At 63.6% G+C, this 51,725-nt stretch carries 46 protein-coding genes, 1 pseudogene and 1 riboswitch (1 of these 48 running past the window's edge); of the genes and pseudogenes, 29 read left to right on the forward strand and 18 right to left on the reverse strand.

All coding sequences use genetic code 11. The features are described from left to right. The 9 genes from DEH80_RS12930 to gshA form a co-directional block, all read right to left on the reverse strand. Positions 1 to 294, reverse strand: partial view of an aspartate carbamoyltransferase catalytic subunit gene (locus DEH80_RS12930; protein WP_109720921.1) — the start only. It extends 672 nt beyond the left edge of the window; 294 of the gene's 966 nt are visible here — the first part of the coding sequence; it begins with the start codon at positions 292 to 294; its stop codon lies off the left edge, out of view. After that, positions 291 to 755 (reverse strand): bifunctional pyr operon transcriptional regulator/uracil phosphoribosyltransferase PyrR, encoded by a 465-nt coding sequence (pyrR, locus tag DEH80_RS12935; RefSeq protein ID WP_330408668.1) that lies wholly within the window; start codon positions 753 to 755, stop codon positions 291 to 293. The genes DEH80_RS12930 and pyrR overlap by 4 nt, the downstream gene beginning before the upstream one ends. Before the next feature lie 31 nt (positions 756 to 786). Further along, complete coding sequence (ruvX, locus tag DEH80_RS12940) at positions 787 to 1,230, reverse strand: Holliday junction resolvase RuvX (RefSeq protein WP_109720923.1); 444 nt, start codon at positions 1,228 to 1,230, stop codon at positions 787 to 789. Continuing rightward, a complete protein-coding gene (locus DEH80_RS12945; RefSeq protein WP_109720924.1) occupies positions 1,214 to 1,774 on the reverse strand; it encodes a YqgE/AlgH family protein in 561 nt (186 codons plus the stop codon). The genes ruvX and DEH80_RS12945 overlap by 17 nt, the downstream gene beginning before the upstream one ends. 84 nt (positions 1,775 to 1,858) lie before the next feature. Next, entirely contained in the window at positions 1,859 to 2,395 is a 537-nt protein-coding gene (locus tag DEH80_RS12950) for a Gx transporter family protein (protein WP_109720925.1), read from the reverse strand. Continuing rightward, entirely contained in the window at positions 2,392 to 2,763 is a 372-nt protein-coding gene (locus tag DEH80_RS12955) for a NusG domain II-containing protein (RefSeq protein WP_165831463.1), read from the reverse strand. The genes DEH80_RS12950 and DEH80_RS12955 overlap by 4 nt, the downstream gene beginning before the upstream one ends. After that, complete coding sequence (locus tag DEH80_RS12960) at positions 2,760 to 3,821, reverse strand: FAD:protein FMN transferase (protein ID WP_109720927.1); 1,062 nt, start codon at positions 3,819 to 3,821, stop codon at positions 2,760 to 2,762. Before DEH80_RS12960 ends, DEH80_RS12955 begins: the two co-directional genes overlap by 4 nt. Beyond that, positions 3,818 to 4,756 (reverse strand): glutathione synthase, encoded by a 939-nt coding sequence (gene gshB, locus DEH80_RS12965; protein ID WP_109720928.1) that lies wholly within the window; start codon positions 4,754 to 4,756, stop codon positions 3,818 to 3,820. Before gshB ends, DEH80_RS12960 begins: the two co-directional genes overlap by 4 nt. Positions 4,757 to 4,794: 38 nt before the next feature. Then, entirely contained in the window at positions 4,795 to 6,096 is a 1,302-nt protein-coding gene (gshA, locus tag DEH80_RS12970; RefSeq protein WP_207774595.1) for a glutamate--cysteine ligase, read from the reverse strand. A gap of 517 nt (positions 6,097 to 6,613) precedes the next feature. Between gshA and pilG the strand changes: the two genes are divergently transcribed. From pilG to DEH80_RS12990, 4 genes are read left to right on the forward strand one after another with little or no spacing between them, the layout of a single operon-like run. Further along, positions 6,614 to 6,976, forward strand: a complete 363-nt coding sequence (gene pilG, locus DEH80_RS12975) for a twitching motility response regulator PilG (protein ID WP_109720929.1) — start codon at positions 6,614 to 6,616, stop codon at positions 6,974 to 6,976. Further along, positions 6,976 to 7,533, forward strand: coding sequence for a chemotaxis protein CheW (locus DEH80_RS12980; RefSeq protein WP_109720930.1), 558 nt, complete (start codon positions 6,976 to 6,978; stop codon positions 7,531 to 7,533). The genes pilG and DEH80_RS12980 overlap by 1 nt, the downstream gene beginning before the upstream one ends. Positions 7,534 to 7,541: 8 nt before the next feature. After that, positions 7,542 to 14,183 (forward strand): hybrid sensor histidine kinase/response regulator, encoded by a 6,642-nt coding sequence (locus DEH80_RS12985; protein ID WP_165831464.1) that lies wholly within the window; start codon positions 7,542 to 7,544, stop codon positions 14,181 to 14,183. After that, a complete protein-coding gene (locus DEH80_RS12990; protein ID WP_109720932.1) occupies positions 14,176 to 14,694 on the forward strand; it encodes a chemotaxis protein CheW in 519 nt (172 codons plus the stop codon). The genes DEH80_RS12985 and DEH80_RS12990 overlap by 8 nt, the downstream gene beginning before the upstream one ends. Here DEH80_RS12990 and DEH80_RS12995 read toward each other — a convergent pair. The 4 genes from DEH80_RS12995 to argE form a co-directional block, all read right to left on the reverse strand. Continuing rightward, positions 14,687 to 15,418 (reverse strand): 16S rRNA (uracil(1498)-N(3))-methyltransferase, encoded by a 732-nt coding sequence (locus DEH80_RS12995; protein WP_109720933.1) that lies wholly within the window; start codon positions 15,416 to 15,418, stop codon positions 14,687 to 14,689. The two genes, DEH80_RS12990 and DEH80_RS12995, sit on opposite strands and share 8 nt — an antisense overlap. Positions 15,419 to 15,420: 2 nt before the next feature. Next, positions 15,421 to 16,779 (reverse strand): adenosylmethionine--8-amino-7-oxononanoate transaminase, encoded by a 1,359-nt coding sequence (locus tag DEH80_RS13000; protein WP_109720934.1) that lies wholly within the window; start codon positions 16,777 to 16,779, stop codon positions 15,421 to 15,423. Positions 16,780 to 16,835: 56 nt separating this feature from the next. Next, positions 16,836 to 18,116: an amino-acid N-acetyltransferase gene (gene argA, locus DEH80_RS13005; RefSeq protein WP_109720967.1), complete on the reverse strand. Its 1,281-nt coding sequence runs from the start codon at positions 18,114 to 18,116 to the stop codon at positions 16,836 to 16,838. Positions 18,117 to 18,215: 99 nt separating this feature from the next. Continuing rightward, positions 18,216 to 19,382, reverse strand: a complete 1,167-nt coding sequence (gene argE, locus DEH80_RS13010) for an acetylornithine deacetylase (protein ID WP_109720935.1) — start codon at positions 19,380 to 19,382, stop codon at positions 18,216 to 18,218. A 60-nt stretch (positions 19,383 to 19,442) separates the two neighbouring features. On the opposite strand from argE, the gene DEH80_RS13015 reads away from it, so the two are divergent. The 9 genes from DEH80_RS13015 to DEH80_RS13055 all read left to right on the forward strand — a co-directional run bounded on the left by DEH80_RS13015 (position 19,443) and on the right by DEH80_RS13055 (position 29,640). After that, positions 19,443 to 19,991: a UPF0149 family protein gene (locus DEH80_RS13015; protein WP_109720936.1), complete on the forward strand. Its 549-nt coding sequence runs from the start codon at positions 19,443 to 19,445 to the stop codon at positions 19,989 to 19,991. 9 nt (positions 19,992 to 20,000) lie between these two features. Further along, positions 20,001 to 21,359, forward strand: a complete 1,359-nt coding sequence (locus tag DEH80_RS13020; protein ID WP_109720937.1) for an aminopeptidase P N-terminal domain-containing protein — start codon at positions 20,001 to 20,003, stop codon at positions 21,357 to 21,359. 13 nt (positions 21,360 to 21,372) lie between these two features. Continuing rightward, entirely contained in the window at positions 21,373 to 22,620 is a 1,248-nt protein-coding gene (gene ubiH, locus DEH80_RS13025) for a 2-octaprenyl-6-methoxyphenyl hydroxylase (protein ID WP_207774596.1), read from the forward strand. Further along, complete coding sequence (locus DEH80_RS13030) at positions 22,617 to 23,768, forward strand: FAD-dependent monooxygenase (RefSeq protein ID WP_109720938.1); 1,152 nt, start codon at positions 22,617 to 22,619, stop codon at positions 23,766 to 23,768. Before ubiH ends, DEH80_RS13030 begins: the two co-directional genes overlap by 4 nt. Positions 23,769 to 23,943: 175 nt before the next feature. After that, positions 23,944 to 24,042: riboswitch (glycine riboswitch) on the forward strand. A 48-nt stretch (positions 24,043 to 24,090) separates the two neighbouring features. Then, on the forward strand, positions 24,091 to 25,185 hold the full coding sequence (gcvT, locus tag DEH80_RS13035) for a glycine cleavage system aminomethyltransferase GcvT (RefSeq protein ID WP_109720969.1): 1,095 nt from the start codon (positions 24,091 to 24,093) through the stop codon (positions 25,183 to 25,185). 63 nt (positions 25,186 to 25,248) lie between these two features. Next, the gene (gene gcvH, locus DEH80_RS13040) at positions 25,249 to 25,638 is read left to right on the forward strand and encodes a glycine cleavage system protein GcvH (protein WP_109720939.1); all 390 of its coding nucleotides are present in this window, start codon (positions 25,249 to 25,251) and stop codon (positions 25,636 to 25,638) included. Between the two features lie 112 nt (positions 25,639 to 25,750). Beyond that, positions 25,751 to 27,124, forward strand: a complete 1,374-nt coding sequence (gene gcvPA / locus DEH80_RS13045) for an aminomethyl-transferring glycine dehydrogenase subunit GcvPA (protein WP_109720940.1) — start codon at positions 25,751 to 25,753, stop codon at positions 27,122 to 27,124. A 10-nt stretch (positions 27,125 to 27,134) separates the two neighbouring features. Next, positions 27,135 to 28,598: an aminomethyl-transferring glycine dehydrogenase subunit GcvPB gene (gene gcvPB / locus DEH80_RS13050; RefSeq protein ID WP_109720941.1), complete on the forward strand. Its 1,464-nt coding sequence runs from the start codon at positions 27,135 to 27,137 to the stop codon at positions 28,596 to 28,598. 109 nt (positions 28,599 to 28,707) lie between these two features. Further along, a complete protein-coding gene (locus DEH80_RS13055; RefSeq protein WP_109720942.1) occupies positions 28,708 to 29,640 on the forward strand; it encodes a carbohydrate kinase family protein in 933 nt (310 codons plus the stop codon). On the opposite strand, the gene DEH80_RS13060 is transcribed toward DEH80_RS13055, so the two are convergent. Then, entirely contained in the window at positions 29,637 to 30,332 is a 696-nt protein-coding gene (locus DEH80_RS13060) for a peptidoglycan DD-metalloendopeptidase family protein (protein ID WP_109720970.1), read from the reverse strand. The genes DEH80_RS13055 and DEH80_RS13060 overlap by 4 nt on opposite strands. 135 nt (positions 30,333 to 30,467) lie before the next feature. Here DEH80_RS13060 and DEH80_RS13065 point away from each other — a divergent pair, with 135 nt between their 5' ends. Both DEH80_RS13065 and DEH80_RS13070 read left to right on the forward strand, forming a co-directional pair. Beyond that, positions 30,468 to 31,388, forward strand: a complete 921-nt coding sequence (locus DEH80_RS13065; protein ID WP_243412812.1) for an ABC transporter ATP-binding protein — start codon at positions 30,468 to 30,470, stop codon at positions 31,386 to 31,388. Beyond that, complete coding sequence (locus DEH80_RS13070) at positions 31,385 to 32,146, forward strand: ABC transporter permease (protein WP_109720944.1); 762 nt, start codon at positions 31,385 to 31,387, stop codon at positions 32,144 to 32,146. Before DEH80_RS13065 ends, DEH80_RS13070 begins: the two co-directional genes overlap by 4 nt. Here DEH80_RS13070 and DEH80_RS13075 read toward each other — a convergent pair. Beyond that, positions 32,136 to 32,603 carry a GDP-mannose mannosyl hydrolase gene (locus tag DEH80_RS13075; RefSeq protein ID WP_279323124.1) on the reverse strand — a complete coding sequence of 156 codons (468 nt, stop codon included), beginning with the start codon at positions 32,601 to 32,603 and terminating at the stop codon, positions 32,136 to 32,138. The two genes, DEH80_RS13070 and DEH80_RS13075, sit on opposite strands and share 11 nt — an antisense overlap. 133 nt (positions 32,604 to 32,736) lie before the next feature. Here DEH80_RS13075 and DEH80_RS13080 point away from each other — a divergent pair, with 133 nt between their 5' ends. The 11 genes from DEH80_RS13080 to DEH80_RS13130 all read left to right on the forward strand — a co-directional run bounded on the left by DEH80_RS13080 (position 32,737) and on the right by DEH80_RS13130 (position 43,539). Then, a complete protein-coding gene (locus tag DEH80_RS13080) occupies positions 32,737 to 33,921 on the forward strand; it encodes a class I SAM-dependent rRNA methyltransferase (RefSeq protein WP_109720945.1) in 1,185 nt (394 codons plus the stop codon). 271 nt (positions 33,922 to 34,192) lie between these two features. Then, positions 34,193 to 34,864, forward strand: coding sequence for a hypothetical protein (locus tag DEH80_RS13085; protein ID WP_109720946.1), 672 nt, complete (start codon positions 34,193 to 34,195; stop codon positions 34,862 to 34,864). Positions 34,865 to 34,945: 81 nt separating this feature from the next. Then, positions 34,946 to 35,764 (forward strand): prolipoprotein diacylglyceryl transferase, encoded by an 819-nt coding sequence (gene lgt / locus DEH80_RS13090; RefSeq protein ID WP_109720947.1) that lies wholly within the window; start codon positions 34,946 to 34,948, stop codon positions 35,762 to 35,764. Beyond that, positions 35,761 to 36,594, forward strand: a complete 834-nt coding sequence (locus DEH80_RS13095; protein WP_109720948.1) for a thymidylate synthase — start codon at positions 35,761 to 35,763, stop codon at positions 36,592 to 36,594. Before lgt ends, DEH80_RS13095 begins: the two co-directional genes overlap by 4 nt. Continuing rightward, a complete protein-coding gene (locus DEH80_RS13100) occupies positions 36,591 to 37,085 on the forward strand; it encodes a dihydrofolate reductase (RefSeq protein WP_109720949.1) in 495 nt (164 codons plus the stop codon). The genes DEH80_RS13095 and DEH80_RS13100 overlap by 4 nt, the downstream gene beginning before the upstream one ends. 14 nt (positions 37,086 to 37,099) lie before the next feature. Beyond that, entirely contained in the window at positions 37,100 to 37,921 is an 822-nt protein-coding gene (locus tag DEH80_RS13105) for an alpha/beta fold hydrolase (RefSeq protein ID WP_165831465.1), read from the forward strand. Continuing rightward, positions 37,918 to 39,204: a BamA/TamA family outer membrane protein gene (locus DEH80_RS13110; RefSeq protein WP_109720951.1), complete on the forward strand. Its 1,287-nt coding sequence runs from the start codon at positions 37,918 to 37,920 to the stop codon at positions 39,202 to 39,204. The genes DEH80_RS13105 and DEH80_RS13110 overlap by 4 nt, the downstream gene beginning before the upstream one ends. An 83-nt stretch (positions 39,205 to 39,287) precedes the next feature. Further along, positions 39,288 to 39,545, forward strand: coding sequence for an acyl-CoA-binding protein (locus DEH80_RS13115; protein ID WP_109720952.1), 258 nt, complete (start codon positions 39,288 to 39,290; stop codon positions 39,543 to 39,545). Then, positions 39,545 to 40,717, forward strand: coding sequence for an acyl-CoA dehydrogenase (locus tag DEH80_RS13120; protein ID WP_109720953.1), 1,173 nt, complete (start codon positions 39,545 to 39,547; stop codon positions 40,715 to 40,717). Before DEH80_RS13115 ends, DEH80_RS13120 begins: the two co-directional genes overlap by 1 nt. A 206-nt stretch (positions 40,718 to 40,923) precedes the next feature. Further along, on the forward strand, positions 40,924 to 43,041 hold the full coding sequence (locus DEH80_RS17445) for a thrombospondin type 3 repeat-containing protein (RefSeq protein ID WP_207774597.1): 2,118 nt from the start codon (positions 40,924 to 40,926) through the stop codon (positions 43,039 to 43,041). 96 nt (positions 43,042 to 43,137) lie between these two features. Beyond that, on the forward strand, positions 43,138 to 43,539 hold the full coding sequence (locus tag DEH80_RS13130; protein ID WP_109720954.1) for a TlpA family protein disulfide reductase: 402 nt from the start codon (positions 43,138 to 43,140) through the stop codon (positions 43,537 to 43,539). Positions 43,540 to 43,557: 18 nt separating this feature from the next. Here the strand turns inward: DEH80_RS13130 and hrpA are convergent, their stop codons facing one another. The 3 genes and pseudogenes from hrpA to DEH80_RS13145 all read right to left on the reverse strand — a co-directional run bounded on the left by hrpA (position 43,558) and on the right by DEH80_RS13145 (position 49,203). Next, on the reverse strand, positions 43,558 to 47,451 hold the full coding sequence (hrpA, locus tag DEH80_RS13135; protein WP_109720955.1) for an ATP-dependent RNA helicase HrpA: 3,894 nt from the start codon (positions 47,449 to 47,451) through the stop codon (positions 43,558 to 43,560). A gap of 267 nt (positions 47,452 to 47,718) precedes the next feature. Then, positions 47,719 to 48,600, reverse strand: a pseudogene (locus DEH80_RS13140) (SDR family oxidoreductase). Positions 48,601 to 48,603: 3 nt separating this feature from the next. Next, entirely contained in the window at positions 48,604 to 49,203 is a 600-nt protein-coding gene (locus tag DEH80_RS13145) for a TetR/AcrR family transcriptional regulator (RefSeq protein WP_109720956.1), read from the reverse strand. A gap of 752 nt (positions 49,204 to 49,955) precedes the next feature. On the opposite strand from DEH80_RS13145, the gene DEH80_RS13155 reads away from it, so the two are divergent. The 3 genes from DEH80_RS13155 to DEH80_RS13165 all read left to right on the forward strand — a co-directional run. Then, complete coding sequence (locus DEH80_RS13155) at positions 49,956 to 50,762, forward strand: RNA polymerase sigma factor (protein WP_109720958.1); 807 nt, start codon at positions 49,956 to 49,958, stop codon at positions 50,760 to 50,762. Between the two features lie 93 nt (positions 50,763 to 50,855). Continuing rightward, on the forward strand, positions 50,856 to 51,332 hold the full coding sequence (locus DEH80_RS13160; RefSeq protein WP_109720959.1) for a YybH family protein: 477 nt from the start codon (positions 50,856 to 50,858) through the stop codon (positions 51,330 to 51,332). A 264-nt stretch (positions 51,333 to 51,596) separates the two neighbouring features. After that, on the forward strand, positions 51,597 to 51,725 hold a 129-nt coding region (locus DEH80_RS13165), incomplete at its 3' end, for a helix-turn-helix domain-containing protein (protein WP_133249234.1).

Below are 51,725 nucleotides of genomic sequence, written 5' to 3' on the forward strand. Positions count from 1 at the left end.
TTCGCCCTTGGTCGTGGACGAGCTGCGGCCCTCGATGTTCAACACGTCTGCGGACAATCGATGCGCCGCAAGTTCGAAGGCGCTACGCGTCCGGGTGCTCGCCTCGAAGAACAGATTGACCACTGTGCGGCCACGCAGCAATGGCACTTTCTTGACGTCGTTCCGAGTCACTGGAACAAACGATTCGGCGGTGTCGAGGATCTCGGTGGTCAGGGCCCGGCCCAATCCTTCGGTGGTCAGCAGATGCCGGAGCCGACCGTCATCGGTGAGCTGAATGCGGGCGGCGCCGCTCATGCCGTGACCTCGATGCGCAGGGCCAGCGGGTCGGGGCCGGTCAGCCGCAGGTGGCCGCCTGCGGGCAAGGCGTCGAACACATGCCCGACGACATCGGGTGCGATGGGCAGTTCACGGCCCGGGCGGGTGGCCAGCACGGCCAGGAGGATGCGGTCAGGTCGACCGTAGTCGAAGAGTTCGTTCATGGCTGCGCGGATGGTCCGGCCGGTGTGGAGCACGTCATCAACCAGCAGAACCACCCGGTTGTCGACCGACACAGGCAGATCGGAGGGGCGAATCTGTGGATGCAGGCCGATACGGCTGAAATCGTCTCGATAAAAGCTGATGTTGATGGTCCCTAAGGGGCCGTCCAGTGCCAGTCGGCTCGCCAGTGCGTCGGCGACCCAGACGCCGCCGGTGTGAATTCCGATGACCACCGGGTCCAGGGCGGCGATGTCTATCGCATGGAGCGCGTCGGCCATCCGGTCCAGTAGTTGAGCGGTCTCGGGTGTGTCAGTCACGGCCGAGCCAGTCGGACAGGATGTGGGCAGCGGCCACTGCATCGCGGCTTTGGCCGGCAACCGGGGTGAGGTCTGCTTCCAGGGAGGTCATGCGTTCTTCGGCCGGGTAGACAGGTAAATGATACCGGCCTTTGAGGCGGCGGCAGAAGCGTTCGGCCGCCTCGGTCATGGGCTGGCGCTGGTCATCCAGGGTCAGCGGCACGCCGACGACCAGCCCCACCGGTTGCCAAGCCGCCAGCAACTCCGCGATCTGAGACCAGCGCTGCTTGGTCTGGTTGTCGATCGTGGCAATGGGTTTGGGCTGCCTGGACACCGTATCGCCGACCGCAACACCGATTCGCAGGCTGCCGTAGTCGAACGCCAGATAAACCCCAGCGGGTCGATCCTGCAGGTGTTCGGCCGGGCTCCTGGCGGGCGAATCAGGCGTGTCCGGCATCACCGGACAGCACGGTCAGGTCGACACCCAATAGCTTGAGCGAAGCCTCCCAGCGCTCGGGGGGCGCGGTCGAAAAGAGAATTTGCCGGTCCACCGGCGTATTCAGCCAGGCGTTATGCAGCAACTCCTCCTCCAGCTGGCCGGCGTCCCAGCCCGCGTAGCCCAGGGTGATCAGGTACTCCTCGGGGCCGCTGCCCAGGCCGATGGCTTCGAGAATATCGCGCGAGGAGGTAATGGCCAGCGACTCGCTGACCTGGACGGTTGACTCCCAGGTCGTCCCAACAGAGTGCAGCACAAAGCCACGTTCCGGCTGCACCGGCCCGCCCCAGAACACCGGGTCTTGGTCAAGATCGCGCTCACAGGGGACATTCATGTGGCTTAGCATGCTGGCCACTGACAGGTCGGAGGGCCGATTGATCACGAGGCCCAGGGCGCCCTGCTCGGAGTGTTCGCACAGGAACGTGACGGTCTGCTCGAAATGCTCATCGTCAAGGCTGGGCATTGCGATCAGGAACTGGTTCTTGAGTTCACTGCCTGTCGTCATGCCCGCAGTATCACGCCGCGGCCGGGGGCACCGCAAGCAAAGTTCGGGTCGCCACCGGAATCGCGGGTGCGCCCATCTGCGGGCTCAGGTGCTCGCTGCCGGCAGGCGGTCGTGAATGCGCCCGGCCAGCCAGCCGGTCAGCGCCCCGAAGAGCAGCGCGGCCGTCAGCAGCACCGGCAGCAATGTCAGCAGCCCCGGGTGAGGAATAAACCAGCTGTAGGCCACCAGAAACTGCCCGCTCATGTGCGCGCAGGCCGCCGCGACGCCCAGGCCGATCGGGCTGAACTGCGCCAGAGGCAGTGCACGATTCCACAGTGTCAGCGCGCCCAGCGCGAGCAGGCTGGCCCCGGCACCGGCCAGGCTCAGCAAAAAAGTGGGTGTCAGAAAACTCCCGATGAGCAGACTACCGACCAGGACGCGAAGCAGCTGCACCCAGACCGCAGCTCGAAAATCGTGGCGGAGCAGCACCAGTAGAGTGATGACATTGGCCAATCCCGGCTTGATGCCGGGAATCGGCGTGGGGACGCCGGCCTCGAGGATGTGAATGACGATCGCCAGGGCGGCAAAGCCGGCAATCATGTGATCACGGCGCTGTGGATGCAGGGGCACACGTCGGGTCATTGGCTGATCCCATCGAACTCTGTCTTGGCACTTTCCAGTGACAGGCTGACGCGATTCGGCAGGCAGGCCGTTGCATCGTGCGCGGCTTGCATCCAGCCCGAGCGAATACAGACCTTACGGCGGCAGGCGGACGCGACAAACCGGATGCGGCCATCTCGGACTTCGAAATGACTGGCGCCCTGACGACCATGCACCGTGAAGCGGGCGTCCACATGCAAAGGGACGCGCAGGGGCGGCTGTTGTTCTGCACGCACCAGGGCATGCGTCGGTGGCCCGGCCGCTGGTGACCAATACTGGGCGTATAGCGCGCCGATGGCCGTCGCCAATATCAGGATGAGCGCGATATCTGCCGGCGACGGGCGACTCACGGAGCCACAGGGTCGGGTGCGAATTGCACATCGGTGAGCCACTGGGCGCGGTGTCTGAATCCCGGGGTGGCGTGGATGCGGCCGTCGGCATCGACCAGCATGGCGTACTTGAGCGCAAACTCATCGACGAGTGCATGAAACTGGTCGGGGCCACCGACAAAGAGCGCCGTGGCCAAGGCATCAGCCAGCGCCGGGTCACCATGCACCACGGTGCTGGATTGCGCCCCGGTCGAGGGCTCGCCGCTCCGCGGGTCCAGGACGTGGTGGTAGCGGCGGCCAGCATGTTCGAAATAGCGTTCGTAGTCGCCACTGGTGAACACGGATTCGCCATCTTCCAGTTCGAGGGCCACGAGCAGTCGTGGCGCCTCTTCCGGCGGTCGTGGATGGCGTACGGCAATCCGCCAGGGACGCGATTCCGCATGCCCGATCACCTGCAGGTCGCCTCCGGCATTGACCATCGCGTGTTCGATGCCGGCATCGCGCAGTTGCTGTAGTGCGGCGCCGACCGCCGCACCCTTGGCCATGGCGCCGAAATCCAACATCAGCCCGGGGGCGCCGACTTCAAGCCTGTCTGCGGTCAGCTGGGCTCGGGCCAGACGATGGGGGCGCTGGAGCGCAGCGGCCAGTTCCGCATCGGGCGGTGGTGTCTCGCGAAAGTGCTCTGGATCATCAAATCCCCAGAGCTGCACCAGAGCGCCGAGCCCTGGGTCAAAGGTGCCCTGGCTGTCGTCGGCGACGCTTTTGGCGGCCGCAAGCAAGGGTCGCAAGCCCTCGGGAACGGTCGCGCCGGGGTTGTCGGCCAGCGTCTGGTTGAGCTGCGCGAGCGCGCCGCTGCCTTGCGGGGACCAGCGTTGTTGGAACCGGTTGAGCTCGGACTCGACGCTGGAGACCAGCGTCGCCAGGTCCTCGTCTTCGCGATGTGGGGCGCGCAGCGTGATCGTGACCAGCGTGCCCATGACATAGATCTGACGCTCGAACCGCGCGTCGCCTTCCCGGCCACGCAGCACCAGCACCCCGATCATCAGCAGGATCAACCCGCCGCCGATCCAGCGTCTCATGAGCTTTCGATGGCGTCGAACAACAGGCCTGCGATGTTGATGCCGTACTGGGCATCGAGTTCGCGGACGCAGGTCGGGCTGGTGACGTTGATTTCCGTAAGGTAGTCGCCGATGACGTCCAGCCCGACAAAGCGCAGGCCATGTTGGCGCAGCGTGGGGCCCACCTGCTCGGCGATCCACCGATCCCGGTCGCTCAGCGGTCGACCCTCGCCGCGTCCGCCCGCCGCCAGGTTGGCACGGGTCTCGCCTGATTTCGGGATGCGCGCAAGACAAACATCAACAGGCTCACCATCGATCATCAGAATGCGCTTATCGCCCTCGGTCACCGCCGAGATGTAGCGCTGCGCCATAATCGCGCGTCGGCCGTTCTGCGTCAGCGTTTCCACGATGGAGCCGCGATTCGGATCATTCGCGCCCACACGAAAAATGCCGGCGCCACCCATGCCGTCCAGCGGTTTCAGAATGCAGTCTGCGTGTTCGTCAACAAACGCCTGCAGCCGCGCCATCTCCATGCTGACCAGTGTCGGTGCCGTGCAATGCGCGAATCCCGAAATCGCTAGTTTCTCGTTCCAGTTGCGCAGGCTGTCTGGGCGGTTGACCACCTGCACGCCCTCGGCTTCTGCGCGGCTGAGCACGTGTGTGGCGTATAGGAAGGCGTCTTCGACCGGCGGATCCTTGCGCATGAGCAGCACGTCCAGCTCGGCCAGCGCGGCATCCTCTGCTGCGCCCAACGTGTACCAGTCCGTGGGGTCATCACGGACCTGGAGTGACCGGCGACGCCCCATGGCGCGGCCATCGCGAATACTCAGGTCCGGGATCTCGTAGTAGTGCAGGGCATACCCGCGACGCTGAGCCTCGAGCAGCATGGCCAGCGTGGTGTCCTTGACCGGCTTGATGCTGGCGATGGGGTCCATCACCACGCCCAGTTGGCGCATGTCGATCTCTCCTGTTGCGCTGCGGTCTGGCGCAGCGTTTATTCGTCGTCCGTGCCGCTCTGGGCGATCTCGCGCGCGGCGGCCACCAGTGCCAGGCGAGCGACGACGCCGTAGGCATGAAACCGGTTGGGGCCGGCGTCGGGGTCGAGTTGCGGGTCGGGCCGCGAGGCGCCGTCGGCAAAGGGCAGCGGGTGAAATTCCATGCCCGGCGCGTTGAGACTGTCAGTTGTGTTGCGCCCGGTGTGCACCCGATAGAAGCCGCCGACGACAAAACGGTCGATCATGTACAGCACGGATTCGGCCGAGGCTTGCTGCGCGCCCCACTGTTCGCGCGTGTAAACCCCTTCCTGGATGATCGCACCCGTGACGTCCCGACCTTCCTTGCCGGAGGACATCTTGGTCCGCTGTTTGCGGTTCAGGCTGGTGACATCATCCGGCGAGCGCGCGGTCATGATGCCCATGCCATAGGTCCCGGCATCAGACTTGATCACGACGTAGGGTTCGTCAGAGATTCCGTACTCGTCGTACTTCTGTCGGATCGAGGCGAGCAACATCTCCACGTTACTGGCCAGGCACTCCTCGCCCTCCCGTTTCATGAAGTTGATTTGACCGCAGTTCCGGAAGAGCGGGTCGATCAGCCATCGATCGATTCCCACGGACTCAGCGAACTCGCCGGCCACCTGCGAGTACACCGTGAAATGTTCGGATTTGGTCCGGTGGTCCCAGCCCAGCGTCGGAGGCGGCATGATCGGCTGCTCCACGCCCGCGAGGATGTCGGGCTGTCCACTGGACAAGTCGTTGTTGAGGATGAGTCCACAGGGCGAGAAGCCTTCGACCCCCAGCTTGTTGCCTTGGCGGACGATCGGCTCCAGACGCAGCGGGCGGCCGCTATCGAGTTCGATGTCGGTTGCTGTCTTCAGGTCGGGCATAAGCGAACCGATGCGCACATCAAACCCGGCCTTGCGCATGAGTTCGACCAGGCGAGCGACGTTCTCCAGATAAAAGCGGTTACGGGTGTGGTTTTCCGGAATCACCATCAACGACCGGGCGGTCGGGCAGATGCGGTCCACCGCCGACTGCAGCGCCTGGATACACAGGGGCTCGAACTCCGGAGCGAGATTGTTAAAGCCCGCCGGGAACAGATTGGTGTCCACCGGTGCCAGCTTGTAACCCGCGTTGCGCAGGTCGACGGACGCATAAAACGGTGCAGGGGTCTGGAGCCATTGCCGACGAAACCAGGCTTCGATGTCACCCTGTTGGTTTAGGAGCTGGGATTCCAGGTGCTGCAACGGTCCGCGCAGGCTGGATTCGGTATCGGTCATCGGGTCCGGTAGCGCCATGCGACACTCCAACAAATCGGGAGCTGGATGTTACCGCAATGCAGCATCCTGGCGCGGTTCGTGCCGAGTCAGCCGGATCGATCGCCGCCCTGTCTCGGCGTGTGTGGGAAAAAATTCCTCGCTGCAGCATGGGGTTGCCCGAGCCAGGGCGTGCCGTTGAGCAGTCGAGCGGCGCCTGTCATCCAGTGCGTGCTGAAAATATGGTAAAAATCTGAACCGTGATGTGGCCGGACTGGAGCCGTCGGCACATCAGACGCATTCGGGGAGTGCGTGAGTCACGACAAGTCGGGTTGTTCGCCTGGTGGGTTCGGCGGGACGGTTCGCGACGACGCGAGCGTTCGCACCGGTCAGACGGGGAACGGAATGTCGCTGGGGGAACACGGCTTTCACGCAACTGCGACGTCGCGACGGGCGTCAGCAACCAGCACGTGGCGGCTCGGCCGCCGAACAGGGGCTTCCCTAGGGGAATAACGTGGCAGCACAAGAACAAGCACGGGGGATATCAAACGTGAAAGTCATGGTCATCGACGACAGCAAGACCATCCGGCGCACCGCGGAGACACTACTGGCGCGCGAGGGCTGCACGGTGATTACCGCCGTTGATGGCTTTGAAGCGCTTGCCAAGATCGCCGATCACCATCCTGACATCATTTTTGTCGACATCATGATGCCGAGGTTGGATGGCTACCAAGCCTGTGCCCTGATCAAGGGCAACCCCCGATTCAAGCACACCCCGGTCATCATGTTGTCGAGCAAGGATGGCTTGTTCGACCGCGCGCGCGGTCGGATTGTTGGGTCGGATCACTACCTGACCAAGCCGTTCACGCGCGATGAGTTGCTGGGCGCCGTTCGCAAGCACGCAGCTTCCGAAGCCGCGTAATGTCGTCCGACGTCTCGACGCAGTCGCCCTATGCGTTGCTGGTGTCGCTGGAGCGCAGGCTCCAGGCGGGAGCCGGCGAGGGTGGCCTGCAAGCTGTTCGTACCTGGACGGGCTTGGGTCTGCGCCTGCGAGATCAGCTGTTCGTCGCGCCGCGTGCGGACGTCCGTGAGGTCTTGCCACCGCCACGGATGACGCGCGTACCGAACGCGCCGGATTGGATGCGGGGCGTGGCCAACGTGCGCGGTGCGCTTTATCCGATTGTGGACCTGGGTCGTCTGCTGGGCGAGGACCGCTACATCTCGACTGCGGATACGCGCCTGCTACTCCTGAATGCCGAGACCGATCCGGTCGCGTTTCTGGTTGATGAAGTGTTTGGATATCGCAATTTTGAGCCCGGCGACCAACGGATGCGTGCGCTGGATGAGGCTGCACCGTCGGTGGCGCCTTATCTGCTGGGCGGGTTCGTGCGTGACGGCCAGCCGTGGCTGGCGCTGTCATTGCACCGTGCGGCCGAGGCGGGCCTGGAAGAGCAGCCCATGAGTGGGGTTGCAGCATGAGTGCGGTCATGCGGTCCGTCCGTCACGATCTGAGTAATGGCCTGCACTGGCTGCGCGGCGAACTGGAGCAAAGCCTGGCGCGGGTGCGCGATCACATCGACCAGTCCATGGAGCGTGAAGATGCTGATCTGCTGCTCCAAAAGTGTGTGGTCGAGCTGCACCAGATTCGGGGCATCGCCACGGTCATCCAGTGCTACGGTGCCGCCAATCTAGCCGATGCCATGAAGGTGACGGTGCAGGCCCTGGCCTCGGATGAAGCGGAAATTCGCGACCGCGAGGCGGCCATTACGGCATTGCTCGGCGCCTCTGTGCAGCTGAGTGATTATCTCGATCTTCTCAGCGGCGGCGAACAGGATGCCCTGCTGGTCTTCCACCCGATCATCAATGAGTTGCGGGTGTCTTGTGGTCAAGGGGTGCTGAGCGAGGCCGATCTGGTCACGCGACACATCTTCGATGCCGGGCTGGTGGAGCTGGACGCCGTCATCGACGCTTCGCGCGAGGCGCCTGCGAGCGTCTCGGCCCGCAAGCTGTTGCCGGCGCTGCACAAGGCCATGCGCGGCTGGGTGCGCGGCGAAGACCGTATCGACAGCCTCAAACGCATTGGCCGGATTACCGAGCACCTGCAGAGTCAGGCCAACGGGCCGGCCTGCCGGCTGATGATGCAGGCCGCGGCGGCGGCGGTTGAATGCCTGTTGGCATTGAAGTTGTCGGACAGCCTTGAGCTCAAGCGCCAGATGGGACAGGTCGGCGAGCTGACCAAGCGCCTGGCCATGACCGGGGAGTCGACCGATGACAGTGCAGCCATGGTGCGCGCAGCGGTCCGGCTCGGCGTGGAGGTTCATCGCTCCGGTGCCCGGTCTCACCGGGCCCGCGCCTTGATCGAGCGGCTAGAGCTGGATGACTGCCTCGTGCCGGATGCACGCATCGAGCAGTTGCGCACCCGGGTTCGTGGACCCAACACCGACGTTTTGACCCGTGTGGCCACGGAAATCCGCGAGGACTTTGCCCAGGTCAAAGATGAGATTGACCTGGCCATTCGTACCGGCCAGCGGGCGCCCGAGCAGCACGAATCGATGGCGCGCACGCTCAAGCGTGTCTCGGACACCCTGTCCATGCTCGATTTGGGCGCATTGCAGCGGGTCATCGATCACCAGGCCGACGTGCTGGACAAGCTGGCGCTAGATGCAGCTGACTCGAGCTGGATGGAGCTGGCAACGGCCTTGCTGCTGGTCGAGCACAACTTGGAAGACGCCCTGTTCGGGCATGTGCGCGCGGGCAGTGGCGAAGAGGATCGCCGCGACCCGGCCACGGTTCTGGCAGCGCCGCCGCCGGTCAAGCTGGATCACCGGGAAGGCGCTGCCGCGGCCCTGCGTGAGTCGCTGATCAATGTGTCCCAGCTCAAGGATCAGATCAGCGAGTACATCGACCGGGGTGAGCCCGGTCTGCTGGCCGATGCCAAACGGATGCTGCATCAGGTCGAATCCGCGCTGAGCCTGCTGGAGAGTGAACGGGGCGCTGGGCTGGTTGCCCGCCTACGCGAATCCATCGGTCAGGATGGGTTTCGCGATATTCGTGACGATGTGGCGCTGGCGGATCAGTTTGCCGACGCCGTGGCGTTAGCCGAGTGTTACCTGGAGGCCTTGCAGCGCCGGCAACCTCAGACCGCCCATTTGCTCGACCAGCTGGAAGCCAAGCTCGATGCGGCGGGTGCAGAGATCGAAGAGGCGGAAGAGCCGGTCACGGTCGCTGACGATGCCGCGACCGGGGGCATCCAGATTCCTGAGCCCGTCAACCCGGACGAGATTGACCCCGAGATCCGCGAAGTCTTTCTGGAAGAAGCCGTCGAGGTGCTGGAGACGTTGCGTGGTCACTTGCCCGGCTTCCTGCGTGACACCGAAAACAAGGACACGCTCGGCACCATCCGCCGCGCCTTCCACACCCTGAAGGGCAGTGGTCGCATGGTGGGTGCCAACGACATCGGTGAGTTCGGCTGGTCGGTGGAACACATGCTCAATCGCTGCCTCGAAGGCGCATTGAGCGTGACGCCAGCCGTCGTCAAGACGCTGGAGCAAGCGGTGAACGCGCTGCCTGGTGTCATCGATAATTTCCGTCAGGGCGAGCCGCTGAGTGATGAGGCGCGTGCACTGGTGGCGCAAACCGATCGCGTCGCGCGCGGGGCGCACGTCGATGAACTCGACGATGACTACGACCCAGAGATTCACCGCATTTTCCGGGAGGACGCCCGTCAGCATCTGGACACGATGCGCCAGTGGCTGGATGACGTGCCCGCCAACGAGCACGGCCGGTTCCCGGTCAGTCAGGAACTGGTCCGGGCGCTACACACCGTGACCGGCAGTGCGGCGGCGCTGTCGCTGGAGTCGGTGTCGGAGCTGGCTTCCGAGCTGGAGAATCTCTGCGAGACAGTCATGTCCGCCGGTCTGGGCTTGGGCGATACCGAGCGCACGCTGGTCTATGAGTCCATGACCGAACTGGGTGCCTGGTTGGATGCCGATGAGTCGGGCGCAGGCAGTCACCCGGGCCTGGATGCCCTGCGTGAGCGTGCCGCGCAGGCCCACCGCGAGTTGCCGGAAGACGTGCGCAAAGCCAGTGCGCGTCGGCGGCTGGTCGTGACCTTTACCGACGAGGCGGCTGAACTGCTCGATACGGTGGAGCAGGAGCTGCAAGCCTGGAAAGCCACGCCCACGGCCGAGCACCATGCCCGCAAGGTGGGCGACGCGCTGCATACGCTCAAGGGCAGTGCCAGCATGGCGGACATCGAGGACGTGCGCGAACAGGCGGCCGCCATGCGCGAGCGTGTGCTTGCCCAGGATGCGGCAGATGCCGGTGCGCCGGACGAGGCCTGGTTTGCCACCATGAACGATTCGGTGGAAACCGTTTATCAGCTGCTCGATGCGCATCGGTCTGGATTGGCCATGCCCAGTGCCGTGGCACAGGCGGCCTTGTTCGAAACCGCCGAGCCCGCGGACGATGCTGCCGAAGCGGTGGTGGGCGATCCCGCGACCGAGCCGGACAATGCCGATGCGCTGTCTGCTTCGGTGGCAGAAACCCCGGCCGCGCAAGTGTCGAGCGAATCTGCGGAGGTGGAGTCGCCGTCGCATGAGGCCACCTCGGTCGAGGTCGACGCGTCGGCGCCCGCCGAATCGGCGCTTGACGATGACGCTGCCTTCGATGCTGAGCTGGCCGCAACCTTTGCCGAAGAAGCCGGCGAGTTGCTGCAGGACATCGACCGCGCGTTCTCCAGTTTCGAAGACGATCCGCAGCGGGGCGAGCCGCTGGACGAAATCGCCCGTGCGCTGCATACCCTGAAGGGTGGCGCACGTACCGCGGGCATTGCAGCGCTCGGCACGGCAAGTCACCGACTGGAGGATGTGGTCGGTGCGATGCAGTCGGGCCAGCTCTCGCGGGATGCTGCGGTTGTCAGTCAGCTACACAACGTGGTGGACGGTTTTCACGGTCTCGTCGATCAGCTCAGCCGCGCCGAGACACTGGATGCCAGCCGTGTGCTGGATGACATCGAGGACTTGCAGCGTCTGGGCAGCCAGGCCGCGGCAACGCCCGCAGCAGACAGTGGCGATGTCCACGACGAACCCGACGTTCCGGACGGTGACGCCAGCGCTGTCGATGCGCCTGTGCAATTGTCGCCGGATGTATCGGAGTCATCGGACGGTCTGCCGTTGGTCGATGAGGGCACTGTCGCGGCGTCGACGACTGGCGATGTGGACTCGGCCAGCGACCCGATGGGGGTGGAAGAGCCGCCGATCGCGCCCCCGGAAGACGTGCTTCAAGTCACCGAGGTGGCACCGGACCCGCAGACCGCCGACCCGGCGCCAGAGGCGGCGCCGCCGTCTGATCCGGTAGAGACGCCCGCCGAAGATGCATTCGAGATCGAGCTTGATCTCTCTGAGTTCGAGTCCATGGAGATGGCGCCCGACGAAACGTCCTTGTCGGATGATCGGTCAGAGGGCGCGGTCGTACCCGAGACGCCCGAGGCATTGCAGTCCTCGGTGGAGGACGCGCTGACCTTGCCGGCGGAACCACCGGTGACCGTCGCGCCGTCTAGCAGCGAAACGGCCGCGTCGTCGGTGGCAACGGATGAGACGCCCGCGGCACCCGATGACACCGGGCTGCTGGCCGGTCTGGATCAGGAGGTGGTCGACATCTTCCTGTCCGAGGCGCGGGAGTTGCTGGATGAGATGGGGACGGCGCTGTCTGGACTGGCGGCCGCACCCGAGCGCCAGGACGACGCCATCGCCAGCGTCCGTCGCTGCCTGCATACCCTGAAGGGCAGCGCGCGCATGGCCGGCCTCGACGCGCTGGGTGAACAAACCCATGTGCTCGAAACGGAGCTGGAGGCGCAACTGCCTGGTGGACAGTTCACGCCCCAATGGCTGCGTGATGCCGAGACGGGGGTGGAGCAGCTGGCTGTCGCCACCGACGAGGTCGAGCGAATCTTCCGGGGCCAGGCGCCAGCCACGGCACTGGTGACTCCGCTCGCTGACGAGCCGCCGTTGCCCGAACCCGCACCGGAGCAGGTTCAAGCTGCCGCGCCCGTGGCGGTCGATGACCCGCTGCCGGCTAATGAAGAGCGGGTCGTTAGTGAGCAGGATCTGCTGATCGACGACGGTGAGGATGTCTCCGAGGTGGCGGCCACCACCGAAGACGCGGAACCCGACCCCGTTGAGCCCGTCGAGGTTCGCGAGTGGGATGAGCGGCTGTTCTGGACGCCGGATACGCAGCAGGATCAGGCCAGCCTGGTTCGGCGCGAAACCGCGCGCGTCACCGTCGAGCAACTCGACACCATGCTCAATCAGGCGGGCGAGGTTGGGATTTTTCATTCGCGGCTGGAGGCGCAGTCCACCAGCCAGGCGGCGCAGCTCAACGAACTGCAGCAGACCATCACCCGCGCAAGGGCCCAGCTGCGGCAGATGGACCTGGAAACCGATGCCCAGATCCAGGCCCGCCAGCAGGGTCGCGCCGACCAGAACCCGGACCGCTACGAAGACGAATTCGATCCGTTGGAGATGGACCGCTACACGCGCATGCAGGAATTGTCGCGCGCGTTGAACGAGTCGGTGGCCGACCTCGAGAACATCCACGAAACCCTGTCCGAGCAGGTGGCCGAGGCCGACGGCATGCTGCGGCACCAGGGGCAGATCAATACCTCGCTGCAGCAGGGCTTGATGAGTACGCTGATGGTGCCGTTTTCGCGCCAGGTTCAGCGGCTGCAGCGCGTGGTCCGGCAGACGGCCAGCGAGTTCGGCCGGGCCGTGGTTGCGGAGTTCGAGGGGATCGAGAGCGAGATGGACCGGAACGTGCTCGAACGCATGACCGGCCCGCTGGAGCATTTGTTGCGCAATGCCGTGTATCACGGCATCGAATCCCCGGAAGACCGCCTCGCAGCCGGCAAGTCGGAGACCGGTCGGATTGATGTGCGCCTGCGCCGCGAAGGAACCCAGCTGGTCATGGAGGTCGCCGATGATGGCCGCGGCCTCGACCTGCTGAAAATCCGAGGCAAGGCCATCGAGCGTGGCTTGCTCAGTCCCACGGCCGAGCCCTCGGACGAGGCAGTGGCGCAGTTCATCTTCGAGCCGGGGTTCTCGACCGCGGATGCGCTGAGTCAGGTGGCGGGACGCGGCGTCGGCATGGACGTGGTCGGCGCTGAGGTCAAACACCTGGGTGGGTCGGTCGATGTCCGATCCGAGCTGGGCAAGGGCGTGCGGTTCCTGATTCGCCTCCCGCTGTCACTGGCCATTAGCCGGGCCCTGCTGATGTCCGTGGGGGAGGAAACCTACGCGGTGCCCATAGGCGGCGTGCAAGGCATCGGTCGTTTGCCTGCCGACGATCTGGCCAGCATGGCGGCCAGTGAAACGCCGGCATTCCAGTACGGCGGCGAGCATTACGCCGTGCGCTACGTCGGCAGTTTGTTGGGTCTGCCCACGCCGGACAGCTTCGAGGCACGAAACCTGCCGGTTATTCTGACCGCCTACACCGAGGGCCTGGGCGGCGAAGAGCGCCGCGTGGCGCTGGTTTGCGACCAGGTGTTGGGCAACCGCGAAATCGTGTCCAAGCAGGTGGGGCCGCAGGTCGGTGCCATTGAGGGCATGGCCGGCGCGACCATCATGCCGGATGGTGAGGTGGTGCTGATTCTGGACCTATCGGCTCTGCTACGGGCCGACGCGCAATGCGCCACGCTGGCGCCGCGCACTGCCGAGTCCAACGTGGCCCCGACCGACAGCCCCCACGAGTTGACCGTCATGGTGGTCGACGACTCCATCACGATGCGCCGGGTGGCCGAGCGACTGCTGGGTCGCAATGGTTACCAGGTCACCACGGCCAAGGATGGCATGGATGCGATGGCTCAACTGCAATCCGAGCGCCCCGACGTCATGTTGTTGGATATCGAAATGCCTCGGGTCGACGGTTTTGAAGTCGCGACCTATGTGCGCAACACGCCGGAACTGTCGTCGCTGCCAATTATCATGATCACGTCGCGTTCCGGCGATAAGCATCGTGAGCGAGCCGCCCGTATTGGCGTGAATCGCTATTTGATCAAGCCGTACCAGGAAGCCCAGCTGCTCGGTGAGATCGAGTCTGTTCTGGCCGATTCGCAGGAACCTCGCCATGGATGAAGCATTGCCTGATCAGGTCTACGGTGCGCTGGTCGCGCTGAACGGTGAGACCTGGCTGCTGCCGAACGCCGCCATTGCCGATGTCCTGGCCTTCGATAACGTCGAGCTCAACACGGGCTCACCTGATTGGTTGTTCGGTTTTGTGGATTGGCGTGATCGCCGTCTGCCGCTGGTCGCCGCGGAAGGACTGCTGGGCCTGCCGATTCCTGAGCGCATGCCCAGGGCGCGTCTGCTGGTCATCAACACGGTGACCGATCAGGTCCAGGCGGGTCAGTACGTGCTGGTGGCGCAAGGTTATCCGCAGCTCGTCACCGTCAACGAGCGGGCTGTCCAGCAGGATTGGACGGACGGGCTACCCGAGCGGGCCAATACCGCTGCGCGGGTTCGCATCGGTACGAACACCGCGCTGATTCCCGACCTGGATCGCATCGAGGGCAAAATTGCCAGCGCCTTGGTCCGGGTCGAGGCCAGCACCTTGGATCCGGTGGAGCTGCCGGCGCTGCTTAGCTAGCCGACGCGAAGTCTCCGCACCGTGCCTGGAGCACGGCGATGAGGGCCGGGCCAGCGGTTTCGGTCCGCAGTATGCGGGGGCCCATCCGGATGCCTTGCCAGCCCAGCGATTGCGCGGCGGTTAGTTCCCGATCGCTGAATCCACCTTCGGGGCCGACGGCCACCGCGTAAGCGCTTGCCGGCGGCTCGGCACCCGCTACCCGGTCGGCTGTCGGGTCCAGGAGCAGGCAGACCCGTCCATCGGGAGCAGGCAGTGGCCAGGCTTGCGGTGGCAGAACAGTCGGCACACTGGCGCGGCCGCATTGCTCGGCGGCGGCAATGGCGACGCGCTGCCAGTGCTGGAGCTTTTTGCCCAGCCGGTCGCCGCTTAATCGCACATCCACCCGCTCGGTTTGCAGTAGCTGGATACGCGTGACCCCAAGCTCCGTGGCTTTCTGGATGGCATAGTCCAGCCGCTCGCCCTTGCTCACGGCCTGATAAAGCGTGATGTCCAGCGGTGAGTCCGGCAAAGGCGTGAGTGCTTGGTCGCATGTCACCGTTGCGCTGCGCTTGCTCACGGTTGTCAGCGTGGCCTCGAACTCCTGCCCCTGTCCATTGAAGAGCCGAAGGCGGCTACCAGGCGGGCTGCGCAACACCCGGACCAGGTGATGCGCGACATCTGAAGGCAATTCGAACGCCCCGCCGGCGGCCAGGGGCAGGTCCACATAAAAGCGGGAAATGCGCATGTCTAATCCCGCACCGCCAGGTCGATACCACGGATGGCCGCCCCGACCATTTGTTCGATTTCGTCCTGATTAATGACATAAGGCGGCATGAAATAGACCACATCGCCAAGCGGTCGCAGCAGCACACCCTCGGTGAGCGCGTGGCGGTGGATCCGTCGGCCTCGGCGCTGCGTCCAGTCGAACGGCGTCTTGGTTGCACGGTCCTGCACCAGTTCGATGGCCATGATCATGCCGTGGCGGCGGATGTCGCCGACATGGGGGTGGTCCCGCAGCGGCGCAGCGGCTGCTTCCATCGCAGCCCCCTTGGCGCGGACGTCGGCGAGCACGTCGCTGGCCCGGAACAGCGACAACGTGGCCAGCGCTGCGCGGCATGCCAGAGCGCTACCGGTATAGCTATGCGAATGCAGGAAGGCTTTCATCGTTGGGTAGTCATCGTAGAAGGCCTGATAAATGGCCTCCGAGGTCATGACCACCGACAACGGCAAGGTACCGCCGGTAATGCCCTTGGACAGACACATGAAGTCCGGGGCGATGTCGGCCTGCTCGCAGGCGAACAGCGTACCGGTGCGGCCGAAGCCGACGGCGATTTCATCGGCAATCAGATGGATGTTGTAGCGGTCGCAGGCTTCGCGCAGCAGCTTGAGATATACGGGGTGATACATGCGCATCGACCCGGCGCATTGAACCAGCGGTTCAACGATCACGGCCGATGCGCTGTGGGCATGCTCGGCCAGTGTGGCTTCCATGGCCGCGAAGGCCGCCCGTGAATGCGCCTCCCAGGACACGCCCTCGGCGCGCTCGTAGCAATCGGGGCCCGGGACGACGATGTTGTCCAGCAGCAAGGGGCCGTAAGTGGATTTGTACAAAGGCACGTCACCGACCGCCAACGCGCCCAATGTTTCGCCGTGATAGCTGTTGGACAACGAGATGAACCGGGGCCGCGTCTGGCCCTGATGCAGCCAGTAGTGGAAGCTCATCTTCAGCGCAGCCTCGACCGCAGCCGAGCCGTTGTCGGCGTAGAAGCAACGGGTGAGCGGGTCGGGGACGAGCTGCGCCAACTGCTCGGCGAGTTCCACGGCCGGGCCATGGGTCATGCCGGCCAGCATGATGTGATCCAGCGTGTCGATCTGGTCCTTCAGCGCCTCGGCGATGACGGGATGACTATGACCGAACAGGTTGACCCACCAGGAGCTCACCGCATCGATGTAGCGACGACCGTTGAAGTCCTCCAGCCAGACCCCGCGCGCCGAGCGCAGCGGCAGCGGTGGCAGGCTTTCGTGATCCTTCATCTGCGTGCAGGGGTGCCAGACGTGGGCGAGGTCGCGCTCGGCCCATTGCGTGTTGTGATCCGTCGAAGTCATCGAATACTTGATCTTGGTAGGAGTGGGGCGGACCCGGCGTGTTCCGGCGGGCCTGGCTACAGCGTCTTGATGAACACCTTCGAATTGCGCTGCAGGTTGTACAAGGCCTGCTTCTGGACAGGCAGGGAACTGACATCGGCCTGGGTGAATCCATGCTCGACGAACCAGTGCGGCGTATGGGTGGTCAGGGCCATGACACGCTCCAGCCCCTCGCTGCGTGCGCGTTCTTCGGCCTGGCGTAGCAGCATGTCGGCGCGGCCCTCTCGCTGGTAATCCGGGTGCACCACAATGCAGGCGATCTCGCCCATCCGCTCCTCGGGGTAGGGCATGAGCGCGCAGCAGCCAATCACCATGTTGTCCCGTGTCATGACCAGGAAATGGTGGATGTCCAGCTCGAGTTGCTCGCGGGAGCGCGGCACCAGCACGCCCCGCCGTTCCAGCGGTTCGATGAGCTGAAGAATGCCCCCCACGTCATCGATCCGCGCGGGTCGGGCGGCATCGTAACCATCGGCCGCGATCATGCGGCCGATGCCATCTCGGGTGTAGAGCTCCGTCAGCAGGGCACCATCGGACTGGGCGCTGACGACATGCACCCGCGGCACGCCCGCTTCTGCGGCCTCCACCGCCGCGCGAAACAGCGCATCATCCGGGGTGTGTGCCAACTGTTCCCGGGCGGTTGCCAACGACCACTGATTGGGTGTCGCAGCCGAAGGTTCCGGGTGCAGGTAGACCAGCTTGTCGGCGCGAAGTGCGACAGCAGCCTTAAGCGCGACCTCCTCGGCCAGCAGATTGAACGCCTCACCGGTGGGTGAGTAGCCGGCCGGAGACAACAGTGCGATCGCGCCGCGATCCAGGGCGGCCTGGATGGGGGCGACGTTGATGCGACGGACCTCGCCGGTGTGTTGAAAGTCCACGCCCTGACGGATACCGACCGGGCGGGCCACGACCCAGTTGCCGCCCGTCACCTCGATTCGGGCACCGCCCATGGGTGAGCTGGCCACTCCGGTGGACAGCAGCGCTTCCAGCTCCATGCGCACGGCGCCCACGGCGGCTGCCACGCTGGTCATGGCTGCGGTGGAGGTGACCCGAAGGCCATCCACGACCTCGCAGTGGCATTGCTCGGCTTGCAGGCGGGCCTCGATCTGGGGTCTGGCTCCGTGGACCAACACGATGCGGACACCGAGGCTGCGGAGCAGGGCGATGTCGTAGATCAGTGCGCGACGGCCCTCACGCAGCAACGCCTCGCCCGGAATGCTCAACACGAATGTCCGTCCGTGGTGGGCGTGAACATAAGGCGCAAACTCGCGCAGTGCTTCCACCAGAGGGTGCTGGCTCATGCCGGTCATTCCTTTGCGGGCCGTGGATTCCTTGCCTGACACCGGATGCCTAGGTCACTGCCAAGCCTAGCCCAGCGCATCGGTCAGCGGCAGTGTCGGTTAGTGCGATGCTGCCGGGTCGACACAGAAGCGATGGATCAAGCCGGCGAGCAGGTCGATGGTCGGCTCCACGCGGTCCAGTCGCAAGTACTCATCCGGTTGGTGGGCGCAGTCGATATCGCCCGGTCCCAGAATCACGGTGTCCATGCCCAGGGCGCCGAAGTAGCCCGCCTCCGTGGCGAAATCCACGGCGCCAGCGGTATCGCCGGTCATGCGTTCGACCGCCTGGCAGATCGCGGCCGTGGCTTCGCAACCATGAGCGGGTGTGCCATCAAACAACGGCCGGACCTCGACGCCAAAGGCGGTATCGGCCACGGCGCTTCGAACCGCGCCGTGAATACGCTGCCGCAGCGCTTCAATGGGCATGCCGGGCAGAAAACGAAGATCGATGTGGAGCTCGCAGCGCGCCGGGATGCGGTTCGGCGCATCGCCCCCGCAGACGTGTCCGATATTCAGCGTGGGGTGATTCACAGCGAATAGCGGGTCGTTGTACTCGGCTCGCAGCGCGGCCTGTAAGGACTGCAGGGCCGCAATCACCCGGGCCATGCCTTCGATGGCGTTGGCACCCCCGGCCGGGTTGCTGGAATGACCGGCCTGTCCGGTCACCTGAATGGCCTCCATCAAAATGCCCTTGTGTGCCCGAATCGGTCGCATGCCGGTGGGTTCGCCGATGACGGCCTGCCGCGCACGTGGGCGGCCCAGCTCCAGCAGGCGTTGCGCGCCTTCCATACCGGTTTCCTCGTCCGCGGTGCCCAGCAGGATGAGCGGTTCGCGTAGCTGGTCCGCCTGGAACCGCGCAGCCGCCGTCGCCGCCAGGGCCAGAAAGCCCTTCATATCCGTGCTCCCTAACCCGTAGAGTCGGCCGTCACGGACGGTGCCGGTGAACGGATCGGTCGTCCACGCGCCCTCGTCGTAGGGCACGGTGTCCAGATGGCCCGCAAGGACCAGCCCCCCATCTCCGCTCCCCAGGGTTGCGACCAGGTTGCACTTGTCCGGCTGGCGCGGCAGCGGCATCAGCTCGCAACGAAACCCCAGCGGTTCCAGCCAGCTGGCCATTTGTTCGGCGGCCGGGCGGTTGCTTTGATCCAGCGCCGCCTGGGCACTGGAGATACTGGGCAGGGCAATGAGCGATTGCATCATGGCCAGCGGGGAGGGCAGTCGGTTCACGGCGCAGTTCGTTAGGGGCAGACCGCGTTATCATAACGGGTCATCTTTCGAAGCCTTGCCATGACCGACATCGATTACGACAGCCTGGAGCAGGCGCTCTCTGGTTTGGGAATCCACCAGCCGGGGGCCGAGTATCACGGCACGCTGGCCGGGATGATTGCCGCCGGTATCGAGCCGCCCGTTGACCTGGGCATCGCCGCTGAACTGAGCCAGGGGGCGGGTGCAGATGCGGCGCGCAGCGTGCTGGAGCAGTTGCGTGGCGATACCGCCCATGATTTTGTCGATGCCGACATGGGGTTCGCGCCCATGTTGCCGGACGATTCGGCGTCACTGGCCGATCGCGTCCAGTCGCTTGCGCTTTGGTGTCAGGGCTTTCTGTTCGGTGCCGCCTCGCTACCGGGGTTCTCCATCGAGGCCTTGTCTGACGACGCCAAAGAGGTGGTCAAGGATTTCAGCGAGATCGCCCAGGCAGGCAACATTGAGGAGAGCGAGTCCGAGGAGACCGCCTACGCCGAATTAATCGAGTATGTGCGGGTCGGCGCTCAGATGCTGTTCTTCGAACTCCACGAACAATCGGATTCCGAGCGCGAACAGGAATCCATCCACTAGGACCGTCCCATGGCTGCATTCGATGCTCCCCAGGGCGCTGCGACCACGCAGGCGCCGTCTATCTCCGCTGACGAGTTCACCGCCCGGCGACGTGCATTAATGGATGCCGCCGGTCCCGACGCCGTCATCATCGTGCCGTCGGCCTCCGAACAGGTGCGTAACCGTGACGTGCACTACCCCTTCCGCCAGGACAGTGACTTTCGCTACCTGACCGGGTTCAACGAGCCCGATGCGGTGGCCGTGCTGGCGCCGGGTCACGACGACGGTGAATTCCATGTCTTCTGTCGCCCGCGCGATCGCGAGCGAGAAATCTGGGATGGCCTGCGCGCCGGGCCCGAGGGCGTCAAGGCCCGTCATGGGGCTGACCAGGGTCATCCCCTGGATGCATTGGACACGGTGATCGCTCGGCTGCTGCGGGGGCGGTCGCGCATCGTCTACACACTGGGGCTGTCGACCGCCTGGGATCAGCGGGTCCTGGGCTGGGTGAACAGCTTGCGCGCGGCCAGCCGGCGCGGGCCGGCGGCCCCCGAGTCGATCATCAGCTTGGAGGCGACCCTGCATGAGCAGCGGCTGATCAAGTCGACGGGCGAACTGGCGATGATGGCCCATGCATCGCGCGTCTCGGCAGAGGCGCATTGCCGCGCCATGCGCGTCTGCAAGCCGGGCATGACCGAGTACCAGGTCGCCGCCGAGATTCACCACAGCTTTGCGATGGCGCGAATGGAGCCGGCCTACGAATCGATCGTCGGCGGGGGTGCCAACGCCTGCATCCTGCATTACCGCGAAAACGACGCGGTACTTGGCGATGGTGACCTGCTGTTAATCGACGCGGGTGCCGAGTACGACGGCTACTGTGCCGACATCACCCGCACCTTTCCGGTCAATGGACGGTTTACCGGCGAACAGCGGGCGATTTACGACATCGTGTTGGACGCGCAGCTCGCCTCCATCGACGCCGTACGCGTCGGTAAGCGGCATCAGGATGATGTGCACATGGCCTCGGTCCGGACCATCACGCAGGGCTTGGTCGATCTCGGCCTGCTGACCGGCGCGGTGGATGCCCTGATTGAGGATGAGGCCTACAAGACTTACTTCATGCATGGCACCGGCCATTGGATCGGCATGGACGTGCATGACGTGGGCGCTTACTACGACGACGGCCAGTCCCGGCAGCTGGCGGCCGGCATGGTGTTGACGGTCGAGCCCGGCATTTATGTGGCGGCCGGTACCTCCGGCGCCGATGAGCGCTTCTGGAACATCGGCGTGCGGATTGAGGACGATGTGGTCGTCACCGAGGGTGAGCCACGCATCCTGACCGACGCCGTGCCGAAGCGGGCCGAGGATGTCGAAGCCCTGATGGCGGGCTGAAGCCCTCAGCGCTGTGAGCGACGTCTACGATGTGATTATTGCCGGTGGCGGCATGGTCGGAGCCAGCCTCGCCGTAGCGCTGGCCGACCTGCCGCTGCGTGTGGCAATGGTCGAGCCCCTGGCTCTCGGCAGCGATGCCCAGCCCAGTTTCGATGAACGCACGATTGCGCTGAATGCGGCGTCCCAGGCGATTTTCGAAACCTTGGGCGTCTGGCCGGACATGGCTGCCGAAGCGGCGGCCATGCGTTCAATCCATATCTCAGACCAAGGCCGTTTTGGCGTGACGCGGATGCAGGCCGAAGACTACGGCCTGCCCGCCCTGGGGCAGGTGGTGCCAACCCGCACGGTGGGGCATGCCTTGTTCCGGCGTGTTGAGCAGGCCGAGCAGATCGACTTTCTCTGCCCGGCGCGTGTGCAGACGCTGGATACGGGCGATGCCGATCAGGTCCGGGTCACACTGGATGATGGGCGGCAATTGGCTGCGCGCCTGCTGGTCGGCGCGGACGGCGCACGATCGCAGGTGCGTCAGGCCCTGGGCATTGAAGCGGCCATTGATGATTACCAGGCCAAGGCCATCGTCAGCAGTGTGGCCAGCCAGCGGCCCATGGACGGTCGTGCCTTCGAACGCTTCACCGCCACCGGCCCCATTGCGCTCTTGCCGGGGCCGCAGCAACGCAGCGTGCTGGTCTGGACCCAACCCACGGCGGCGGCCGAGGCTCTGCTCGAACTGGATGACAACGCCTTTCTTGCGCGGCTGAACGCCGGCTTCGGTCGCCGGCTGGGTCGGCTGACCGCATTGGGGCGGCGTCAGGCCTATCCGCTATACCGTGTACTGGCACGGCAGATCGTCGGTCCCCGGTCGGTACTCATCGGCAATGCGGCCAACAATCTGCACCCGGTCGCGGGTCAAGGATTCAACCTGGGGCTGCGTGATGCGGCGACGTTGGCGGAGTCCCTGGCCGATGCCCTGGCCTGCGGTCAGGACATCGGCGGCGGCCAGCGACTGTCGGCTTATGCCCAGCGCCGCGAGGCGGATCGTCAGGCCACTGCCGGCATGACGCACGGGCTCATCCAAGTCTTTTCCAACCGCACGCCGGGCTTGCGCACCGGGCGGAACCTGGGCTTGCTGGCCACGGATTTACTCCCCGGACTCAAGCGACGTATGGCCGTGCGATCCACGGGATTTGCGGGGCGTCCGCCTCGTCTGGCGCGTGGCCTGCCGGTGCAGACGCCCGAGCCGCAGCGTGGGCAGGGCGTATGAGCGCTCGAACGGATCTGCTGGTGGTCGGGGCGGGGGCCGTCGGTGCGACGGCGGCCCTGGCGCTGCGGCGACTCGGCTACACGGTGCAGGTGCTGGACGCAGGGGCGCCGGTGCATGCGCCTGAAGACAGCACGGTTGATGCACGCGTGTTTGCGTTGTCGCCTGCCTCGATCACCTGGCTGCAGACGTTGGGGCTTTGGCCGGAGATCGCGGCGCGGGCACAGGACTACGGCGGCATGCGCGTCTGGGACGCGGTGTCGGGTTCCGATATCGCTTTCGATGCGGCCAGTCTGGGGTTGCCGCGACTGGGAGCCATCGTCGAGAACCAGGCCATCGTGGCCGCCGCGCAGGCTGGGCTGGACGATGTCCGTTACGAAACACGGCTCGCTGGCCTGGAAGAGCAGGACGCCGGCGTGCGTGTGCAGTGCGAAGACGGCGCCGTTTTCGAGGCTCGCTATGCACTGCTGGCCGATGGTGCGGGCTCGCCCGGTCGGTCTGCACTGGGCATTCGCACGACGGGCCGTGACTATGGCGGTCGCGCGGTGGTCTGCCATGTGCAGGCGGAGTGCGGCCATGACCAGACCGCCTGGCAACGCTTCTTGCCCAATGGCCCGGTCGCCTTATTGCCGTTGTTCGATGGCCGCGTATCGGTGGTCTGGTCGACCACAACCGCCGAGGCCACATCACTGCTCCAGCTGGACGATTCCGCCTTTGCCGCGGCACTCACCGAGGCCACCGCGGGGCGGCTAGGTGCATGCACGCAACCGACGGCTCGACTGGCGTTTGCGCTGCGGCGGCAGACCGCCGACCGGTTTACGACCGCGCGCTGCGTGTTGTTGGGGGACGCGGCCCACGTGGTCCATCCACTGGCGGGGCAGGGTGTCAATCTCGGATTCGACGATGCGCGCGCCCTGGTCAAGGTCATGGGCGACAAAGAGGCCGGCCTGAAGCCAGTTGCACGCCGCCGATACGAACGCCAGCGCCGCGCAGAGATCACCCGCATGAGCCTGGGCATCGATGCATTGGATCGATTGTTCTCGACATCGAACCCCGCACTGGCGGCATTACGCGGGGCCGGCTTGCATGCCGTCGACGTGCTGGGGCCGGTCAAGCGGCAGTTCGCTGAGGCGGCCCTCGGCGCAGGCTAATCCGCCGGTGCCGGCTGGCTCGATCACGTCGCTGATCGGTCACAGATTGGCCCTGCCGGGATCACGCAGGTAAACTCCGCGGTTCGACGATGACCCTGCGGGAGAGCGTCACCTTCTGGTGACCGCCGACGACGCAACCCGCCCGGAAACGCTCAGGCCAAAGGACCGCAGGGATTCCGTCGACTCTGGAGAGTGCTGGCATCGACCAGCCACCGAAGGGGCAGGAGGCGCATCATGCCTCCAATCTCTCAGGTATCAGGACAGAGGGGCTGAGATTGCCGCCACGTGCGGCGGTGAAGCCTGTCCAGACACCGGAGCCCGCATGTCCCAGAAGACCCCCTTGTTTGCCCAGCATGAGGCCGCCGGCGCGAAGTTCGTCGACTTTGCCGGTTGGGATATGCCCATCCACTACGGCTCTCAGCTTGATGAGCATCATGCCGTGCGCCAGGCCGCCGGCATGTTCGATGTGTCGCATATGACCGCCGTGGATATCCGTGGCGAGGCTGCAACAAGCTGGCTGCGCCGGCTGCTGGCCAATGACGTGGCCAAGCTCAAGACGCCAGGCAAGGCCCTATACAGCTGCATGCTGACGGAGCAGGGCACGGTGGTGGATGACCTGATTTGCTATCGCATGCGTGACGACTGGTATCGCTTGGTGGTCAACGCCGGGACGACCGAAAAGGACCTGGCCTGGATGCAGGCGCGGGTCATTGACGGGGTTGTGATCGAGCCCCGTCGCGATCTCTGCATTCTCGCCGTCCAGGGCCCTGAGGCCGTGGCCAAGACGGCACCGCTGCTGGGTGAGGCCGGAGCTGCGGCCGCCGAGCTCAAGCCGTTCAACGCGGTGGCGGTGGGCGACTGGTTTGTGGGGCGTACCGGCTACACCGGCGAAGACGGCTTCGAGATCATCGCGCCGCCGTCGGCAATCACGACGCTGTGGGACAACCTGATCGAGGCTGGCGTGCGTCCTGCCGGCTTGGGTGCACGCGACACGCTGCGCCTGGAAGCGGGTATGAATCTGTACGGCCAGGACATGGACGAAACGGTGACCCCGCTGGAGTCCGGGCTGGCCTGGACGGTGTCGTTGGACGATGCCCAGCGTGATTTCATTGGCCGGGCAGCGCTGGAATCCCAGCAGGCTGCCGGCGATGTGCCCGCATTTGTTGGCGTGCTGCTCGAGGGGCGCGGAGTCTTGCGTGCGCATATGACCGTGCAGACCCCGCAAGGCCCCGGTGAGCTCACCAGTGGAGGCTTCTCGCCCACCATGGGGCGCAGCATCGGGCTGGCCCGGGTGCCGGCCGGGACCTCGGGTGCCATCGAGGTCGAAATGCGCGGCAAGCCCGTGCCGGCACGGGTCGTGAATCCCCCCTTTGTCCGCAATGGCCAGATCCGCGTGCCGGGTCTCCAGCCAGCCTGATCGGTCGGCAGCGGCCACCCAGTTTTTTATTCCTCGCGTGAGCGTGATTTCGGAGAGCGTCTGATGAGCGATATCCCCCAAGATCTGAAATATGCCGAATCCCACGAGTGGGTTCGTGATGAAGGTGCCGGTCTGGTTACCGTGGGTATTTCCGACCATGCCCAGGAAGCCCTGGGTGATCTGGTCTATGTGGAGGTGCCCGAGGTGGGCGCCACCTTAACCGTGGGCGATGCCTGCGCCGTGGTCGAGTCGGTCAAGGCTGCCTCCGATGTCTACAGCCCGATCGACGGTGAGGTCGTGGCGGTGAACGAGGCTCTGGCAGATGCGCCCGAGCTGATCAACAGCGAACCCTATGGCGAAGGCTGGATCATGCAGGTGCGACTGGCCGACGCCAACGCGCTGGATGACCTGATGGACGCCGAAGGCTACGCCAACGCCATCGCCGACGCCTGATCGGTGTTCGGTGGCCGGCTTGCCGCCGGCCTGTCGGTTGCTGCCCTCTTGCAGCCCTTTTTCTGCGACCGGGTCTTCGGACCCGGTGCCTTGATTGACCCCGGATTTGACCATGCCGTTTATCCCGCATACCGAAACTGACGTCGAGCAAATGCTGGCCGCCATCGGCGCACCCAGTGTCGAGGCGCTGTTCGACGAAATTCCCGCTGATCTGCGCTGTGGCCGGCTCGAGCGCGTGCCCGAGGGCATGACCGAAATGGAGATCACCCGGCTCATGCATGAGCGGGCTGATGCCGACGGCCGTCCGTTGAACTTCATCGGGGCGGGAGCCTACGAACACCATGTCCCCGCCGCGGTCTGGGAAATCGTGACCCGTGGCGAGTTTTATTCGGCCTACACCCCGTACCAAGCGGAGGCCAGTCAGGGCACGCTGCAGGTCATCTACGAGTTTCAGACGATGATGTGCGGCCTGACCGGCCTGGATGTTTCCAACGCCTCCTTGTACGACGGCGCCACCGCGCTGGCCGAGGCCTTGCTGATGGCGGTGCGGGCCAATCGCAAGTCCAAGAGCCGTCGGATTCTGATGCCGCGTAGTGTCTCGCCGGTTTATCGTCAGGTCGTGGATACCATCTGCTCCACCCAAGGGCTGGAATTGGTGGAGCTGGATTACGACGCCCAGGCGGGGACCACGCCGGAATCGGCACTGGCCGAGCATGCCGGCACCGACGTGACCGCGGTGGTCATTCCCCACCCGAACTTCTTCGGCTGTTTCGAGGCGGTGGACGCCATGACCGACTGGGCCCATGCCAATGGCGCCCTGGCGGTGGCACTGGTCAATCCGGTGGCGCTGGCTTTGACGCGTGCACCCGGCGAATGGGGTGAGCGCGGCGTGGACATCTGCTGCGGTGAAGGTCAGCCCCTGGGGTCTCCGTTGTCTTCAGGCGGGCCATACTTCGGGTTCATGACCTGCACCCAGGCACTGGTCCGCCAGCTGCCGGGCCGCATCGTGGGGCGCACGGTTGATCTGGATGGCAAGCCGGGTTTTGCGCTCACGCTACAAGCACGCGAGCAGCACATCCGTCGTGGCAAGGCCACATCGAATATCTGCACCAACCAGGGCTTGCTGGTCACTGCGGCGACGATTCACATGTCGATTCTGGGGCCGCAGGGGTTGCAGCAGGTTGCGCGGGCCTCGATGGCCAATACGCGCAAGCTGGTCGCGGCGCTCACCGCCCTGCCGGGAATCGAGCAGGTCTTTACGGGGGCGGGTTTTCACGAAGCCGTGCTGCGTTTCGATCAGCCCGTGCGTCCGCTGATCGACGCGCTGGGCGCCGACGGCATCATCGGTGGTTACGCGCTGGAGCGGGTGTATCCGGAGCTGGAGCACTGCCTGCTGGTCTGCGCGACCGAAACCAAGACCGCCGCTGATATCGACCATTTTGCACAGCGCCTGGCCACGCTCATGCGTTCGGCCACAGCCGCTTGAGGATCGCCCGATGACTGAATCCCTGATTTTCGAACATTCTCGTTCTGGGCGTGCGGCCTGGGCCCAGTTCCCGTCCGATGGTTTCGACGTCGACCTGCCACCGGAACTCGCGCGCCAGTCCGACCTGGGGCTGCCCGAGGTCTCCGAGTTGCAGGCGGTTCGCCATTTCACCCGGCTGTCGCAGCGGAATTTCTCCATCGATACGCATTTCTACCCGCTGGGTTCGTGCACGATGAAGTACAACCCGCGGGCCTGTAATCGTCTGGCCATGCTGCCGGAGTTCCTGTCCCGGCATCCGCTGGCGCCCGTGTCGGCCAGCCAGGGTTTTCTGGCCTGCATGTTCGACCTGCAGGAGATCCTCAAGGACGTGACCGGCATGCGCGGCGTGTCTCTGACGCCCATGGCGGGTGCCCAGGGTGAATTTGCCGGTGTGGCCATGATCCGTGCGTACCACGATGCCCGCGGTGACACCGAGCGGACCGAAATTCTGGTGCCGGACGCCGCCCACGGCACCAATCCGGCCACGGCCAGCATGTGCGGCTACGTGCCCCGCGAAATCCCGACCGATGACCAGGGCGATGTCGACATCGAGGCATTGAAACTGGCGCTGGGACCGAAGACCGCGGGCATTATGCTGACGAACCCGTCCACGCTAGGCGTGTTCGAGCGCAAGATTTCCGAGATCTCCAAGCTCGTTCACGAGGCGGGTGGCCTGCTGTACTACGACGGTGCCAACCTCAATGCGATTCTCGGCAAAGTCCGTCCCGGCGACATGGGCTTTGATGTGATCCACATGAACCTGCACAAGACCTTCTCCACCCCGCATGGCGGCGGCGGGCCGGGTTCGGGTGCGGTGGGCGTCTCCGAGCGCCTGCTTCCGTTCATGCCGATTCCGGTTGTGGGGCAGGGTAGCGATGGAGCCTATCGCTGGCTGGACGAAGACGACATGCCACAGTCCATCGGCCGCCTGTCCGCGTTCATGGGCAATGCGGGTGTGCTGCTACGCGCCTACGTCTATGCCCGGATGCTGGGCCGCGATGGCATGCATCGCGTCGCCGAGTTTGCAGCACTGAATGCAAACTACCTCATGGCGCGCCTGCGCGATGCCGGTTTCGACCTGGCGTTTCCGGATCGACGGGCCAGCCACGAGTTCATCATCACGCTCAAGCGTCAGAACAAGGCGGTGGGTGTCACGGCGACCGACGTGGCCAAACGGCTGCTGGATCATGGTTTCCATGCGCCGACGGTTTACTTCCCGTTGCTGGTGCCCGAGTGCCTGCTGATCGAGCCGACCGAAACGGAGAGCCGCGAGGCGCTGGACGGTTTCGTCGAGGCAATGATCGCCATTGCACGCGAGGCCGAGGACGACATCGAGCAGCTGCGGGGTGCGCCCTACACCATGCCGGTGCGCCGACTGGATGACGTGCGCGCCGCTCGCCAGCTGGACGTGCGCTACCAGCCCGACGCGGCCTAACCCTTTCCGATGTGCCGGCGCCGCGCGATTGCGGCGTCGGCCAGTGCCTGCGATGCAGACCGGATCGTGGCGCTTCCAAGAACCGACTCAGATTCAAGGAGTGAATGACATGACCGCCATCATCTGCGGCTCGCTGGCCTACGACAACATCATGGTGTTTCCCGGCCGGTTCAGTGAGGAGATTCTTCCCGAGCGCGTCCACGCGTTGAACGTGGCGTTTCTGGTGCCCGAGATGCGCAAGCAGTTCGGTGGCTGTGCCGCGAACATTGCCTATGCCCTGCAGCAGCTGGGCGGCAGCGGCAAGCCCATGGGCACCGTCGGCATGGATTTCGGCCCCTACACCGAGCGGCTGACCGGTCTAGGCATCGACCAGACCTATGTGAAGACGGTTGCCGACGCGTTCACCGCCCAGGCGTTCATCACCACCGACCTGGACGACAATCAGATCACGGCCTTTCATCCGGGTGCGATGAACTTCGCTCATGAGCAGAGCATCCCGGCTGAAGCCACGCTGGGCATCGTCGCGCCCGATGGTCGTGACGGCATGATTCAACACGCCACGCAGTTTGCTGAAGCCAAGGTGCCGTTCATTTTTGATCCGGGCCAGGGTTTGCCCATGTTCGACGGAGACGACCTCAAGCGTTTCATCGAACAGGCAACCTATGTGGCGGTGAATGACTACGAGCAGGCCGTGATGAGCGAGCGCACCGGCTGGCAGCCGGCCGAGATCGCCGAGCATGTCGAGGCGCTCATCGTGACCCGTGGGGCCAAGGGCTCCGAGATCTACACCGGCGGCGACATGCTTCACATTCCCTGCGCCCAGGCAGATGCCGTGGTTGATCCCACCGGTTGTGGTGATGCCTATCGCGGCGGTCTGCTTTACGGCTTGCAAAAGGGCTACGACTGGTCGACCACAGGGCGGATCGCTTCCCTGATGGGCGCGATCAAGATTGCCCAGAACGGGCCGCAGAACTACCGCATCGATGCCGCGGACTTCGCGCAGCGTTACCAGCAGAACTTCGGACAGCCGTTTCCTGGCTAGGGCTTCCTTAAGTCCGGTGCGCAGAGCTTGGCGCACCAGGCATGAAACAGCGGCATGGGATCGGGGCAGCGGGACAACCACTGCTCACGATCCTGAGCCGCGCAAACGCCTGGAAAGTCCCCGTGATACTGGCCCATGTCGCGAATGAGCTGAAAGTGCAGATGGGGCGGCCAGCCGACGTTGACGCGCGGCTCGCCCAGCCAGCCGATGTGTTGGCCAGCACTGACGGTCTGGCCTGGACGGGTCAGTGTCAGCGATTCGGGAGCCAGATGGCCGTAGAGTGAGTGCAGCGGTCCGGATGCCGTTTCGTGGGCCAAAATGATGGTGGGGCCGTAATCGCCAAAGCGGGCGTTGTTGGCGGTACTGTGCACCCGGCCGTCCCGTGTCGCGTAGACCTCGGTCCCGGCGGGTAGCCAGCAGTCGACGCCTAGGTGGACCGAGCGCGCCGGGCCCTCATCGCCGAATAAGGGGCTCATGCTGTATAGCCCCCGGTGCTCACCGTAACCGCCGATGGCCCATTGACAGTCTGCGGCGGCGATTCGCTGCCCAATCCATTGGCCGAAGGCTTCTGCGTCGTCCACGGCGACGGACGCCAGTGCGGGGTTGGTGCCGGACAGGTCCAGTTGTAGACCTGGCTGCGCCAGGACACTTGGCGGCAGCACGGGGTGCCAGTGGGCAGGCTGTAGGGACATGGGCATCTGGGCGGTCATCTATCGGTGCGGTGCAAGATTGGCAATGCGGGTGCAGGGGTGTTGTCACCCCCGCGTGATGCAAGACTGGCAGACTGGCCAGCTTGGATGAGCTTACAAGGGTAAAGCGTGTCTGGAATGATCGAAGTCAACGGATTGAGCAAGACCTACCAAGGCGGGTTTCAGGCACTGCGTGAGATCGACCTGCGCATTCACCGGGGCGAGATTTTTGCTTTGCTGGGACCGAACGGGGCCGGCAAGACCACCCTGATCAGCATCATCTGCGGCATCGTCACGCCAACCGCCGGGACCGTGACGGCCGATGGTCACGACATTGTTCGAGACTACAGGGCGGCGCGGGCCCAGATCGGTCTGGTTCCTCAGGAACTGACCACGGATGCCTTCGAGTCGGTGTGGAACACCGTCAGCTTCAGCCGCGGCCTGTTCGGCAAGCCGCGTGACGATGCACACATCGAAAAGGTGCTCCGCGACCTCTCACTGTGGGACAAGCGCAACAACCGGCTCATGGAGCTGTCCGGCGGCATGAAGCGCCGGGTCATGATTGCCAAGGCCTTGTCGCATGAACCGCAGATCCTGTTTCTTGACGAACCCACGGCCGGCGTGGATGTCGAGTTGCGCCGCGACATGTGGGACATGGTCAGCGGCCTGCGGGCTGCCGGGGTCACGATCATTCTGACCACGCACTACATTGAGGAGGCCGAAGCCATGGCCGATCGGATTGGCGTCATTCGTCGTGGCGAGCTGATTCTGGTGGAGGACAAGACCACGCTCATGGACAAGCTGGGGCAGAAGGAACTGCGATTGCAGCTGCCCGAGGCGCTGACGGCATTGCCCGCATCGCTGCAGCGGCCGGGTCTGACGTTGGAGGCTGATGGTCATACCCTGGTCTACACCTACGATTCGCATAGCGAGCAGGGCAGTGTGGCCGCGCTGTTGCGTGAGCTGAGCGAAGCGGGCATTGAATTCTCCGACCTGCAGTCGCGCCAGTCATCGCTGGAAGACATTTTTGTCAGTCTCGTCCAAGAGGATGCCGCATGAACTGGCACGCCATACGCGCCATCTACGGGTTCGAGATGGCTCGAACCCGCCGCACGCTGATGCAATCCATCGCCTCGCCGGTGATCTCCACGTCGCTTTATTTCGTCGTGTTTGGGTCGGCGATTGGCTCGCGCATGGTCGAAATCGACGGCATCAGCTACGGCGCATTCATCATCCCGGGCCTGATCATGTTGTCGCTACTCAACGAGAGCATCTCCAATGCCTCGTTCGGTATCTACTTTCCCCGATTCTCGGGCACGATTTACGAGGTGCTGTCGGCGCCGGTTTCGCCGTTCGAAATCGTCATGGGGTATGTCGGTGCAGCGGCATCCAAATCGGTCATCCTCGGTGTGCTGATTCTGTTGACGGCCAAGCTGTTCGTCGACTACGACATCGCCCATCCGTTCTGGATGCTGACGTTTCTGGTGACCACCGCCGTCACCTTCAGCCTGTTCGGTTTCATTATCGGGATCTGGGCCGATGGCTTTGAGAAGCTACAGATCGTGCCGATGATGATCGTCACGCCGCTGACCTTTCTGGGCGGCAGTTTCTACTCCATCAGCATGCTGCCGCCGTTGTGGCAGACCATCACGCTGTTCAACCCGGTGGTGTACCTGATCAGCGTGTTTCGCTGGAGCTTCTACGGCGTGGCCGATGTGGCGGTCGGCGTGAGCATCCTCGCCATCCTCGGGTTTCTCGCCCTTTGCCTGGCCGGGGTGTTCTGGATCTTTCGAACCGGGTATCGGCTTAAGGACTAAGCTGCAACGCCGCAAAATAGGCCGCAGAGTTTGGGTGGACGGGCTTCGCCTTCTCCTGTGGCCCCACCCAGGCATAGGCCGCGTGCTGCTCGACGGGCAGGGAGGTCAACGCCGGGTCTAGGCAGCCGGCGGGCAGCTGGTATCCGAGCACCACATAATGCGTGCTGACGCCCGGCGCCTCGGCAAAGTTGCTGTCGTAGTGATGCGTAAAGGCGCCGACGAGCCGTGCCTGATCCAGGGCAAGCGTCAGCCCCAGCTCCGCCTGGCACAGCCGTGCGAAAGCCTGCTCCAGCGTTTCGTTCTTGCGAATCCGGCCACCGGGAACAAACCAACTGCCGCGGGCCGGCTCGTTGATCCGGCGCCCCATGAGCAACTGGCCCTGATATGGAACCAGCAAGTCCATCGAGATCAGCGGCGCGTGCTGCACGACATGGAGAAACGTATTGCGATCAAGCACCGGGCCGGATCCTGGGTGAGAGGGGATGCGCAGCATAGCCAGCGTGGCGCTGCCCGGTCGATGCGGCTGGCCGACGGCGCGGCCGATCCCGGTATGATCCAGGCCCGCCGATCGCCAGCCCGGAAACCCCACCATGCCCAGCTTGCCCAGTCTTCGCCTCAAACCCCATGCCGACCGTCGCCTACGGATCGGCCATCTTTGGGTGTTCGCCAACGAGGTCGATATCCAACGCACCCCGCTGACGACGTTTGCGCCAGGTGCGCTGGCCCGGCTTGAGGACGCGCGCGGTAAGACACTGGGGCAGGTGTATGTGAACCCGGCGTCGCTGATCTGCGCGCGGATGCTGACGCGCAATGCCCACGCCAGTATCGATGCGGCCTGGTTCGCTGAGCGCATTCGACAGGCGCTGCAGCTTCGTGAGCGGGTGTATCCGGGCGGCTTTTACCGTCTGCTCTTCGGCGAATCGGACGGCGTACCCGGCCTGGTCGTGGACCGCTATGGCGATGTCCTGGTGGCACAAAGTACCACCGCGGGTATGGATGCCCTGCGGCCGGTGGTTGAGACCGCGCTGCAAACGGCCTTGTCACCACGCGGTATTTACTGGCGCTGTGACGCACCGGTGCGCAGCCTGGAGGGTCTGGAGCCAGAGGTCGAGGTCCGCGGCGACGTCCCGGATGCGATTGAGATCGTCGAGGCCGGGCGCCGCTTTGTCGCCCCGCTTAAGACCGGCCAGAAAACAGGCTGGTACTTCGATCAGCGCGATAACCGGGCCCTGGTCGGGCAGCTGGCCGCTGGCCAGCGTGTACTGGACGTCTTCAGCTACATCGGCGGCTTCGGGGTGACGGCCGCGGCCTGTGGTGCACGCAGCGTCACCTGTCTGGATGCATCGGATACCGCCTTGGAGCAGGCCCAGGCCAACGCCAGCCGGAATAATGTGACCATCGACGTCCGCGCAGGCGATGCCCGCCAGTCGCTGGAAGCCCTGGCTGCCGACAAGGCCCGTTTCGATCTGGTGGTGGTGGACCCGCCAGCATTGATCAAGCGCAAGAAGGACGTTGCGGCTGGCACCCGGCACTACCAGCAGCTCAATCGGCTGGCGATGGAGTTGCTGGCCCCCAACGGATTGTTGCTGGCGGCCTCGTGTTCGCACCACCTCACCGCAGACGCCATGCGCGGAGCCCTGCGCAAGGCGGCCGCTGAATCGGGACGGCGGATGATGGTGCTGGCGCAGCGCGGCGCCGCCCTTGATCACCCCGTGCATGCCGCCATTCCGGAGACCGAATACCTCAAGGCCTTCCTCTGTTCGGTGGATGCCTAGCCGCCGGCCAAAAGGGCATCCGATCCCACGACCCGGTAGAATTCACGCAGCCAGCTAAGGGAACACCAATCTATTCGCGCCGCCAAGTGGCTGCCTGCAACACAGGCCAGGCAAGGCGCGAGGCGCCAGGTTTCTCGCACTCGCTGGTCGAGTCAAACGGCGGTTCGGTCGTGGTGCCTGCGGGGACCCGGGCCGACATCGCCTCGGTTGTCGTGGAGACGGTCGCTGCGGGGTCGCCAATGCAGCATAGGGTGAGCAAGGAGTCGCTCGGGTGTTTGAACATATTGGACTAGCCGTCATCTTCGGCCTGATTCTCCTGTCCATGCTGCTGGTGTGGCAGGCCCGCGCGCGGGCGCGGCAGGCCGGCAGCGAGTTCTGGGAAATGGCGCGCCGCCAGCATGTGGATGCGGCCATGCGCCTGGGTCAGGCCGCCGTGGTCTGTCTGATGGTGGCAGGGCTGGTCGCCTTGCCCGTGCTGTTCGGCATGTTCCGGCAGGATGCCGGTCAGCAGGCCGTGCTGGCAGAGCAGAGCGCGCGACTGGCGCGGCTCGAGGCCGAGATCCAGCATCACCAGGCCCACCGTCACGACCTGGCCGATGCCAATGACGTGTTGCAGGCAGAGCTTGAGGGCCTGCGGGAGCAACTCACGGGCTTGCGCACAGCCCTGAATGACGCGCAACAGCGCGTCCGGCTCCTGATCGATGGCCTGCCCGTCAGAACATCGCCCTATGTCACAGCCACCCTGGTCCGCGATGCCCCCGGGGGGACCGTCATTTCCTCGATTGAATCCGGTGCCTGGGTCAATCTTCGGCATGCGCCGGTGGCCGAGGTCGATGGCAAGCGATGGGTGCCCATCACCGACGACTCCGGTCAGCCTGGCTGGGTGGCTGACAGCCTGCTGGAGCTTAATCCGGACGTCATGGCTTTGTTGGAATCGTCCTAGACATGATCGCCGGGTTTGATGGCCGCCATGGTCGTGTCACCTGGGGCACTACAATAGCCGTCTAACCCAAGGAACTCCCCCATGCTTGTTCATCCCAATTTTGATCCGGTGGCGATCTCGCTCGGCCCGATCAAGGTGCATTGGTACGGTCTGTCCTACCTGATCGGATTCACCCTGGCCTGGGCGTTGGGCCGCTACCGGGCGTCCAAGCCCGACTGGCCCTGGACCAAGGATCAGATCTCGGATCTGTTGTTCTACGTGGTGCTGGGCATCATTATCGGCGGCCGTCTCGGCAGCGTGTTGTTCTACAACTTCGATGCGTTTCTCGAGAACCCGTCGATGATCTACAAGGTCTGGCAGGGTGGCATGAGCTTCCACGGTGGCCTGATAGGCGTGATGGTCTGCCTGATTTTCTACGCGCGCAAAGTGCAGAAATCGTTCTGGGAAGTCGGCGACATGGTGGTGGTGCTGGCGCCGGCAGGCATCTTTTGCGGGCGGATTGGCAACTTCATCAACGGCGAATTGTGGGGCGGCCCCACGGACCTGCCCTGGGGCATGGTGTTCCATCATCCGGCGGCCGGCGATTTTCCGCGGCACCCCTCGCAGTTGTACGAGGCCGGCCTGGAAGGGCTGTTGCTGCTGACGATTCTTTGGGTCTTCACGCTACGGCCTCGACCGCGCATGGCAGCCTCAGGACTGTTCCTGGTGTTGTATGCCGTCTTTCGTTCACTCATCGAGTTCGTCCGCGAGCCCGACGCCCACATTGGCTACCTGGCCTGGGGCTGGGTCACCATGGGGCAGGCCTTGTCGCTGCCCATGCTGATTGCCGGCGCGGTGTTGCTCGCAATCGCCTACACGCGCAGGATTTACGACCGCCCGTTGGATGCCGCCCGCTCATGAAGCAGTATCTCGACCTGATGCAACACGTGCTGGACCACGGCACCGACAAAAGTGACCGGACGGGAACTGGCACGCGGTCGGTGTTTGGCTACCAGATGCGCTTTGATCTGGCCGACGGGTTCCCGATGGTCACGACCAAGAAACTGCATTTGCGCTCGATTATTCACGAGCTGCTGTGGTTTATTGCCGGCGACACCAACACCGCTTATCTCAAGGCCAATGGGGTGTCGATCTGGGACGAGTGGGCGACCGAAGACGGGGATCTCGGGCCGGTTTACGGTAAGCAATGGCGTGCCTGGGAAGGACCGAATGGCGTGGTGGTGGATCAGCTGGCCGAACTGGTCCACAACCTGAAGACGAATCCGGATTCCCGGCGCCACGTGTTGTCGGCATGGAACCCCACGGTGCTGCCCGATCCGAGCAAGTCGCCGGTGGAGAATGCCGAGGCCGGCCTGCAGGCCCTGCCGCCCTGTCATTGCCTGTTCCAGTTTTATGTCGCCGACGGCAAGCTCTCCTGCCAGCTGTACCAGCGCAGTGCGGACATCTTTCTCGGTGTGCCGTTCAATATCGCGTCCTACGCATTGCTAACGATGATGCTGGCGCAGGTCTGCGGGTATCAGCCCGGCGACTTCGTGCATACGCTGGGCGATGCGCACCTGTATTCCAATCACTTGGAACAGGCGGCCCTGCAGCTCACCCGCCAGCCGTATCCGCTGCCGACCATGCATTTGGATGCCAGTGTCACGGACATTGAAGCCTTCCGATTCGAGCACTTCCGATTGGAGGGCTATACCTCGCATCCGCACATCAAGGCCCAGGTGTCGGTGTGAGGCTGATCGCCGTGGTCGCGGCCGATGAGGCCAACGTCATCGGTGTGGACGGTGATCTGCCCTGGCGTTTGCCGAATGATCTCAAGCATTTCAAGGCCGTGACCCTGGGCCATCCCGTATTGATGGGGCGCAAGACCTACGAATCGATTGGTCGCCCCTTGCCAGGGCGGCTCAATCTGGTGCTGACGCGTCAGGCCGACTGGCGGGCTGAGGGCGTGACGACCGTGCAGACGCTGGAGCAGGCCGAAGCGGTGGTAGGTCCGGCTGCGGAGGTCATGGTGATTGGCGGCGGTGAAATTTATCGCCTGCTGTGGTCGCGTATCGACGCCATTGAGCTGACACGGGTCCACACCCGACTGGACGGGGACACCTATTTCCCGGCCTTTGCCGCGCCAGGCTGGGTGTGTCGGTCGTCGGAGCGACATGCCGCAGACCCCCGCCATGCCTACGACTACAGTTTCGAACGATGGGAGCGCCTGTCGTCAGCCTAGCGCGCCGCATTCGATTGCGACGCGGCGTCCCGGTGTTCGGGGTGTGGCTGCTGGGCCTTGGCCTGTCGGCCTGTCTGGCCCCTCCGTACGAGACCGGTCCCGCGGCCGAGATCGCAGCGTCGGCGCAGACCTTCCAGCAGTCCGTGAATGGTCGCTCCCTGCACTGGGTCGAAGTCGGCCCCGCAACCAGTCTGCCCGTTCTGATGCTGCACGGCACGCCAGGCCGCTGGCAGGCCTGGGGGGACTATCTGAATGCCCCGGCACTTGCAGGCTTGCGTCGCATCGCCATTGATCGGCCCGGCTTTGGCAATAGCGCGGCGGGTGGGGTGGAGACCAGCCTGCAACGCCAAGCCGATTGGCTGGCCAATCTCTACGCAGACCGGGGGCCGCTACTGGTGGTCGGCCATAGTTTGGGTGGCTCGCTGGCCCTGCGGCTGCTGCGTGACCACCCTGAACTGGTCCGAGGCGTGGTCCTCGTCGCGGCATCGCTGGACCCGGCGGCCGAGGCGCCGCGCTGGTTTAATCGTGTCGCTCAGTGGCCGCCTGTCCGCTGGCTGTTACCCGAGCCCTTGGCGCGGGCCAATGCCGAGGTGATTGCATTGCAGCACGAGCTGCGGGCGCTCTGGGCCGATTGGACACCGGACGCCACGCCGGTGGTGCTGATCCAGGGGATGGAGGATCGCCTGGTCTGGCCCCAGACCGCAGACTTTGCCGAGGCACGCTGGCCATCGCAGACCCTGCAAGTTCAGCGCTTGGAGCAGGCCGGCCATTTTGTCCTGTGGGATCAGCCGGACATCGTGATCGAGGCCATTGTGCAGCTGGCGATGGCCCGATGACCGCGTTCCTCCGCGGGTTGTTGATGGTTTGGCCGGGCTTGGTGGTTGCGGCCGTGGCGCCGCCGCTGGAGCCGTTACCCGAGCGCCACCCGGAGATTCGGGCCATCGAATTCGAGGGCAATGCCATCACCGAACCGCGGGTGATGGCGCGCGAGCTCACCATCGCGGTGGGTGAGGCGGCGGAGCCCCAGCGCATCCAGGCCAGCCGGCAGGCGCTGCTCAACCTGGGCTTGTTCAAGCAGGTGATCGTCGATCTGCGACCGGTCGACCAGGGTGTGGCCGTGGTCTTTACCGTGGTCGAAAAGTGGTACCTGCTGCCGTACCCGCGGCTGGACTACAACAGTGATCGCGAATTCGCCTTTGGTTTCAAGCTGGACTGGTCCAACGTCAACGGCTTGAACCACGACGTAGAGGCATTGATCTCTCGGCAGGAAAATGCGGAGGAAGATCGGGGCGATGCCACGGAGTTCGAGTTCGATTACTTTGCGCCGTATTTCCTGGAGTCGTCGGTTGATTTCGGCCTGGATGTGTCCCACGACATCACGCCCATCGAGGAGGACACGCCCAGCGGCGACACCATTAGCTATAAGGAAGATTACTCCCGGTTCAGCGTGCTGGCGCTACGCCGACTCACGCCGGGGGGTGGGAGTCAGGGCTGGCGACTGGGTGGGGGGCTGCTCTGGCAGAACGAAACCCTGCGTGGGGCCGAGGCGCCGGCCGAAAATGGCATGGCCACCGCGCTGGTCCTGCAGGGGCAGTACGAGCAACTCGATGACCGCCTCTACAGCGTGGCGGGTTACAGCTTTGGATGGCGCATCGAGGCCGCCAGCGCCGATATCGCCTCCGATTACGATTACATCGACATCACGATCCGATCATTCAGCGCCATTCCGCTGGGTCAGACCCCGCATCAGACGCTGCGCGTGGTTGCCGATGCCGGGTCTTATCATGGCGGTCCCCGGAACTTCGACGCCCATGCCCTGGGTGGCGGCGGCAATCTACGCGGATTCGACAAGGACGAATTCGAGGGCGATGTCTACTGGCGGCTGTCGCTGGAATACCAGCGCCCGCTGTTCGGCTACAAGCCCGTGCGTGGATTGCTGGTCATGGATGCCGGCCGGGTTTACGACGATTTCGACAAGCTGACACTCAGCCACATCCAGGCGGACCTGGGCATTGGGCTGCGCTGGCGCATCCAGACCTTCGTCAACCTCACCATGGAGATCGGTTACGCCTGGCCGCTGACCCGGGGCGGCTCGGAGCCGTTCTTCGGTAAGTTGTAGCCCCGGTGGCGGGCACTGCGGTCAGTGTCTGGCACCGGTGGCTATGCCATTATCCCGCTCCAACATTCATTGACGGAGGCGACATGTCCGACCTCAACGCGGCATTCGAACAAGCGCAAAAGGACATCAAAACCCTGACCGAGCGGCCCAGCAATGATGATTTGCTAAGCCTTTATGCCCTGTACAAGCAGGGTGCCGAAGGGGATGTGTCGGGCAAGCGCCCGGGCATGCTGGATATGGTGGGTCGCGCCAAGTACGACGCCTGGGCCAAGCTCAAGGGCACGGACAGCGACACGGCCAAGCAGCAGTACATCGACAAGGTCCAGAGCATGCTCGGCTAATGCCGAGCCCATTTGATTGGAGCGACCCGCTCCGTCTGGACGACCAGCTGGAGGCCGACGAGCGCGCCCTGCGCGACGCGGTTCGCGACTACGCCCGGGGCGCCTTGCTGCCCCGGGTTGTCGCTGCGTTTCGGCACGGCGAGTTTGATCGCGAAATCCTGCGCGAAATGGGTGGGCTCGGCATGCTGGGTCTGTCGCTGGATGGACCGGGGTGCCCGGGTGGCTCGCACGTCGCCTACGGCTTGGCCGCACGCGAGATCGAAGCGGTGGACTCGGGCTACCGGTCGGCGTTGTCGGTGCAAAGCAGCCTGGTGATGTATCCGATTCATGCCTTCGGGTCGCAGGAACAGCGCCAGCGTTGGTTGCCGGCGTTGGCCGCCGGCACCGCTGTGGGCTGCTTCGGTCTGACCGAACCCGATCATGGTTCCGACCCGGGTGGCATGAAAACCCGCGCCACGCCGGATGCCGGTGGCTGGCGCCTGGATGGCGCCAAAACCTGGATTACCAACGCACCCATCGCCGACCTGCTGCTGATCTGGGCCAAGGACCCGGAGGATGTCATCCGCGGGTTTCTGGTCGAACGGGGTGCCAATGGGCTGAGCACACCGACGATCGAGGGCAAGTTCAGCATGCGCGCGTCGGTGACCGGGCAAATCGTGCTCGATGGCGTCCGCATCGACGATGCGGCGCGGTTGCCTGGGGTCGAGGGGCTGAAAGGACCGTTCTCCTGCCTCAACAAGGCACGTTACGGCATTAGCTGGGGCGCGATGGGCGCGGCGGAGGCCTGCTGGAAGGCCGCACGGCAATATGCACTGGATCGGACCCAGTTTGGCCGGCCGCTGGCCGCCACCCAGCTGGTGCAGAAGAAGCTCGCCGACATGCAAACCGAGATTGCCCTGGGCCTGCAGCTCTCGCTGCGTTTGGGGCGACTACTGGATGCCGGTCAGGCCAGCCCGGAGATGATCTCGCTGGCCAAGCGCAATGCCACGGGGAAGGCCCTGGACATTGCCCGGGCGGCGCGGGACATCCACGGCGGAAACGGCATTGTCGACGAGTACCACGTGATCCGCCATCTGATGAATCTGGAAACGGTGAATACCTACGAGGGGACGCATGATGTGCATGCGCTAATCCTCGGACGGGCGCAGACCGGCATCCAGGCGTTCTTCTAGGCGGTCGCACCACCACCTCCTGCCACGCGCCGGCACCGCCCGCAGCGGCGGTCCGGCCGTTGATCGGCTTGACGCGTATGTACAGCGTTGGAGCCGCCTAGGGTGTTGGTATGGGATTTGCTCCCCTGTCGCACTTTATCGTCAAACACCACGGACGACGCACTGACCCAAGGATCGGGCAGATCTTTTTCTTGGACGTGACAACCATGCAACAACATTCTGTGAATTCCCTACGCGGCCTGGTGGCCGGCGTTCTGGCGCTTGGGGCCTGTGCTGCACAGGCTGCGGACACCACGCCGGCTGGCGGTACGCTGTCCATCGACACGCCGGTACTGACCTTTGCCGGCAGCACACCCGCCGGCGCCAACGTCAGCGGTGTCTGCTTCGCCAATACCGTGGATTGTGATGAGTTCGCACTCACGGTCGAGCTGCCCGGTGACGCCCTGGAGGTCTACGACAACCTGAAGATTCGCGTGTCCATAGCGGCCGAGTTCGACGATGAAACGGGGGACTACGACCTGTATGTGCATGATGCCGGCGGCAACGAGATTGCCGCGTCGGCGACGGCTTCGGGCTCCGAGTCCACCGAATTCCCCGCCGTGGCAGGGACGACCGACTACACGGTCTACATCCTGCCGTTCCTGGTCGCTGCGAATAGCTACGAGGGCACGGTCGAGTTGATCGGGCTGGACAGTGGATCGGGCGGCGGTGCTGGCGGCGCGACCGGCCTGCCGGCCGATGTGCCGTTAACCGACGTTCCGCGGTCCGTGGTGGCCGTGATCGACTCGGGCGTCAACCCCTACCATGCGTTCTACCATGCTGGCAGCCCGATCTACAGCGATGCCGCGCCCAGCGCGGTTAGCCTGCCGGTACTGGACGACTTCGGCATCGGTGGCGACTGTGCCATTGAGCTGACCCGCACGGGCGATTTTGCGGCCGACTACCAGGCCGATCTCGATAGCGGGCTTTGGGAGCAGGCAGCGGCCTGCGACATGGTCTGGTTCGTGGGCACCAACGTCATTGCCAAGTCCTTTGGGCCGGGCACGCGTCCGTTCCTGCCGGATGACGAGGGCGATACCCATGGCGTCGGCACATCGGCATCGGTGTTGTTCGCCAACCCCGAAGCTGTGGTCGTGTTCATCGAGGGCATCTCGGATGCCGCCGAGACCTTTGCGATGACGCATCCGGCCATCGACATCATTACGACCAGCTACGGGCCGATTGGCAGCATCCCGGGAACTGGGCACCTCAACGACAGCTTCACGGGCAGTTATGCCTTCGGCAAGCTGCATTTTGGTGCCTGCGACAACACGCCCTCGACGGCCTTGCAGGATTCGACCTGTGGTCCTTGGTGGAGCGTGGGCATTGCCGGTTTCGAGGAAACCCAGGCCAACGAGCCGGGAGACTCGTCCAACGGCCGTCAGGTGCTGTCCGGGACCTTCCCCGACTTCATCGCCGATTTCACACAGACGCTGCCGTACTGCGCCGAGTGTGAAGATGGCTATGACGATGGGGTTGGTGGGACCAGCTTTGCCACGCCGCGCTCTGCGGGGACGGCCTCGAAGATTCTGCTGGAGGCCCGGCGCGCACTGAACTACCTGGGTGGTCCCTATGTGGGCCAGGGGCGTCCGCTGATGGCCGCCGGTATTCTCAATGGCCAGCCGGTGACGTTCTCCAACTGGCAGCTGCGTCGCGCGCTGGAAGAATCGGCCTGGGTGCCGGGCTCGGCGGACTACGATCCGGCGCTGGGTGTGACCGACATTGCCGTGCCGATCAATGATGCAGCGCCCTGGGTGCAGCTGGGCTGGGGTGTGATCACACCCGTGGACGCGGCCGGTGTGGTGGCGAATACGTTGGCCCTGCTGGGCATTGCCGAGGCGGAAGTGCCTGGCAAGGATGCCGGTTTCTGCGAATTCCAGAATGGGCTGATCGCCACGCGCAAGCTGTTCTGGGACACGGTGGCGGTGGACAGCGAAACCTTCCTCAACGCACCCAGCCCGGATCCGTATGTCTACTGCGACAGCACGGCGGCGCTGACGGCGGATGTCGGTGATGGCAGCCCGCAGGACAGCGATGGCGACACCGTGACCGATGACGTCGACAACTGTCCGGTGACGCCGAACACCGATCAGGCCGATGGCGATGCCGACGGCACGGGCGATGTCTGTGAAAAGGGCGCAACTGGCGAAGGCGGTCCACAGCAGGGCGGGGAAGAACCTGACCCGGTGGATACCGCGCCGAGTGGGTCCTCCGGTGCGATTCCTCTGGGGGCCTTGCTGCTGCTGATGCTGGCCGGCTTCCGGGGGCGTCAGTCGCGTCGCTAGGCGGCAGCACGTTGAGTCCATAGCGGCGGCCATGAGCCGCCGCTATGCTTTGGGCCAGGATGCCCGGATTTCCCGGCAGACAGTCGAGACAAAATCATGAAAGCGTTTCTGCAAATGTTGCTGCTGGGCCTGGTCCTGGCGCTCGGGCCCATGGCAGGGTCTCAGGCCGCCGATAAGCCGGCCGCAGTGCTGTTCCACGCCGACTGGTGCCTGAATTGCAAGCTGATGAAGCCGAGGCTGGCGGCCCTACAGCAGCAGTATGGTGACCGGATCGAGTTCATTCGCGTGGACTACACCACGGATGCGGGACGCGCCGAGGGCAAGGCGCTGGCCAAGGCCCGGGGCTTTGCCAAGCTGTATGGCGAGAATCGGGCGACGGGCTGGGTGGCCTTGCTCAAGCCGGATGGGACGGAGGCAGGTGCCCTGCACGTGACGATGGAAGATGCCGAGATGCAGCGCGCATTGGAGGATTTACTGGCGGCCAGCGAGTCATCCTAACCCGCTCAGATCCGGTGCTTACAGGGCGGCCAGCGCCGCATCCAGTCGCTTCTCCGAGACCTTAATGGCCGTGCCCAGCGGCTGCGCAAACACCTGAACGCGGAATTCCTCGACCATCCAGCGAAACGCCACCAGCCCCTCGGTGGGCTCGCCCCGACGGGCTGCCTTGGCGGCCAGTTCCTTGTAGCGCCGCCAGTACCGCTGGACCGGCTGTGCCCGCGTCTTGTCGCGGGCGATGTCTTCCTGCTGCAGCTTGTCCAGGCGGGCTTCGATGGCCTTGAGATAGCGGTCGAGGTGGCGCGGCTCGGGTAGACAGCGCAGGCAGCCGGCGAACACCAGATGATCGAGTTGATCCTGGATGTCGTTAACGGCGGGCATCCACGGCAGCGGGATGTTGCGGCTCAGGCGCTTGCGCAGCGCCACCCAGCGTTTGAGCGCAGGCCGGGCGCCGGCCCAGATGCTCTGGCCATCGGCCACCGCATGTTTCCGCACCGTGTCGAGCAAGGCTGTGAATTCGGATTCGCGCCGTGGCACCGCATCCATGCGCTGGTGGATCAGCGTTTCCATCAGGTCTGCAAACAACACGGGTTCAGGGTCGCGTTCCAGGCGTTCGGCCAGACCGGCGGGGGCCAGCGCGGCCGGCGGTGGCTCGGGCAGCTTGGCGGCCGACAAGAGCTTGAGGTCGTCCAGTTCCCGTTTAAGAAAGCGGGCCTGCTGGCCGAGTGCTAGGCGCAGCAGGCGGATCACGCCCTGGCGATGCCAGCGCGCGGCCTTGTCCGGGTCATCCACCAATTCCAGGTCGATGCTTTGGCCCCGGTCCACCAGCGTCGGCACGGCAGAGAACTGCAGGCCGCCATGATCCAGTTCGACGACATCGGGCAGATCACCGACGTCCCAGGCCGTTAGGCCAGTGCGTGCCATCCCATCATCCGGAACCGTCTGGACGGCTTCGCGCGCCTGTGCGCCCAGCTGGTCCCGCAGCGCATCAAGATCGCGGCCAGCGGCCAGAATGGCGCCGTCATCGCCCAGGACCTCAAAGCGCATGCGCAAATGGGTCGATGCCTGGTAATCCGCCCACACGTCACCGGGCAAGGGGCGGCCCAGGCGGCGGTGCAGCGCCTTGCGCAGCTGGTCCTCGAAGCGGCCTTCGCCAAAGTCCAGTGTCTCGCGCAGCACTCGCGCAGTGTCCGGTACCGGCACCAGTTGTCGGCGCACGGCTTTAGGCAGGGCTTTAAGGCGTTCGGTGATGGCTTCTTCGAATAGGCCGGGGACCAGCCACTCGGCTTGGTTCGGGTCAACCTGGTTGAGTAGCGGCAGCGGCACGCGGGCGGTGATGCCATCTTCCGGGTGACCGGGCTCGAAGCGGTAGTGCAGGGTGACCCGCGTCTGGCCGACGGCCAGGGTTTCGGGGTAGTCCTGCTCGGGCAGACTGAGGCCGGCGTGGCGCAACAGGGTGGCTTCATCGAAGCGCAGGCTGGCATCGTCCTGTTGCTTCAGCCAGCGCAGCAGGCTGGCGCGGTCGCAGACATTACGCGGCAGCCGCTCATCGTAGAACGCGAACTGCGTGAGTTCATCCACCATGAGATCGCGGCGCCGGAACCGCGCTTCCTGTTCGGCGATGGATTCCACCAGCACGCGGTTATGCGCGAGAAAGTCCGGTTCTGTGCGCCCCTGTCGAACCAGGGCGTGCGGGACCAGGGCCTCGCGGATGAACAGCTCGCGGGCGACCTCTGGGTCAATGCGGCCGAAGTCGACCTTGCGGCCATCGGCCAGCGGCAGACCAAACAACCGCACACGCTCGCTGGCCTCGACCCGACCGGACTTCACCGACCAGCGTGGCTCGTACTGTTCGCGGCTGAGCAGGTGCTGGCCGACGTGCTCGATCCACTCGGGCTCGACCTTGCCAACCTGATGGGCGTAAAGCCGGGATGTTTCCAGAATCTCGCCTGCCACGATCCAGCGTGGCGAGGCCTTGGCGACACCGGATCCGGGAAAGATTCGGAAATGCCGGTTGCGCGCACCGAGATACTCGCCGCGCTCATCGTGGACCCCGATTTGGTCGATGAAGCCGCTGAGCACGGCTCGGTGCAAGCCCGCGACATCGACCTCGGCCTGTGCGCCGGTGGCGGCGGCCGCTGGCCAACCCATGTCGCGTTCGATCTGGCGAAGCTGACGTGCCAGGTCTTCCCACTCGCGCATCCGCATGAAATTGACGAAATGCCGGTGGCACCAGCGCTTGACGCCATTGCCGGATTCATCGCGCTTGGCTTGCTGGAAGGCATCCCAGAGCTTGAGCAGGCTGACGAAATCGGATTGCTTGTCCGCAAAATCCCGCTGCGCCTCATCCGCAGCCTGGCGCTTGTCAGCCGGCCGGTCTCGCGGATCTTGAATGGTCAGACCGGCGCACAGAATGCGCACGACGGGGGCGATCCCGGCCTGTTGGCCGGCGATGAGTGCGCGCCCGATGCGCGGGTCCAGTGGCAGCCGTGCCAGCTGTCGGCCGAGGCGGGTGATCTGGCCACGTTCGTCCATCGCTTCAAGCATTTGCAGCAGGCGAATGCCGTCGCGCACGTAGCGACCTTCCGGAGGATCAATGAACGGAAACGCCTCGATCTCGCCCAGCTGCAGGTCGGCCATCGTCAGCAACACGCTGGCGAGATTGGTCCGGCGGATCTCCGGATCGGTGAAGGCCGGCCGGTTGTTGAAATCATCCTCCTCGAACAGGCGCACACACACGCCCTCGGACACGCGACCGCAGCGTCCTGCACGCTGTCGGCAGCTGGCCTGGGAGACGGGTTCGATGGGCAGGCGTTGCACGCGCGCCGCCGTGGAGTAGCGGGAGATCCGGGCCAAGCCACTGTCGATCACGTAGCGGATGCCGGGCACGGTCAGAGAGGTTTCGGCGACGTTTGTGGCCAGCACGATCCGACGGCCGCGGCTGGGCTTGAAAATAGCGTCCTGGGCACTGCGCGTGAGCCGGGAGTACAGCGGCAACACCTCGGCCCCGCTGAACCGGCTGTGCGCCAACGCCCGGGACAGATGCTGGTCGGCGTCACGAATGTCGCGCTCGCCGGGCAGAAACACCAGGATGTCGCCAGCCGCCTCACGCCAGAGCTGCTGCGCCGTCTGCCAGATTGCCTCCGGCAAGTCGTCTTCACGGTCGGGCGGGTCGTAGCGAATCTCGACCGGGTAGGTGCGGCCCTCGACCGCGACGATGGGCGCGTCGTCGAAGAACTTGCTCAGTCGCTCCGGGTCGATGGTGGCCGAAGTGATGATCAGCTTGAGATCAGGCCGCTTGGGCAGCATTCGCTTGAGATAGCCCAGCAGAAAGTCGATGTTGAGGCTGCGTTCGTGCGCCTCATCGACAATGATCGCCTCGTACCGATTGAGAAAACGGTCGCGCCGCGTCTCCGCCAGCAGAATGCCGTCGGTCATCAGCTTGACCTGCGTGGCGTCCGACACCGCATCATCGAAGCGGGTCTGGAAGCCAACGAGTTCGCCCGTGCGCTGCCCGACCTCCTCGGCGATACGCTGCGCCACGCTGCGTGCCGCGAGCCTGCGCGGCTGGGTGTGGCCGATCAGACCAGCAGCGCCATAGCCCATGTCCAGCAGAATCTTGGGCAGCTGCGTGGTCTTGCCCGAGCCGGTGTCACCGGTGACAACCACCACCTGGTGATCAGCAATGGCCGCGCGGATGTCATCCGCCCGCTCGGTCACCGGCAGGCCAGGCATGAGCTGGATCACGGGACGGGCCGCGGCCCGCGCCGCCACCTTTCCGGCCGAGGACTGGATTTTCGCTGTGGCGGCCGCGCGGGCTTCCGGCGTTTTGGCCCGGCGCAGCTTACGCTGCAGGCGGTGTCGTGAGCGCGTTTCGACGGTTGACCAGTCGATGGCTATAGCGTTTTCGGACATGCAGTGTGGACGCAGTGGGCGTCGGGGGAGGCCGGAGTTTACTGGTTTAGTGACCTGTAAGTAGCGGGGCCTCAGTCCTGGCGCTCTAACCTGGGCTACCCAATGGACCTGTCAGAGCGGGCTTTGAATAGCACCTCAAGAAGACGGATCGTTACCTCTGCTTGTCGATGGCCTTGGAGATTTCACCAGCTTCAGTGAAGTGTTCGCGAGAACGGGGTAAAAGCCTAAAGAATGACGCTGCGCTAAGCGTTTTACGTACGGTATGACCTAAGCTGCCCCTCCCATGTAGATGGGCTTTAATCCTGTGATCAGATCAGCCTGAATAGGGGCGACAGCTTCATTGACTGATCTGACACCCATGTCATGGCCGACTTGGGTGCGGATCGGTCTGGGTCCAGCGGCTTCTACCAGCCCAACAATTTTTGTCGCGACATTATTGGCGTCAGTTTCCGGACTACCTTGCTCGAACATGGCCTGAAACATATTAAGTAGATGGTCCCGCCCTTCACCCATTAGCCCATAGCTGTCGACGCAATGCTTATCGGCTGGGGGTGGGGCCGTCTTCACAAGATCGGTGCCATGACCACTTGGCTCGATCAGAACCGATTCGATGCCAAAAGGTTCAAGCTCATAATGAAGAGCTTCGCAGTAAGCCTCCATAGCCCACTTGCTAGAGCAATAAATCCCAAAGAACGGCATCGCGAAACGGCCGGCCGCGGAACTGAGGTTGATGAGCAGCCCCGACCTTCTTCGTCGCATGTAGGGAAGTGTCGCGCGGCTTGTGCGCATAATGCCGAACAGGTTGACATTAAAGTATTGTTGAGCTTGTTCGATCGTGTAGGCTTCTGTCAGTCCGGTGGGCATAACGCCGGCGTTATTCACCAATACATCGAGTGGGCGCAGTTTTTCAATCTCTTCAATTGCTTCTTCAACCGAACTGTCTTCGGTGACATCCATCTCAATCGGTTGGATTGAGAGGTTATTTGCGTTAGCCTATTTCTGGATCTCTTCTGCGATAGGTTTGTTATGGCCTCGAACTTCGCGCATAGAGGCGTAAACGTGATGTCCGCGTTCAGCTAGTGCCTTGGTGGCGAGAAGTCCGATGCCTCGGCTGGCACCTGTAATAAGAATGTTCTTTCGAGTGGGCATAATCTAGATCACCTCATTGAATGTTGTCTTGACAAAAAGTCGAAGCGGCTCGCCATTTCCGACAGCTTTCATTCGTGTGAGCGCGCCGCTCCAAGAATTGAGGAGCCAATCACCGGCCTCTGCATCGCTGAGGTGTTCAAGGCCGAGTTCTGATTTATCCATCCCCTTAATACAAGAGGCGATCTGTGTACAGAGTGCATGCCAATGCTTCTTGAGCAATGCCCGAAAAGCTGGAGTCTGATCGGCGAGCTCCGTAGAGAGGTTGCACATGAGACAGCCATGAGAGAACCCTCTGGCCTCGAAGTCTTTGTAGGCCAATCGGAAGAAGGTGATCAGTCTTTCGAAAGGTGGCTGCGTTGAGTTCTGAAGTACATGCTTTGCGGTCTGTAGCTGCTGGTCGTGGTAGTGATTGGCTACTTCGAGGCCAAATTCCTCTTTGCTCTGAAAATAGTGATAGAAGGAACCCTTGGGGACGCCGCTTGCCCTTAGTACATCATTGATGCCGACACTCTCATAACTACCGGCTCGGATTAGATTCATGCCGACATTCAGTAATTTGGAGCGCGTGTCATGGTAGGCCTCTTGGTTTCTAATGCGTGCCATCGTGGTGCTGCCTCAGGTTGACAGGTCTCGGATGATCGAGGCCTGGTTGTGCGGATGTTTCTGTCTGTTACGACTGCTGGCGATTTATGCGAGCGGTTGAGGCCTTATGCCTCGTTTTTTTGGGGGGATTGCCGATGGCATCGCCGGACTTCTCGTTCATGCGCCTGATCCAGGTCCCGCTCGTCACTGAATTGATGGTTGACCAGAATACGGGCAACGCGCCTGTTACATCGTTCGACGATGCCATTTGTTTGCGGATGCTTCATCGGAGTTAACCGGTTGTCGATACGAATCGCTAAATAGGGCTAGTCGAAGGGAGGTGAACTGTGTTGCCGCCGTTGTTATGTGTGACTCGGTGGTATTACGTCTGCGTTGTGAAACGGTCGGGCGGTAACGGCACCTCAGCGCCGGAGCATAGGCCGTTGAGGCCTGGGCGACCGAGCCGACAGCGCGCTTTGCGTTGGCGTCCTCATCGAAGGGGGTCAAAATGCGCTGCCCCCGGCCGGTCTGTTTGAGCCGCTAGAAATTCGTCTCCGTGACGGAACCAGGATGGACGATGGTGGGGCGTGTAACTGTGAGTGCACTTAGGCCTGATCCGGCGTTCTACGAGAGGTTGTGCTGCATACAGTAGACCGGTCTCTTATTTATTGTCAACCTGCTTCTCCGGCCGACGCAGCAAGCCACTTTGTCACACATTGACATGTCGGTCCGTCTAACCCATTGGAACGACAGAATATGGGATACCGCGTTATATGAATGATGCTCTTGGAGTACTGATTGAAGGCGCGAAGGATGGCGACGCCGTCGCTTTGGAGGCTGTAGTACGGGAGGTTCAAGACAAGGTTTATCGCCTGGCTATTCGGATGCTTGCGAACCCGGATGACGCTCTCGAAGCAACGCAGGAAGTCTTGATAACGGTTATCACGAAATTGTCCACATTCGAAGGTCGAAGCTCATTTGATACATGGGTCTACAGAGTTGCTGTCAACTATCTCCTCGATGAAAAGAAAGCGCAGGTAAAAAGGGCTTGCTTAAGCTTTGAGGAGTTTCGGGAAGACTTGCATTCTGATTTGGTAAGCGATCCCACGCCCTCGGATGAAGAAGGCTTATTGCTCAGTGAGTTGCGGATTTCCTGCACAATGGCAATGTTATTGTGTCTTGATCTCAAGCATCGGATTGCCTACGTGCTGGGTGATGTGTTCGAGTTCGATCATTCTGAGGCAGCGGAGATTTTATCAATCTCCAAGGTGAATTTTCGTCAACGCCTATCCCGCGCTAGAAGCCAGGTTGTTGCGTTTACATCGGCGCATTGTGGAGTCGCAAACGAAAACGCGAAATGTTCTTGCCCTCGTCGCTTGCCTGCAGCGCTCAATCTGGGTCGCATAAATAAAGAACGTCTGGTCTATGCTCAGAATTATGGAGCTAGTTACGAAGATGTGATGAATCAGGCTAGGGCCGTGGAAAAGTCATTGCGCGCTTTAATTCTTCAACGTTCTATTCCTGTGCTAAATTGCCCCGAAGACTTGGGGGTTATGTTGGCTGATATCGTCAGCGGATAAGGAAGTGAAGTTTATATGTGCTAAAGCGGAGCAAGGTATTTTTTGGATTGAAGGTGGATGTAATTTATTTTTTGATAGAAAGAGAGGTTCGGGATGGTTAAGGAATTGATCGCTTCAGCCATTGTGGCTGGTGTTGCTTCTGTCGCTGCCGCGGCTCACAGTTCAGAAGGAAGAAAAATGACCGAAGAAGAAAAAAATATACTTGCAACCGTGGAAGCCATGACATCTAGCTTGGAGAAAGGTGATGTGGATGGCATCATGTCCACTTATAGAGATGGCGCCGCCATTATGTTTGAGCCTGGTCAGTCCGTCACTGACTCTTCGATTGCCCGTCAGATATTTTCTCAGATGACCGCTGCGAAACCAGAAGTCTCCTACAGTGGCCACGAAGTCTATGTGTCAGGTGACACTGCGGTTCACATCGCGCCCTGGTCGATGGTAGGTACGGCACCCGACGGGACTAAAATAGAGCAGGCTGGGTTATCCGTTGCAGTTCTGAGGGTTCAAGCTGATGGCAGTTGGAAAATGGTCATCGACAATCCTTATGGGGCTCGCCTGCTTGCTGAATGATCTTAGTCCGAGGGCGGACCACGGTTGAAGGCTTATGCCTTCAACCGTGAGTAACCTGTCAAATTCGGTTGCCGCATACAGGGCGGGTAAAAAGTCTATAAACCTGCGCTTTTTTTGCACGTCCCCGTCAAGTTTGAGAGAAAACGAGATCAAATCTGGCATCGCAACAGGCGACTACACGATAAAAAAGATCGCCGCCCATTTCGGGGTTTCACTGCGTAGGCTCAGGAAACAAGTGCAACACCATCCAAAAAGAGTGTTGCCATGTCATCCAGCTACCATCACCTGAGTCCAGAAGAGCGTGCGACCATCATGATTCAGCACGGCCAGGGCGCCACGCTTAGTTCGATCGCACGCCTGTTAGGCCGTCACCGTTCAACGATCTCTCGTGAG

Source organism: Abyssibacter profundi, from assembly GCF_003151135.1.
Taxonomy (GTDB): domain Bacteria; phylum Pseudomonadota; class Gammaproteobacteria; order Nevskiales; family OUC007; genus Abyssibacter; species Abyssibacter profundi.

Excerpts from the sequence above, each read along its gene's own strand:
- DEH80_RS13030 (WP_109720938.1), top strand. The coding sequence starts at position 22,617 with ATGAGCGCTCGAACGGATCTGCTGGTGGTCGGGGCGGGGGCCGTCGGT.
- DEH80_RS13095 (WP_109720948.1), top strand. The coding sequence starts at position 35,761 with ATGAAGCAGTATCTCGACCTGATGCAACACGTGCTGGACCACGGCACC.
- DEH80_RS13015 (WP_109720936.1), top strand. The coding sequence starts at position 19,443 with ATGACCGACATCGATTACGACAGCCTGGAGCAGGCGCTCTCTGGTTTG.
- gshB (WP_109720928.1), bottom strand. The coding sequence starts at position 4,756 with ATGCGCCAACTGGGCGTGGTGATGGACCCCATCGCCAGCATCAAGCCG.
- gshA (WP_207774595.1), bottom strand. The coding sequence starts at position 6,096 with ATGGCGCTACCGGACCCGATGACCGATACCGAATCCAGCCTGCGCGGA.
- hrpA (WP_109720955.1), bottom strand. The coding sequence starts at position 47,451 with ATGTCCGAAAACGCTATAGCCATCGACTGGTCAACCGTCGAAACGCGC.
- DEH80_RS13070 (WP_109720944.1), top strand. The coding sequence starts at position 31,385 with ATGAACTGGCACGCCATACGCGCCATCTACGGGTTCGAGATGGCTCGA.
- gcvPB (WP_109720941.1), top strand. The coding sequence starts at position 27,135 with ATGACTGAATCCCTGATTTTCGAACATTCTCGTTCTGGGCGTGCGGCC.
- lgt (WP_109720947.1), top strand. The coding sequence starts at position 34,946 with ATGCTTGTTCATCCCAATTTTGATCCGGTGGCGATCTCGCTCGGCCCG.
- gcvT (WP_109720969.1), top strand. The coding sequence starts at position 24,091 with ATGTCCCAGAAGACCCCCTTGTTTGCCCAGCATGAGGCCGCCGGCGCG.
- DEH80_RS13000 (WP_109720934.1), bottom strand. The coding sequence starts at position 16,779 with ATGACTTCGACGGATCACAACACGCAATGGGCCGAGCGCGACCTCGCC.
- gcvH (WP_109720939.1), top strand. The coding sequence starts at position 25,249 with ATGAGCGATATCCCCCAAGATCTGAAATATGCCGAATCCCACGAGTGG.
- argA (WP_109720967.1), bottom strand. The coding sequence starts at position 18,116 with ATGAGCCAGCACCCTCTGGTGGAAGCACTGCGCGAGTTTGCGCCTTAT.
- gcvPA (WP_109720940.1), top strand. The coding sequence starts at position 25,751 with ATGCCGTTTATCCCGCATACCGAAACTGACGTCGAGCAAATGCTGGCC.
- DEH80_RS12960 (WP_109720927.1), bottom strand. The coding sequence starts at position 3,821 with ATGAGACGCTGGATCGGCGGCGGGTTGATCCTGCTGATGATCGGGGTG.
- DEH80_RS12985 (WP_165831464.1), top strand. The coding sequence starts at position 7,542 with ATGCGGTCCGTCCGTCACGATCTGAGTAATGGCCTGCACTGGCTGCGC.
- DEH80_RS13020 (WP_109720937.1), top strand. The coding sequence starts at position 20,001 with ATGGCTGCATTCGATGCTCCCCAGGGCGCTGCGACCACGCAGGCGCCG.
- DEH80_RS13060 (WP_109720970.1), bottom strand. The coding sequence starts at position 30,332 with ATGTCCCTACAGCCTGCCCACTGGCACCCCGTGCTGCCGCCAAGTGTC.
- DEH80_RS13130 (WP_109720954.1), top strand. The coding sequence starts at position 43,138 with ATGAAAGCGTTTCTGCAAATGTTGCTGCTGGGCCTGGTCCTGGCGCTC.
- DEH80_RS13055 (WP_109720942.1), top strand. The coding sequence starts at position 28,708 with ATGACCGCCATCATCTGCGGCTCGCTGGCCTACGACAACATCATGGTG.
- DEH80_RS13145 (WP_109720956.1), bottom strand. The coding sequence starts at position 49,203 with ATGGCACGCATTAGAAACCAAGAGGCCTACCATGACACGCGCTCCAAA.
- DEH80_RS13110 (WP_109720951.1), top strand. The coding sequence starts at position 37,918 with ATGACCGCGTTCCTCCGCGGGTTGTTGATGGTTTGGCCGGGCTTGGTG.
- DEH80_RS12990 (WP_109720932.1), top strand. The coding sequence starts at position 14,176 with ATGGATGAAGCATTGCCTGATCAGGTCTACGGTGCGCTGGTCGCGCTG.
- DEH80_RS17445 (WP_207774597.1), top strand. The coding sequence starts at position 40,924 with ATGCAACAACATTCTGTGAATTCCCTACGCGGCCTGGTGGCCGGCGTT.
- DEH80_RS13065 (WP_243412812.1), top strand. The coding sequence starts at position 30,468 with ATGATCGAAGTCAACGGATTGAGCAAGACCTACCAAGGCGGGTTTCAG.
- DEH80_RS13155 (WP_109720958.1), top strand. The coding sequence starts at position 49,956 with ATGAATGATGCTCTTGGAGTACTGATTGAAGGCGCGAAGGATGGCGAC.
- DEH80_RS12980 (WP_109720930.1), top strand. The coding sequence starts at position 6,976 with ATGTCGTCCGACGTCTCGACGCAGTCGCCCTATGCGTTGCTGGTGTCG.
- ruvX (WP_109720923.1), bottom strand. The coding sequence starts at position 1,230 with ATGCCGGACACGCCTGATTCGCCCGCCAGGAGCCCGGCCGAACACCTG.
- DEH80_RS12945 (WP_109720924.1), bottom strand. The coding sequence starts at position 1,774 with ATGACGACAGGCAGTGAACTCAAGAACCAGTTCCTGATCGCAATGCCC.
- DEH80_RS13115 (WP_109720952.1), top strand. The coding sequence starts at position 39,288 with ATGTCCGACCTCAACGCGGCATTCGAACAAGCGCAAAAGGACATCAAA.
- DEH80_RS13080 (WP_109720945.1), top strand. The coding sequence starts at position 32,737 with ATGCCCAGCTTGCCCAGTCTTCGCCTCAAACCCCATGCCGACCGTCGC.
- DEH80_RS12995 (WP_109720933.1), bottom strand. The coding sequence starts at position 15,418 with ATGCGCATTTCCCGCTTTTATGTGGACCTGCCCCTGGCCGCCGGCGGG.
- DEH80_RS12950 (WP_109720925.1), bottom strand. The coding sequence starts at position 2,395 with ATGACCCGACGTGTGCCCCTGCATCCACAGCGCCGTGATCACATGATT.
- pilG (WP_109720929.1), top strand. The coding sequence starts at position 6,614 with ATGGTCATCGACGACAGCAAGACCATCCGGCGCACCGCGGAGACACTA.
- DEH80_RS13160 (WP_109720959.1), top strand. The coding sequence starts at position 50,856 with ATGGTTAAGGAATTGATCGCTTCAGCCATTGTGGCTGGTGTTGCTTCT.
- DEH80_RS13120 (WP_109720953.1), top strand. The coding sequence starts at position 39,545 with ATGCCGAGCCCATTTGATTGGAGCGACCCGCTCCGTCTGGACGACCAG.
- pyrR (WP_330408668.1), bottom strand. The coding sequence starts at position 755 with ATGGCCGACGCGCTCCATGCGATAGACATCGCCGCCCTGGACCCGGTG.